The sequence below is a fragment of the Photobacterium sp. J15 genome (genome assembly GCF_963870815.1).
Classification (GTDB): Bacteria; Pseudomonadota; Gammaproteobacteria; order Enterobacterales; family Vibrionaceae; genus Photobacterium; species Photobacterium marinum.
This window is the reverse complement of record NZ_CAWMUI010000001.1, coordinates 1,785,935-1,843,605: the sequence shown is the minus strand read 5'-3', so window position 1 is coordinate 1,843,605 and position 57,671 is coordinate 1,785,935. Positions and strand designations below refer to the sequence as shown.

At 43.1% G+C, this 57,671-nt stretch carries 56 protein-coding genes and 1 pseudogene; 17 read left to right on the top strand and 40 right to left on the bottom strand.

Going from position 1 to position 57,671, the window contains the following annotated elements; genetic code table 11:
• Positions 1–222: 222 nt before the first annotated feature.
• Positions 223–957, top strand: coding sequence for a DNA/RNA non-specific endonuclease (locus tag AACQ93_RS08555; RefSeq protein ID WP_064603985.1), 735 nt, complete (start codon positions 223–225; stop codon positions 955–957).
• A gap of 82 nt (positions 958–1,039) precedes the next feature.
• On the opposite strand, the gene AACQ93_RS08550 is transcribed toward AACQ93_RS08555, so the two are convergent.
• A complete protein-coding gene (locus tag AACQ93_RS08550; RefSeq protein WP_064603982.1) occupies positions 1,040–1,498 on the bottom strand; it encodes a GNAT family N-acetyltransferase in 459 nt (152 codons plus the stop codon).
• Between the two features lie 149 nt (positions 1,499–1,647).
• Complete coding sequence (locus AACQ93_RS08545) at positions 1,648–4,566, bottom strand: ligand-binding sensor domain-containing diguanylate cyclase (RefSeq protein ID WP_064603980.1); 2,919 nt, start codon at positions 4,564–4,566, stop codon at positions 1,648–1,650.
• 248 nt (positions 4,567–4,814) lie between these two features.
• Between AACQ93_RS08545 and AACQ93_RS08540 the strand changes: the two genes are divergently transcribed.
• Positions 4,815–5,318 (top strand): asparaginase domain-containing protein, encoded by a 504-nt coding sequence (locus AACQ93_RS08540; RefSeq protein ID WP_064603978.1) that lies wholly within the window; start codon positions 4,815–4,817, stop codon positions 5,316–5,318.
• A 165-nt stretch (positions 5,319–5,483) separates the two neighbouring features.
• Positions 5,484–6,491 carry a DUF2860 domain-containing protein gene (locus tag AACQ93_RS08535; RefSeq protein WP_064603976.1) on the top strand — a complete coding sequence of 336 codons (1,008 nt, stop codon included), beginning with the start codon at positions 5,484–5,486 and terminating at the stop codon, positions 6,489–6,491.
• A gap of 169 nt (positions 6,492–6,660) precedes the next feature.
• Here the strand turns inward: AACQ93_RS08535 and AACQ93_RS08530 are convergent, their stop codons facing one another.
• The 13 genes from AACQ93_RS08530 to AACQ93_RS08470 all read right to left on the bottom strand — a co-directional run bounded on the left by AACQ93_RS08530 (position 6,661) and on the right by AACQ93_RS08470 (position 18,147).
• Complete coding sequence (locus AACQ93_RS08530) at positions 6,661–8,277, bottom strand: pyridoxal-dependent decarboxylase (RefSeq protein ID WP_064603973.1); 1,617 nt, start codon at positions 8,275–8,277, stop codon at positions 6,661–6,663.
• A gap of 646 nt (positions 8,278–8,923) precedes the next feature.
• On the bottom strand, positions 8,924–9,619 hold the full coding sequence (locus tag AACQ93_RS08525; protein ID WP_064606595.1) for a spondin domain-containing protein: 696 nt from the start codon (positions 9,617–9,619) through the stop codon (positions 8,924–8,926).
• 776 nt (positions 9,620–10,395) lie between these two features.
• Entirely contained in the window at positions 10,396–10,839 is a 444-nt protein-coding gene (locus AACQ93_RS08520; protein ID WP_064603967.1) for a hypothetical protein, read from the bottom strand.
• Positions 10,840–10,966: 127 nt separating this feature from the next.
• Entirely contained in the window at positions 10,967–11,362 is a 396-nt protein-coding gene (locus tag AACQ93_RS08515) for a DUF3465 domain-containing protein (protein WP_064603965.1), read from the bottom strand.
• 144 nt (positions 11,363–11,506) lie between these two features.
• On the bottom strand, positions 11,507–11,884 hold the full coding sequence (locus AACQ93_RS08510) for a hypothetical protein (RefSeq protein ID WP_064603963.1): 378 nt from the start codon (positions 11,882–11,884) through the stop codon (positions 11,507–11,509).
• A 181-nt stretch (positions 11,885–12,065) separates the two neighbouring features.
• On the bottom strand, positions 12,066–12,551 hold the full coding sequence (locus AACQ93_RS08505; RefSeq protein ID WP_157097533.1) for a hypothetical protein: 486 nt from the start codon (positions 12,549–12,551) through the stop codon (positions 12,066–12,068).
• Between the two features lie 360 nt (positions 12,552–12,911).
• Positions 12,912–13,199, bottom strand: coding sequence for a DUF4279 domain-containing protein (locus AACQ93_RS08500; RefSeq protein ID WP_198160111.1), 288 nt, complete (start codon positions 13,197–13,199; stop codon positions 12,912–12,914).
• A 111-nt stretch (positions 13,200–13,310) separates the two neighbouring features.
• Positions 13,311–13,637: a hypothetical protein gene (locus tag AACQ93_RS08495; protein ID WP_064603956.1), complete on the bottom strand. Its 327-nt coding sequence runs from the start codon at positions 13,635–13,637 to the stop codon at positions 13,311–13,313.
• Between the two features lie 141 nt (positions 13,638–13,778).
• Entirely contained in the window at positions 13,779–14,366 is a 588-nt protein-coding gene (locus AACQ93_RS08490) for a phospholipid scramblase-related protein (protein ID WP_064603952.1), read from the bottom strand.
• 490 nt (positions 14,367–14,856) lie between these two features.
• The gene (locus tag AACQ93_RS08485) at positions 14,857–16,689 is read right to left on the bottom strand and encodes a hypothetical protein (RefSeq protein ID WP_064603949.1); all 1,833 of its coding nucleotides are present in this window, start codon (positions 16,687–16,689) and stop codon (positions 14,857–14,859) included.
• A gap of 132 nt (positions 16,690–16,821) precedes the next feature.
• Entirely contained in the window at positions 16,822–17,859 is a 1,038-nt protein-coding gene (locus tag AACQ93_RS08480) for a contractile injection system protein, VgrG/Pvc8 family (protein WP_064603946.1), read from the bottom strand.
• Positions 17,850–18,059, bottom strand: coding sequence for a tail protein X (locus tag AACQ93_RS08475; protein ID WP_064603943.1), 210 nt, complete (start codon positions 18,057–18,059; stop codon positions 17,850–17,852). The genes AACQ93_RS08480 and AACQ93_RS08475 overlap by 10 nt, the downstream gene beginning before the upstream one ends.
• Positions 18,034–18,147: a hypothetical protein gene (locus tag AACQ93_RS08470; protein WP_084419221.1), complete on the bottom strand. Its 114-nt coding sequence runs from the start codon at positions 18,145–18,147 to the stop codon at positions 18,034–18,036. Before AACQ93_RS08470 ends, AACQ93_RS08475 begins: the two co-directional genes overlap by 26 nt.
• Between AACQ93_RS08470 and AACQ93_RS08465 the strand changes: the two genes are divergently transcribed.
• Positions 18,140–18,349 carry a hypothetical protein gene (locus tag AACQ93_RS08465; protein WP_198160110.1) on the top strand — a complete coding sequence of 70 codons (210 nt, stop codon included), beginning with the start codon at positions 18,140–18,142 and terminating at the stop codon, positions 18,347–18,349. The two genes, AACQ93_RS08470 and AACQ93_RS08465, sit on opposite strands and share 8 nt — an antisense overlap.
• Positions 18,333–18,662: a helix-turn-helix transcriptional regulator gene (locus AACQ93_RS08460; RefSeq protein ID WP_064603937.1), complete on the top strand. Its 330-nt coding sequence runs from the start codon at positions 18,333–18,335 to the stop codon at positions 18,660–18,662. The genes AACQ93_RS08465 and AACQ93_RS08460 overlap by 17 nt, the downstream gene beginning before the upstream one ends.
• Positions 18,663–18,741: 79 nt before the next feature.
• On the opposite strand, the gene AACQ93_RS08455 is transcribed toward AACQ93_RS08460, so the two are convergent.
• The 7 genes and pseudogenes from AACQ93_RS08455 to AACQ93_RS08425 all read right to left on the bottom strand — a co-directional run bounded on the left by AACQ93_RS08455 (position 18,742) and on the right by AACQ93_RS08425 (position 25,037).
• A complete protein-coding gene (locus tag AACQ93_RS08455; protein ID WP_157097532.1) occupies positions 18,742–19,524 on the bottom strand; it encodes a hypothetical protein in 783 nt (260 codons plus the stop codon).
• Positions 19,525–20,692: 1,168 nt separating this feature from the next.
• Positions 20,693–20,959, bottom strand: a pseudogene (locus tag AACQ93_RS08450) (HU family DNA-binding protein); the annotation flags it as partial.
• A gap of 141 nt (positions 20,960–21,100) precedes the next feature.
• A complete protein-coding gene (locus AACQ93_RS08445; protein ID WP_064603930.1) occupies positions 21,101–21,409 on the bottom strand; it encodes a hypothetical protein in 309 nt (102 codons plus the stop codon).
• 146 nt (positions 21,410–21,555) lie between these two features.
• Complete coding sequence (locus AACQ93_RS08440; protein ID WP_064603927.1) at positions 21,556–22,380, bottom strand: hypothetical protein; 825 nt, start codon at positions 22,378–22,380, stop codon at positions 21,556–21,558.
• Between the two features lie 114 nt (positions 22,381–22,494).
• Entirely contained in the window at positions 22,495–23,637 is a 1,143-nt protein-coding gene (locus AACQ93_RS08435; protein WP_064603924.1) for a hypothetical protein, read from the bottom strand.
• A gap of 207 nt (positions 23,638–23,844) precedes the next feature.
• Positions 23,845–24,267, bottom strand: a complete 423-nt coding sequence (locus AACQ93_RS08430) for a tyrosine-type recombinase/integrase (protein ID WP_232323300.1) — start codon at positions 24,265–24,267, stop codon at positions 23,845–23,847.
• Positions 24,268–24,335: 68 nt separating this feature from the next.
• Positions 24,336–25,037 (bottom strand): Arm DNA-binding domain-containing protein, encoded by a 702-nt coding sequence (locus AACQ93_RS08425; protein WP_232323299.1) that lies wholly within the window; start codon positions 25,035–25,037, stop codon positions 24,336–24,338.
• Between the two features lie 181 nt (positions 25,038–25,218).
• Here AACQ93_RS08425 and sbcB point away from each other — a divergent pair, with 181 nt between their 5' ends.
• The 6 genes from sbcB (at position 25,219) to AACQ93_RS08395 (ending at position 30,671) form a co-directional block, all read left to right on the top strand.
• Positions 25,219–26,640 carry an exodeoxyribonuclease I gene (sbcB, locus tag AACQ93_RS08420; protein WP_064603922.1) on the top strand — a complete coding sequence of 474 codons (1,422 nt, stop codon included), beginning with the start codon at positions 25,219–25,221 and terminating at the stop codon, positions 26,638–26,640.
• 307 nt (positions 26,641–26,947) lie between these two features.
• Positions 26,948–27,463, top strand: coding sequence for a hypothetical protein (locus AACQ93_RS08415; RefSeq protein WP_084419219.1), 516 nt, complete (start codon positions 26,948–26,950; stop codon positions 27,461–27,463).
• A 91-nt stretch (positions 27,464–27,554) separates the two neighbouring features.
• Entirely contained in the window at positions 27,555–27,896 is a 342-nt protein-coding gene (locus tag AACQ93_RS08410; protein ID WP_007461549.1) for a CidA/LrgA family protein, read from the top strand.
• On the top strand, positions 27,896–28,573 hold the full coding sequence (locus AACQ93_RS08405; RefSeq protein ID WP_198160155.1) for a CidB/LrgB family autolysis modulator: 678 nt from the start codon (positions 27,896–27,898) through the stop codon (positions 28,571–28,573). Before AACQ93_RS08410 ends, AACQ93_RS08405 begins: the two co-directional genes overlap by 1 nt.
• A gap of 204 nt (positions 28,574–28,777) precedes the next feature.
• Positions 28,778–29,665: a cytidine deaminase gene (gene cdd / locus AACQ93_RS08400; protein WP_007461544.1), complete on the top strand. Its 888-nt coding sequence runs from the start codon at positions 28,778–28,780 to the stop codon at positions 29,663–29,665.
• A 130-nt stretch (positions 29,666–29,795) separates the two neighbouring features.
• On the top strand, positions 29,796–30,671 hold the full coding sequence (locus AACQ93_RS08395; protein ID WP_064603920.1) for a DMT family transporter: 876 nt from the start codon (positions 29,796–29,798) through the stop codon (positions 30,669–30,671).
• 122 nt (positions 30,672–30,793) lie between these two features.
• Here AACQ93_RS08395 and AACQ93_RS08390 read toward each other — a convergent pair whose 3' ends face one another.
• The gene (locus tag AACQ93_RS08390; protein WP_064603916.1) at positions 30,794–31,201 is read right to left on the bottom strand and encodes a hypothetical protein; all 408 of its coding nucleotides are present in this window, start codon (positions 31,199–31,201) and stop codon (positions 30,794–30,796) included.
• A 300-nt stretch (positions 31,202–31,501) separates the two neighbouring features.
• Between AACQ93_RS08390 and purT the strand changes: the two genes are divergently transcribed.
• Complete coding sequence (purT, locus tag AACQ93_RS08385) at positions 31,502–32,677, top strand: formate-dependent phosphoribosylglycinamide formyltransferase (RefSeq protein ID WP_064603912.1); 1,176 nt, start codon at positions 31,502–31,504, stop codon at positions 32,675–32,677.
• Positions 32,678–32,819: 142 nt separating this feature from the next.
• Here purT and AACQ93_RS08380 read toward each other — a convergent pair whose 3' ends face one another.
• Positions 32,820–33,461 carry a thiopurine S-methyltransferase gene (locus tag AACQ93_RS08380; protein ID WP_064603909.1) on the bottom strand — a complete coding sequence of 214 codons (642 nt, stop codon included), beginning with the start codon at positions 33,459–33,461 and terminating at the stop codon, positions 32,820–32,822.
• A 219-nt stretch (positions 33,462–33,680) separates the two neighbouring features.
• Positions 33,681–33,974: a hypothetical protein gene (locus AACQ93_RS08375; protein WP_007461536.1), complete on the bottom strand. Its 294-nt coding sequence runs from the start codon at positions 33,972–33,974 to the stop codon at positions 33,681–33,683.
• A 231-nt stretch (positions 33,975–34,205) separates the two neighbouring features.
• Here AACQ93_RS08375 and AACQ93_RS08370 point away from each other — a divergent pair, with 231 nt between their 5' ends.
• On the top strand, positions 34,206–34,613 hold the full coding sequence (locus AACQ93_RS08370; RefSeq protein WP_064603906.1) for a nitrous oxide-stimulated promoter family protein: 408 nt from the start codon (positions 34,206–34,208) through the stop codon (positions 34,611–34,613).
• A 28-nt stretch (positions 34,614–34,641) separates the two neighbouring features.
• Here the strand turns inward: AACQ93_RS08370 and AACQ93_RS08365 are convergent, their stop codons facing one another.
• Complete coding sequence (locus AACQ93_RS08365; RefSeq protein ID WP_064603903.1) at positions 34,642–35,019, bottom strand: hypothetical protein; 378 nt, start codon at positions 35,017–35,019, stop codon at positions 34,642–34,644.
• Between the two features lie 375 nt (positions 35,020–35,394).
• Between AACQ93_RS08365 and AACQ93_RS08360 the strand changes: the two genes are divergently transcribed.
• On the top strand, positions 35,395–36,876 hold the full coding sequence (locus tag AACQ93_RS08360) for a multiheme c-type cytochrome (protein ID WP_232323298.1): 1,482 nt from the start codon (positions 35,395–35,397) through the stop codon (positions 36,874–36,876).
• Positions 36,877–36,970: 94 nt separating this feature from the next.
• Here the strand turns inward: AACQ93_RS08360 and AACQ93_RS08355 are convergent, their stop codons facing one another.
• The 5 genes from AACQ93_RS08355 to AACQ93_RS08335 all read right to left on the bottom strand — a co-directional run bounded on the left by AACQ93_RS08355 (position 36,971) and on the right by AACQ93_RS08335 (position 42,602).
• Positions 36,971–38,479 carry a peptide MFS transporter gene (locus AACQ93_RS08355; protein ID WP_064603887.1) on the bottom strand — a complete coding sequence of 503 codons (1,509 nt, stop codon included), beginning with the start codon at positions 38,477–38,479 and terminating at the stop codon, positions 36,971–36,973.
• 273 nt (positions 38,480–38,752) lie between these two features.
• Positions 38,753–40,261 (bottom strand): peptide MFS transporter, encoded by a 1,509-nt coding sequence (locus AACQ93_RS08350; protein ID WP_064603884.1) that lies wholly within the window; start codon positions 40,259–40,261, stop codon positions 38,753–38,755.
• 350 nt (positions 40,262–40,611) lie between these two features.
• Complete coding sequence (gene rnk, locus AACQ93_RS08345) at positions 40,612–41,022, bottom strand: nucleoside diphosphate kinase regulator (RefSeq protein ID WP_007461524.1); 411 nt, start codon at positions 41,020–41,022, stop codon at positions 40,612–40,614.
• A 301-nt stretch (positions 41,023–41,323) separates the two neighbouring features.
• Positions 41,324–41,548: an alternative ribosome-rescue factor A gene (locus AACQ93_RS08340; protein ID WP_064603882.1), complete on the bottom strand. Its 225-nt coding sequence runs from the start codon at positions 41,546–41,548 to the stop codon at positions 41,324–41,326.
• 163 nt (positions 41,549–41,711) lie between these two features.
• Positions 41,712–42,602, bottom strand: coding sequence for a LysR family transcriptional regulator (locus tag AACQ93_RS08335; protein ID WP_064603875.1), 891 nt, complete (start codon positions 42,600–42,602; stop codon positions 41,712–41,714).
• A 339-nt stretch (positions 42,603–42,941) separates the two neighbouring features.
• On the opposite strand from AACQ93_RS08335, the gene AACQ93_RS08330 reads away from it, so the two are divergent.
• Together AACQ93_RS08330 and AACQ93_RS08325 are read left to right on the top strand one after the other, a co-directional pair.
• Positions 42,942–43,559 (top strand): trimeric intracellular cation channel family protein, encoded by a 618-nt coding sequence (locus AACQ93_RS08330; protein ID WP_198160109.1) that lies wholly within the window; start codon positions 42,942–42,944, stop codon positions 43,557–43,559.
• A 242-nt stretch (positions 43,560–43,801) separates the two neighbouring features.
• Positions 43,802–45,289: an oligopeptide:H+ symporter gene (locus AACQ93_RS08325; protein ID WP_064603870.1), complete on the top strand. Its 1,488-nt coding sequence runs from the start codon at positions 43,802–43,804 to the stop codon at positions 45,287–45,289.
• A 97-nt stretch (positions 45,290–45,386) separates the two neighbouring features.
• On the opposite strand, the gene AACQ93_RS08320 is transcribed toward AACQ93_RS08325, so the two are convergent.
• The 8 genes from AACQ93_RS08320 to nadE all read right to left on the bottom strand — a co-directional run bounded on the left by AACQ93_RS08320 (position 45,387) and on the right by nadE (position 55,750).
• Positions 45,387–46,106, bottom strand: coding sequence for an ABC transporter ATP-binding protein (locus tag AACQ93_RS08320; RefSeq protein WP_064603867.1), 720 nt, complete (start codon positions 46,104–46,106; stop codon positions 45,387–45,389).
• A gap of 28 nt (positions 46,107–46,134) precedes the next feature.
• Complete coding sequence (locus AACQ93_RS08315) at positions 46,135–47,415, bottom strand: ABC transporter permease (protein ID WP_064603864.1); 1,281 nt, start codon at positions 47,413–47,415, stop codon at positions 46,135–46,137.
• Position 47,416: 1 nt separating this feature from the next.
• Positions 47,417–48,634 (bottom strand): ABC transporter permease, encoded by a 1,218-nt coding sequence (locus AACQ93_RS08310; RefSeq protein ID WP_064603862.1) that lies wholly within the window; start codon positions 48,632–48,634, stop codon positions 47,417–47,419.
• Positions 48,631–49,950 (bottom strand): TolC family protein, encoded by a 1,320-nt coding sequence (locus AACQ93_RS08305; protein WP_064603854.1) that lies wholly within the window; start codon positions 49,948–49,950, stop codon positions 48,631–48,633. The genes AACQ93_RS08310 and AACQ93_RS08305 overlap by 4 nt, the downstream gene beginning before the upstream one ends.
• Positions 49,943–51,073 carry an efflux RND transporter periplasmic adaptor subunit gene (locus AACQ93_RS08300; RefSeq protein ID WP_064603851.1) on the bottom strand — a complete coding sequence of 377 codons (1,131 nt, stop codon included), beginning with the start codon at positions 51,071–51,073 and terminating at the stop codon, positions 49,943–49,945. Before AACQ93_RS08300 ends, AACQ93_RS08305 begins: the two co-directional genes overlap by 8 nt.
• A 459-nt stretch (positions 51,074–51,532) precedes the next feature.
• Positions 51,533–53,776 (bottom strand): peptidase U32 family protein, encoded by a 2,244-nt coding sequence (locus AACQ93_RS08295; RefSeq protein ID WP_064603846.1) that lies wholly within the window; start codon positions 53,774–53,776, stop codon positions 51,533–51,535.
• Positions 53,777–53,948: 172 nt separating this feature from the next.
• Complete coding sequence (locus tag AACQ93_RS08290; protein ID WP_064603843.1) at positions 53,949–54,695, bottom strand: SIMPL domain-containing protein; 747 nt, start codon at positions 54,693–54,695, stop codon at positions 53,949–53,951.
• A 95-nt stretch (positions 54,696–54,790) separates the two neighbouring features.
• Positions 54,791–55,750, bottom strand: coding sequence for an NAD(+) synthase (gene nadE, locus AACQ93_RS08285; RefSeq protein WP_064603840.1), 960 nt, complete (start codon positions 55,748–55,750; stop codon positions 54,791–54,793).
• A gap of 320 nt (positions 55,751–56,070) precedes the next feature.
• On the opposite strand from nadE, the gene trpS reads away from it, so the two are divergent.
• Entirely contained in the window at positions 56,071–57,096 is a 1,026-nt protein-coding gene (gene trpS / locus AACQ93_RS08280; RefSeq protein WP_064603837.1) for a tryptophan--tRNA ligase, read from the top strand.
• Positions 57,097–57,219: 123 nt separating this feature from the next.
• On the opposite strand, the gene AACQ93_RS08275 is transcribed toward trpS, so the two are convergent.
• Positions 57,220–57,501 (bottom strand): hypothetical protein, encoded by a 282-nt coding sequence (locus tag AACQ93_RS08275; RefSeq protein WP_007461492.1) that lies wholly within the window; start codon positions 57,499–57,501, stop codon positions 57,220–57,222.
• Between the last annotated feature and the right edge of the window lie 170 nt (positions 57,502–57,671).

Below are 57,671 nucleotides of genomic sequence, written 5' to 3'. Positions count from 1 at the left end.
GCTTTATGAACAACAGTCTAGGCATAATGCTCCAAACTGTCGAATAAGCCACTTTCATCGAATATAAGTTACTAATTTTGTTGATAAAGCGCTTTCCATCCCACTCTTGGCATGCAAAAAATCACTCTCATCACAATTCACTTATTTATCAATACATTCCTATTGATAACAGGAATATCATCCACCCAGCTTCATATACAACAAAACACTGGAAAAAAGACCATGAAAAAAGTTTTAATTGCCATACTGGGTCTGAGCCTGTCGGCTACCGCATCAGCCGCTGTTTGCCACCAGCACCTTGAACAAGGAACACCGGGTGAAAGTGATCAAATTCTTTGTCGAGATGGATACGCTGTCGGATATAACTACCAGAACAAAGTCTCTGACTGGGTTGCCTATCACATCACTAAAGAGAGCGTAAATGCTTTTTATGAACGCTCAAATAGCTTTCGTTCCGATAAAGATGTACCTTCATCCTTCCGTGTAACCAGCAGCGACTATTCCAAAACAGGCTATGACAGAGGCCACCTGGCTCCTTCCGGCACCATGGACTTCACCCAACAGTCGATGCAACAAAGCTTTCTGATGACCAACATGGCACCGCAGTTACCTGGCTTTAACCGTGGCGGCTGGAAAGCACTTGAAGAGAAAGTCCGTGAATGGGCTAACACCTATAACGAGCTATACGTTGTATCAGGCCCGATCTGGGATGGTAATGAAACTTACATAGGAAATGGCATTTATATCCCGAGCCGCTTCTACAAAGTGATTCTTGACCCAGCCTACAATGAAGCTATTGCCTTCATTGTTCCTCACCGCAAAGTATCCGCTAGTGAACTACCTTCGTTCATTGTCACCGTTGATCAAGTTGAAGAGCTAACTAACCTGGATTTCTTCAGTGAGCTGCCTGATGACGTTGAAGAGGAAGCAGAAAATGCAGAATGGGATATGTGGTAATAATTTGTTAACCGCTCTCTGATTCTACAAATAACAAAAGCGGTCGCTATCAGTGATCGCTTTATCGACAAAAGCACACTAGCTATTGTTCCAAAGAAAGATAGTAAGACGTAAATATGCCACCGAACACCTCTCGAGTTTCAACTCTTTGGGCAATCTTATCCAAGAACTGATACTCACGACGGGTACTGAGCAGATTCAATACCACTTCTTTATGCCCACAACTTCTGGCAACATCAACTAAGTGGTGAAATATCCTGACTCCGTAGCCCCAGAACTGCTCCGAAAGTATTACCCCTATCTCGTTACAACCAATATCTTCCTGAATACCGCACCACCCGGCAAGCTGCCCATTAATATACACAGCCCTTACATAACATCCGGGCTGATTATCAATTTTGATTTTGTCTGCAATCCATTGCCTGATGAATACAGCATCAAACAGTTCATGTTCGATTAAATGCGATCTTAATTTCTTCTCATTCAATATTGGGATAAAGGCATCGGGATTAACATCCTCTAATTTTCTGTATTCGATCATCTTTCGTTCCTTGAAGCTAGTAATTCATTCTTTTCATGTTGTGAAGTATTGATGAAAAGTGCTGAAAGTACCCTTCCACCAGATATTTGCCGTCTATAAGATTTTGAAAAAGGCTATGTTATCGTAGCCTTTTAACCCCTGTTTCCTCGCTAATCAACCTGCTGAATTAACTCACCAGATGAATAAACCAAAAGCCCGTCACGCCCTGATTTCTTAACTTCATACAATGCATCATCGGCGCAACGAAGAAGGTATTCGAAATCACAGGATGTATCTGCATTCACGATACCGATACTCATCGTCACAGATAAATTTTCTGCAACCGGACTATAATCCTGGCCTTTTATTAATACGTTAATTTTCCGACATAGCGATTTCACGTCATCAGGCTGCCAACCAACAATACCGATAACGAACTCTTCCCCACCCCAGCGAGCAATAAAGCAATCATTGTGGCCGAGTTTAACTAGCGCCTTAGCAACAATCCGTAAAACCTGATCACCAACTAAATGAGTATATGTGTCATTAATAACCTTGAAGTGATCGATATCCAGCATCACAACCGAGAGTGCCTTATGAGTACCGGACGTTGAAATCACATGGTTAGCCCATTCATTAAAAGCACGACGGTTGTATAAACCGGTTAACTGATCTTCTCTTGCCTGTTTCTCAAAAGCCGATGCCTGCATTTGCAAAGCCCGAGTTTTTTGCTCAACTTCAAACTTCAGTTTCAGCTCAGACTTCCTAAGACGGCGCAACCGCCATTTGACTGACAGCGTCATAAACAGAAAGAGCAATAAAGCAAAGCCAATCTGGACTCCCTGTCTTTGCCACCAATGGGGAAGAATACGAAAAGAAAAACTAGCCTGATTTATCTCATTTGAGTGATAAGGGTAATATGCGTTCACAACAAAACGATAATCGCCGGGAGCAAGGTTTGTATACTCAGCAAAAGATTGTGTATTTCTTTCAATCCAGCCTGAATCAAGCCCCTCAAGTTTAGTGCGATACCGTATATGTTGAGAGGAAATATAACCAAGACCAACGAAATCAAATGTCATCCGTTGGCTTCCTGCTGGTAAAACTGTAAGCGCTTTATCAGCTAAGTTTAACCATGACTGACCACTCTGAACACCTTCGATAACGGTCGGAAACTTTGGCGACACAAGTTGTTTAAAACGTTGCGGATGGGTACACGCAACACCTTTCGCCGTCGCAAACCATAACTGACCAGAAGAATCGATAGCTGCTGTCGGGTTTGAGCCACCATTAAGCTGAGCCGTTGCCATCCCATCCAGCTCATTATAATGCTCGAAATTAATATTAGATTTCGAACCATCGGCAACAGCATTGACGTCATCTTCCGAAACCCGCCAGAGACCGCGATTAGAGGTGAGCCAAAAAGAGCCATTCAGATCAGAAATAACCTGGAAAATCTTATCAATTGGAAGGCCGTGTTTTTTTCCGATAATACTGAGTTTTTGATCAGAGAACCGATAACGGACAAGCCCACGATCCGTCGTCATCCACATATAATCTTTTTGAGCATAAAACCCGAAAACATACTCAGCTTTCTCAAACGGCTGCAAATCCAGGCTTCGTATCTGACCGTTGTTAATAATTCCGACACCCGCCCCTGTTCCGACCCAAAGCTGTCCCTGCTCATCGAATTTAAGCGCCATAACATAGTCACCAGGAAGGCCATCCTTTGTCGTAAACAATTGCTGTTTACCATCATCGGAATACTTCACCAAACCGGCAGTTGTACCAATCCACAGGTTTCCTTGGTTGTCTTCAAGAATGGTGCGAATAGCATTAGACGGCAGCCCCTGAAGATCCACGTGCTTTAACTCTTGGTTGTTGAAAATGAATAAGCCATGATTGAATGAACCAACCCAGGCACCACCTTTGCGTCGGGGAGCCAGACTTATAACCGAAAGAGTTTCACCATCCAATTGATTTGAAGCTGAAGGGGAATAATTACGAACTTGCTTATTTTTAATTACACTCATCCCTTTGCTGCTTCCGACGATAATTTCACCAGAATCCAAGGCAAGGACAGTCCGAATATAATCACCAGCCAGCCCTCTTGTTTTATCCCATGTGGTAAAAGGAGTATGGCGTAAACGGATCAGCCCGGTATGTGTACCAACCCAAATCGAACTTTCACGATCCTGATAAATAGATAAGATCTGGTTATAGGGCTCACCATTAAGCTCTGTAAACGACAATACCTTATTATCAGAAAAGCGAAATATGCCCTGGTTGAAAGTACCAAGCCAATAACTGCCGTGGTTATCAATTAGAATATTGGAAACGAAAATGTTGTTTAACTTTTCATGGATACGGGAAAGCCTGCCGTTTTCATAACGCCATACACCATTTTCTCCACCAAAAATAATGCGCCCATCCACATCTTCCACACTCGAATAAACCGGAATATTCTTCAAACCAAGTGACTGGCTGATATTTTCAATCCTATCTGATGCAATCAGATACAGCCCCTGGCTGGTTGATGCCAGCACATCACCATTGCGGCGTAACGAAAGGTTGTAAACAGTTATTGAAGGTAAAATCACTTGGTTTTCAGCTTGGCCATGAGCCCGAAAAATAAGACCTTCACCTCTCAACCCAATCCAAATGCCACCATCCGGTTGGCGTAAGACAGCATTAACAAGGCTATCGATAGAAGGAAGTGGCTGCCAGTCATGAGGTTTCCTGTAAGCCAGACCACCACGGGCATCACCGACGAGGAGCCCTCCATCGGAATCAGCAAAAAGTGTTTGGAAACCGGAATCACTCAGCGCGCTTTCCGGCCCCCTGGTAAACAACTTAAATTCCCGACCGTTAAAACGGGCGATCCCTTCCCATGTTGCAAACCACATATAGCCATCTTGTGTCTGGCTTATTGCATTAATACTATTATGAGGCAGCCCATCTCGGCTGTTCCACGTTTCAAAAAGGTATTCATCCAACAAGGAAGCCTGTGAAGAAAATATTCCCCCAAAGCACAATCCAACCACAAGAAATGGGTTGACGAACCTGGCTAACGAAGGTGTTAACAGCATACCAGTTTCCTACCGCAACGCTGAATATTGACAAAGAGATAAATAAGCCGGCCATTATATCATAATCAACTAATTGAATGCATTTGCATTATGCATTTTTGAATCAGACGCAAACCATTAGCTTTAATTTGCTTTGATTAAACACTCAATCGTTACAGGAAAGGACAATAATGAAGCTATAGTGAACAAAAAGACATCGGTAAACTTTAGTTCTTTTTCCGACACCTTTTATCCTTCAGGAGTCTGATATGAGCCCAAACTACAACGAGGAAAAAATACAAATTATCGTGACCGGCGGTACTATTGATTCATACTATGACATTGATGCCTGCACAACACTGTGCCATCCACAAACTGCCATCCCTGAGTTCATCACTAAATTCGGTCAAATACCTGAAAGTGAATTTGAACTAACCGAAATCTGCATGAAAGACAGCAGAAAGATCAATCATCAGGATCTTGAAAAAATAAGCACTGCGATTAGCCTCAGTAACTGCAACCGACACATCATCACTCATGGCACCTTTACCCTGTTCGACAACGCCCGTCGCCTGCAAACACTACTAGCGCATAATCATCAGCAAGTTGTTATTTTTACCGGCGCAATGTGGCCGTTAGTCGGCTTCTCCCCCAATGATGCCGGATTTAACTTGGGCTCTGCTTTTATCGCTGCCCGGCTTGCTCAACCCGGTATTTATGTGGCGTTTAACGGTAAGCTTTACCAGCCGGATGATCTTGAAGGCTTGCATTGACTATTAAATAACATCATCAAAAATCAGAATAAAGCGCTATCATCAAGGCTCTTCTGCTACTTTCATGAGCATTTCTGCGGCATTTTCTCACCTTCGATAATTTACAAGCGGGCCTAATTCTCCTAATTTTTTAACTTAATTTCTGCATTACCATGGGATATCACTATGCGGTCTCAACTGCTTCTCGTGTTACTTTTGTGCAGTATTCCTACCAGCTACGCAATCGAGCCAATTCCGAAAGAAAACGGCTTTAGCGGATTTGTTAACGTCGGAGTTGGCGGCACGACAGTCGAATCTAATAACCTCGCTAAATTCGGGTCAGTAGATTTGAGTAACGACACCATTAACTCAGTAAACGACAAGCCCGACAGCGAAAGCTCGGCAATACCTGTAATAGCAGCAGAACTTGCTTATACCTTTGCAGATACTCGCACCCAGATTTTCCTTGGTAACCAACTTGAAGACTACATTCGATTTGATTTCTCTACCCTGGCCGGGATCAGGCAGGAAATCGGCAGTGCTGGTATTCTCGGGGCCAGTTTATTGTACACCCCATTAGCAACCGAGGTATGGGAAGATCCTTTTCTGACCGGTAGCCCGAGAACAAAAACAGATCGCAGCGCAGACGGTTATCGCTTAATCTGGAGCAAGGTATACGGAACCGGACTGGAACTTCGATACTCTTACCGGGATGTCGATATCGACAATGAACGCAGTGGCGCATCTGTCGCTTTCTCAGATGCAGAAAGAGCCCTGCTGAATCGTAACGGTGATAACCACCGTGTTACCGCTGAATATACTTTCGACTGGGACGAGCCAAAACATCGATTAGTCCCTGCGATTTCTTATAACGATCACGACAGTGACGGCAGAGCAATGGCTTATGAAAGCCTGTCACTCGGATTTAATTACATCTATTTTGTTAACCGTTGGCGACTGGTCAGCAACCTGTATATTGCAGACCTGTCTTTTGATGAAGCCAACCCGGTATATGGGCAGAAAGCAGACAGTACCCAGTTGGGTGCCAGCTTTACAGGCTTCTATGCCAAACCATTTGGCTGGGAAGGTTGGTTAGCCAACGGAAGCATCTCATGGTTTGAAGATGACAGTGATATCAACTTTTACGATGCCAGCGCCGGACTGTTTAGTGTGGGATTGTTGTATCGGTTTTAACTTCTCAGATAACGCCTACACACCTGTTAGAAATCAGGCTGGTTGTAAATCGTGTGCTCGGCTTAAGGAGACCTAACTACCCTACTATCGATATCTCATATAGCATGACCTCAGACATTAATGTGACTCCGTCACTGTTAATGTCTGAGGAAGTACGGTTTTATATCTACTATTTAATTAGTAAATCCATTTGACTGCTTCGTTCATCAAGAAGCATGCTTACACCATCGTTTTCGAAGGCCCAATCCTGTTTAAGCTCATCAACCAACTTATCGATAATTTCCCTACTGGTAGATGGCATTATATAAATATGCACATAATGGCGCACATCACCATTAACCTTAAGCGATTCACACGAGAGCGAATATTTCTCAATAATTGGTTTGATCGGCTTGCGAAAGCGGATAGTCAACGCCAATGGTGTCCGCTCTATGAACAATTCAATATTAGGATGACAGTCTTTTACAGTGTTTAACTGGTCTTCTGCATACCTAGTAAGTTCTTCACAATACAGAGCTTGTTGCATCTGTGTTTCATAACTATTTTTTGCCAGATAGTTCCACATTATGATAGGAGAAAAACCATTACGGGAACCGGCAAACGTCGTATCTGGGGAAGCAATGTATTCAGGATCAGCAGGAGGAAACAGCTGATACTTAACTTTTGTCATGAAAATTCCACATGGACAAGGTGCTCCAGGCCATTTGTGTCCACTCATTACTATTGAGTTAACAATAGAAAGCCTGAAGTCGAAAATTGGGCCCCTTTGGTTTATTAATTTTTTATTATATGCCATTTCAATAAACGGCATATAAGATGCCCCTAGTGCACCATCCACATGTATCCAGTAACCATTACGCGTATCAACTTTAACTATTTCATTGCCTTCTTCATCAAGATCGATGTAGTTAACATCTCTGTTTACCAAGCCATACTTTTCAAATATCGGCATTAATTTATTTTGGATGTCTTCAACATCATCATATGCCCCTTTGAAAGTAGAACCATAGTTACAGCAGATAATAATTGGATAGTTTCTCTCTGCAAAAAATTCAACAAGGATTGCCAATTTATCGACATCAATTGAACCTGGCCCAGAACTTTCGTACACAGAAGGCACTTCCTTGTTTTTCAGCCAGTTACCATCGGGGGCAAGTGGATTCTGACCAGGATAGTCCGTGTGTCCGATTTCACTAAAAGTAGGTATATTCAATACGCGCAGAGCTTTAATAATAGAGTAATGCGTATCTTGAGAGAAAAAAGCAACCGGCTCATATGCATGCGGCTTATTTTCAATATACTTCGGATAAAGATAATTGGTATGTCTAAGCTTTTCTTGCACTTCATCAGCAACAAGCTTTCTTCCGGCCAGATAGTCTCTCGCATTCCATAAACCGTAAAAATTCCCTTCTGTGCTCCCCATTGACAACACATATCCCCAAAAACTTTCCATATCTTGTGGTTCATGGGGAACTTTTGCATTCCATAGCTTTGCATAATAATTAAGAACGGCTTTCTCCATCTGTTTACTACTAAGCGTATAGTTACCGTTGATAAATGGATCACCGACATTGTTTACGTGACAATTGAGAAAGAACTCCACATCTTCTTGGTAATCCATTCTTTGATTGACTTGATAACCGAGACAATGATTTTTCTGAACATCGATATAGTTCTTGAACACTTCCAAGCAGCGTGTTCTTTGTTCATCAGTCAGTCCTTCTGTAGGTACTTCGAAGCTGGTATCGTCATATTTTGATTTGTGATTTGTTAGATCTTTTCCCATATAACGTTCCCTTTTAATCATTCTCATCTCCCAAACGCGGTATCTGACCCAAGGTTAACTGCTCATAAATCTAGTAATACCAAAAGATATACAATCAATTTTCGCCATATCCTATTGCAAAGAGACTCACTACAATTCTTCAGCAACCAATCACTATCTTTGTACTTCCTCTTGTATTTCCGGCTATTACTAATATCTATAGTACAGTGTCAACCTGGTACATATGGTTCAATAGACAAAACAAAAAGCACGGTTGATTTGGATCAAATCTGAGAGGTCATGTGTAGCAAAGGTTTACTCGTCTAAGCTGGCTGACATGCGAACAATGCGAAAGTGTTCAGATCGAAGTTACTACCGAACGAGGTAATGACGAATGGCTTTATTCTGGCGACCAAGCCAAATGTTTAGACTACGACGCCACCGGAATTATTGAAGCAGATGGTGAAAACGCATGGTTTGAAGTGGATGAGGAGCAGAAAGATGTACAACTACACTAACAACCCTACTGTCGATATCTCATATAGCATGAAACCAGATATTTTCGTGACATTGTCACAATTAAAAATCTAAAGATAAGTGTCTCTGCCTCAGTCATTCACGCTTAAACACATAACCGTGAATGACATCAAAGACCAGCAAGTATGTCTCAATTAATCTTTTTAAATTTAAAAGTACCAATAGTTAATGATGTTGAAAAGTGTACTCCATTTTCAAAATCAGTATCCGACCTGTCTGTTGTCAGTTTAGTGATATTGCCTCGGGGGGTTGTCGCTGAATTTCCCGAAGAAAAAGTTAACCCACTATCACTACCAGCATCATAAGAGATAAGTTGAACCTCAATTTCTTCAACCCATTCGCCATCAACATATAGAGGCAAGCTATTTACACCTGTGAACCAGTCAGGGCTCGGGGCTAACATAGTAACAATTGAAACTAATGGGTGGTCTTGCGAAACTTCAAATGTGGCAGTTACCGAAGTTGAACCTTCGGGTATTCCAGACCCATCAATGGTTGCACCTGAGTCTCCTTGATTCTGTAAATCTCCAATTTCGTTTCTCAAAAGGTTTTTAGAGCCAGTCTCAGCCACACTTACTATTCCATCCGAAGCTAAAACCCCCTCTTCAAAAATCTTGACCTTACTGTTGTGTGTCAGCCCTATTAAGCCAGAAAAATGCCTATTAGTCGGAAAGTTTGTACTAAAGTTACCGGCAGACCAATTTGTTGTAAATTCCAATTCATACGAAGCTGTTGATCCCCCTGTATCCGACGAACCACCACTTCCCCCGCAAGCACTCAATCCTATAACGAACAAGTTAACAGCAATAAATTTCACGACTTTCATTAGATTACCTTCCCATTGGCTTAACATGCCATTAACAAGACCTTGGGAGTACATTTAAATTTCACTTTTATACCTATTTTTTAGTGGCGTGTGACTTTATTACGGTGACCAAGCCAAATGTTTAGACTGCGGTGCCACCGGAATTATTGAAGCAGATGGTGAAAACGTATGGTGTGAAGTAGATGAGGAGCTGCAAGATGTACAACTACACTAACAACCCTACTGTCGATACCTCATATAGCATGAAATCAGACGTGACATGACACCGTCACGGCTAAAATCTAAAGATAAACATGAGCATTCCCGCATTCACCCGAAGGATCACAACCAGTACAAGCTTTAGGTGAGCAGTCATCACCTCAACGGATCAGCCATCAGGAAGTACTGGATATGTTCCACATCACCAGTAAAGCCATCATCTACAAATGGCGCCAAACCCGCGGCTTCCCCAACCCAGCCACACAAATATCGTTAAGGTGGACCATCGTAAATTTCATGCTTTTTGGGGGAATACTACGAATCACGAAAATGAACCAAGCCTGTTTGGGCTGGATTATGCCCATTCATCAATAAACCATTGTATTTAAATAGATTTATTACCAATATCAAATTATTAGGACACACGTTTATACCATTCCGACTTCATCCTTACCAAAGCGCACCGCCACATTAAGGTGTGAGTAACGCAATACCGATGCCTCTGCAAGCCGCCTTAAACACTAAACGCAACGCATAGAAAAAATGCCACGCGTTGCGAATCACTCTTGAACAGTTTGTTAAATTGATTTTTCACGGAACTTATGACGGAATATAACTCGAGCCCCCCTAAGTCCCAATAAAACTGATAATCCAGCGGTGACTCCCATTAAAGATGACCAATATGAGTACCCTTGAAAAACACTAACGATTAAATTAACTAATGCCTGTACCGTCACGACCCATGCTTGAAAGTGAAAAATCACTAAGGGCTGACTTAGGGTAAAAGGGTTTATATCCCACGAAGGTTCAATCCAAACTTTATTCGAAAACGGGTTAACAGCTTGAAATCCAATAACTAGTAACAAAATTAGCAAGGAAACAAGAGTAATAAAAAATAACGATTTCAATTGTTCACTCAGCGCAATACTTGTAACTTCTAAGGTAACTGCCGGGTTATAACTCGTAGCCGAAAATATACCTACCCCAAAAACAATAACTATACGAAGAAGTCGCCAATTCATAATTACTCCAAGATCAATTTAACGCTTGGCATAAGGTGCATCAACACCGAACCAACCAAGCGCACTAAACTCAATACCAAAACCGCCGAGTGTAACGCATCACCTTGATGGCCTTGCTATGTAAAACTTATTTGTACACCTTTCCTTTATGCTTTAACCAACCATGATTATGTTTGTTGTGAGGGTCTCTATGAGTCCAATGGATAACCCCACCCTTTCGACTCCATTCATATTCACCATAAAACTTCACATAATCACCAACTTTCAAATTTGAAATTTTAGGTGCCAGGTCAATATTATGTGAAATCAATAGAGTTTGGTGATTCTTTAGCTTTAATATAAATTTTTGATGTTTGGAACCTCTATTATCGTCAGGTAATAAACGAACAACCTTTCCTCCCCCCTTTATTTGAACATCACTTTGGTGGCTTTCAAAAGCCTGCTTTAGCTGTGCATCATTTGCTAACACATCAAACGAAATGATGCTAAATACAGCTATCAACAAGACCAAAAATCGTTTCATTCTTCCTAATTCCTCTTTTTACATAACGCCTGCGATAAGGTGTGCCCCACCGAAACAGCAATGCACACTGTGAACTTCATACCAAAACTACCGAGTGCAACAAGTCACCTTGATGCCTTTGTTAGGTGAATAATTGCTTTAAGCTCAATTAGAGAGACTAAGAACTTGCCAGTTTAGGAAAATACTTGTAAATGTTATGATGCCAATGCCTAATGAAGCGGTCATTACAACCCACCCCAATATATATGCTTGCTTACCTTGATATACTTTCCACGTTTCTATTACCCAAACGCCTTTAGGTGGGAACTGCTTTGTATCAATGGCTTTATAGGAAAAACGACAGAAATAAAATGTGAGGAGTAACCAGAAAATCCCCCTAGCAACTAACCTCACTTTCACTAGTGAAGGGAAAAATTCCTCAATCAAATAATTAAAAGCAGTAAAAGCGACAATGGATATAGCAACCAAAGCTATAAAACATTTCACTGTGATTACTTTATAATCTGAATCTATAATTTTCATACTCACCTAACGCGCGTTAAATAGTGAGCAACGCCACCACCTAACTTAATCCATTACACCGTAAACACAAAACTCAACTTTGAACTGAGAACGCCGAGCGTTAGGAATCTGCCTTAAACGCTTTATTATGCCTGTTTTTTTAGAGAGAACCGAGCATAGCCAACACCAACGCTACAAGAAATTAAAGTGATAATCTCACTCCAGAAATTTTATCTATAGCAATAACTTTCAGATACTTAATAGTCCTTTGCCCCTCCATGAATGATTGATTTCGGCTGATATCTTTCGATGTCGGTTCAAATACAAGCCAAATTCCATTCTCATTGAAGTACTTACCAATTTCGCCTTTTTCGATATAGTTTATTCTGGCTAAAAAAAGACTCATTGCGCTTCTATTCTTTAGTGGTAATTTTTCGTTTAAAGTACCTAATTCTAATCGCTGAATTGACGTTGCATCTGTATGCAAAACATTCTCAAGTGACTTTGATACATACCAACTGAAACACCCAGTGCCTAACATAACTAGTAACAGGAAGGCGCCTAACACAAAGTACTTAATTGAATCTCGTCGATTTCTAGCGACAAAGAAATAAGTGCCAATGAAAAACGATATAGCAAGTACACCGAAAAAACTGAGGTTACGCAACATAAGAATAATATCCGTCAAATCATTCTCTTGAAGTAAGATCTCTAATGAAGGGATATAAAATATCAACGATGTCACCCCCCAATACCTACGAAGTAGGCTAAAATTTGTTTTTTTATATTCTTCATATCCGAACATTTCACTCTATAGGCATAACGCCTGCGATAAGGTGTGCCCCACCGAAACAGCAATGCACACTGTGAACTCCTTACCAAAACCACCGAGTGTAATAAGTCACCTTAATGCCTTTGTATGGCTCTAATTTCTATAGGTGTCGATATCAATAAATGCACCTACTTCACCTAAAAACTGTACGATTTCGGCTTCAAACCCTATGGCAGGCATCGAGTGTTCATCATTCGATGAAATAGAAAGAACTACTTAAAATCTAGGGGAAACGTTAAAACGCTGTTTTGCCTCAATAAGCTGTTTTTTAACTGGCTTGAGTTTGTTTATGATTTCTGTCGACATATCGAATACATCAATATACTCATTAACAATATTATCTGTCGAAAGTTGCCAAGAGTTCATCTTAGGTATTTTACCCGCGACTATTGACCCCTTTATCTTCACTGTGGTTGGTTTTATCCCAAGAAACTCTGTAATTTCACTTGGTTCAAAATCATGACCATCCAATGAAAAATAAACTCGACCTTCATTGGTTTCCAAAATGTCCCCCTTAAAGAACTAGCGCCGAGCATAAGGTGCGACATAACCAACTCACCAAGCCCACTAAACTCCAAACCCAAACTAGGGAGTGTAACGGGTCACCTTGCTTTGTTATGTGCGACCTTGAAGGCTACGAATTTTCATCCATACGTAATATACAGGTATAGCCAGAAATATTATCAATATACTGGTTTCGTGTTTTGAGCATGCATCTGCCCACTCTGTTGCTCTTTTGGACGACGAGAAAAATCCAATGCCAATACAACACAGCCCAAGGAAGAAAGTGAACAATACAATAGTTAATCCACCCCATTCGATTGAATCTATCAATGTAAGAGCCAAACAACCTGATAGAGAAACGAACAACCCGCCAAATGTAACAAGATAACTTCGGCTAATAATTGTCTCATCAAATCTAGAAAACCATGCTTTAGCCATCCCCTTTAATCCTTACAAAGAACACCGAGCTCCTTACCAAAACCACCGAGTGTAATGCGTCACCTTGATTGCTTTGTTATGTACGCCGTAATGTGACTACTTTTGCAAGCAAAACATCGAAACTACTATCACAGTGGTGATCTATTCTTTTAAAACCATATCAATACACATAACTGCCGCCAATATTAGTTTCCTAACATCATCATTTTCCGGTACGTCAGTAGATATTTTTAGAATATAATTATCAGCACTAGTAAACATTTCTTTACCTAACCCAGCCCATTTTTTTGAGACGTGAGCGAACTCTTTTTCATCATTTTTAAACTTAAAATCCCAACCAGTCCATTCACCTTCTAATTGACAAATCATCTGCTCATTTTTATTAAGGACATCAAACTTACCGCCAATTGAAAAAAGCTTCTGGGCAAACCCACCAATAGTATTATTATCTTGGTCCCTAACAATTATTTTAGACAAAAATAATGAAACACCTCGTTGAATACGGACTATGCGCTGCCCATCTGGCGTTCTTATTTGAATATCGAACGGTGTCATTCGTTTATAGTCAGTAAACCGTAGCAGCTTAGTGAAAAAACCTAAAGAAGGCTCTCTACACTCCATAATTACGTCCCCTGTTGACGGATCATAAATATCGAAATTATTGGCGGCCTTAAACATCCCTACATGTTCTTTGACTAAAAACAGATTATTATTAATTACATCGGACATATTCAATTTCTCCCCATTGGGATAGCGCCTCACATAAAACGCATCAGCACTTAGTATAAACTGCCCACGTTACCACATAAGCAAATGAAAAGTATCAATATTTTATTTATAACGCTATAACAAGAATTAATAAAGGCTGTTCAAAATAACAGCTTACATACTTTCTATCGGAGTTTTAAAAAGTACATAACGCCTGCGATAAGGTGTGCACTACCGAAACAGAAATGCACACTGTGAAATTCACACCAAAACTGTCGAGTGCAACACATCACCATGATGGCCTTAATTGAAAAATTAACTAGCACACAATGGATTCTTGGCTGAATTATGCACGCATAACTTTAACGTACTGATTTAAATAAAATTGACATAGTCATTTAAAAAAATGAACATTATTTGGAAACGCAAAACCAAGCTCTTTCACAAAAAAACAGTACTAGTTCTAAATGAGCGTAAAACTGGCTTGAAATTTAATTCAAGCCAGCATTTTTTATTCGGCAGGAAAAGAAACCTTACTAACATTAAAGTATTCTGGCTTAGGATCACCCTTATATTTACCAACTGAACTTATAATCCAAACATTCCCTTTTTTATCTTTAAACAATGATTCAGGATATTGTTTCTTACCATCATCAAGAGGCAATTGATATCTTCCCTTTAAACCTAAATCACTCAATGAAATTACCGAAACTCTACTTTCATAGTCACCTAAGTTGTTTGATCTTCGATTAATTATTGCGATTACTTCCTCACTTTTAACTGACTCAATGATATCAGATACATTATCGAAAGAACCGTCTTCAAATGATATTTGACCATACTTATTGAAATCTAAATCTACATCAAAAACTTCACCACAACTAGTATAAAGCTTACTACTATCTGAAAGCTCCAATGGCTTGCAGTCAATGTCTGAAGATACCAAAGTTGTTTTTAAAAATGTTGGTACCTTATTACTGACATCATAACTATGAATCTCACCTTTATTAGTATAGAAAGAGTATAATTCTTTCCTTTCTACATTAGAAAAAAACAAATTTTTATCAATACTCAAATCGTGCTCTAATGCATAAACCTCATGGCTATTAACATCAATGCTAAGCAGTGTTTTAGGGTATGATTCCACATTCGTGTAAACATAATCATTCAATATTATTGGCTTTCCGTAATATTGATGAGGTAAGTCAATATCTGTAATTTTCGACAAACTTAAATCATCAATATTCAACTCTATAATACCAAGACTAGAATAATGAGGAACAGCAATTAAAAGACCGTCACTTGATGTTGCAATCTTATTTACATCCACATCATAGGATGGCTTTTTGTTATCAAAGTCAAATTCATAGGACTGACCATCTTCTAGACCATATAAATATACGGAATCTTGCTCATGATAAAATCCATATTCATTACATTCCGATTTATAACTTGAAGCAATGGCTATAGCGTTAATGGATGGGAGATAAGCAAAATCTTTAATATCATGCTTTAGCTTTCTAACCTTTTCTAATTTCAAATACGGTGTTTCTTTAACCGTATATTCCATATCGACAACAAAAGGATTTGTTATTACAGGCATAGACTCATTGCCATTGTAATAAGCTTTATATGATATTGTGTCTTGGTGAATCCCCGGACCAACCTCAACCCCTGACTTCAGTTCAATTTCAACATGATACTTATCATCATATTCGATACCATAACTTAAAAATGAAATTATATCTCTCGAATATTCAGGCTTAAAATCAATAAACACATCTTTATACCCTTCTGGAGCTTCGATAGTCACATAATTAAAGTAATTATGGTTTCTAGAATCAACGTCATTAGTTGATGTTTTTATGGGTTTAGCATCAGACTTTATTTTTATATCAGGAATAACATATTTAAAGTTAATTCTCATTTTGTTAGATATATATTCATTGCAGCCTTGTTTATCACATAATGCAAAATCAACAAAAGTATCGTACTCCCCAGCTGGCATACCAACATATTCTTTAGGATTAATTGTAATTTTCCCATCATTCCAGTCAGAAGAATAAGAAACATCTAAACTGTTAATGAACTTTAAACCATCACCTTGATATTGGTAATATATTCTATCTGCTTGTATATTGTGATTAAAATAGATTACTTCATCACCACTAAGGAGCATTTTAATTACATGATCTTCATTTGGATTATCTAATGTTAGCTTTACAACACTATCGCCGCCTTTACTGCTACTACTGCTACTACTACTGCTACTATCGCCGCCGCACCCACTTAAAAAAAACACACTCAAAAAAATAAAGTAATAACTAGTAAGATAAGTTTTCATACAGCTCTCTACCAACCAACATAACCAGAATGAACTTAGTTGGCAGATTATACATTCATAAGCCATTGATTTTATATCGCTTGATTGCAATTTTTAATAAAACATTCACCTTTTCAATTAATTAGTATCCCATCATTGCCACCTAGTACCAATCAGGCCATGATCTCCAGCCAGCCGCAACTGCAAGCCCGACTCGCTGAGTGACCATTCCACCGTTTTCAGGCGCCATTCGCCGTCTTCAACATCACCGAAGCCTTCCAAGTTCAAATGGCCCTCGGCAACCAATGCCATTAATGATGATCGAGCCGGCATCGTAATATCCAACGTGTCACTCCCCGCCTTCACCGCTTTGGCCCTCGCAACCACGGCAGCTTTTGCTTCATCGTAATTGGGATACTTGAAGACGATCTTAAATTCCGGCTCACCGGTTCCGGTTGACACTTCTTTAGTATCGCCAGATTCAACATCGTGATAAGTAGCAGTCACACGACGAACATCGTTACGGGAACTAAACCGGCACTGCCAGTTCGTTACCTGCTCCGGCCTGATGGCGATACTTGTAAGCTTTTTGCCTGAGGCAGACTTACCCTCGCCTTCTTTTAAAAACAGCCAATAGCCGTTGGCAGGCTTGCTGACAGCACCGTAACGCTTGGCTAGCCGGGTTAACAGGTTCATGTCAGACTCTGATACCTGATCAACATGATCAATCCGAACAGATGCCAACTCGCTATTTACCCGAGGAACCAGCCCGTGCTCTCCGGCGATGGCTTTTACCATATCGCCTAGCGTTACACCGTCCCAACTTCGGGTTTTCTGGGTTTGCAGGCTACCAGGTTGTTTCCGGTTATCCATCGGGGCTGCATTGGCCACTATCTGGATCACCCGTGGCGGGCCGCTGGACGTTACCTCATCAACCACAAACTGCCCTTTGTCGATCAGGTTGCCATTAAATCCCAAACCTAAGCGCAATACCGCGCCTTTTTTCGGGGTTGGTATTGATGCCGGAAATGCAACTGACAAGGCCAGCCGGTCGGACTCGTTCCCGGCGTTATCGGTTAAGGTCAGGCTGATAAGGTTGCGCTGGAATATGGGGGTGATGTCGTTCCCGTCGGCTGATAACGAAAAATCAGGCCTGTAGCTCAAACCTACAGGCGGGTTGTTTAATCCCATAGGCTGTTCGCCTCTGATTTAACGACTGGCGCTGTCAATGGCGGCAGCTTGATTTCCAAACCGCTCGGTAATATCGGGCCATATTCAGCCAGCCCCGGGTTAACCTTCAACACCTCCGTTACCGTACTCTCGCGCCCATAATGGCGATAGCAGATATCATCCAGCATATCCCCCTCACGGGTTCTGTAGGTCTTCTCCATAGTACGCTAACTCCACTGTAAAACTCTGGCTACGGGGCAACCCGTGTTTGATGAATTTGCTGTTTGATTCGGTCAGGTCGGTGATCACCCAAAGACCAACATGGCTGACATGCGAACGGTGCGGAAGTGTTCAGATCGAAGTTACCACCGAACGAGGTAATGACGAATGGCTTTATTCTGGCGACCAAGCCAAATGTTTAGACTGCGGTGCCACCGGAATGATTGAAGCAGATGGTGAAAACGCATGGTTTGAAGTGGATGAGGAGCAGAAAGATGTACAACTACACTAACTACCCTACTGTCGATATCTCATATAACGTGAAATCAGACATTAACGTGACACCGTCACAGTTAAAATCTAATAATAAACATGAGCAATCACCCGAAGAATCACAACCAGTACAGGCCTTAGATGAGCAATCATCACCTCAACTGATCAGCCATCAGGAAGTATTGGATATGTTCCACATCACCAGTAAAGCCACCATCTACAAATGGCGCCAAACCCGCGGCTTCCCCAACCCGGTTACACTGATGCCACTAAGGTGGTTACGTTCCGCAGTTGAAGATTGGAAAGATAGTGTTGGTGGGTGTGGGAAGTGAATTTTGGGAAGCGGCCGTTGGGCCGCTTTTGTAACGCCTGCAATAAGTGTGCACCACGGAACAAGTAAAGTACACATAATTACCTCACGTTATTGCGACCACTCGAGCGACTTGTAGGCAATTGAAAAAATTTAGGTAAGTGCCTCTTTTTATCATTAGCAAAACATGTAGAGCCAAACTCAATTGGTAAACCACAATAGTTAGCCATTTCCTCATACCATGCCTGTTTCTGCTTTCTAAGAGGAAATTTAGAAGGAAGTGGTTCAGAGACAATAGCGTTTTCTCTCACGAAACAACCAGACGGAATTGTTAAGTAATTTTGAGTTCTCAATATATGAAACAATACCAATCTAATATCATTAAACTTATCGAAAATTCTAACAATTTCACTGATTGGGATTAACTGCTGAACTACCCCACGATCACCGAAAAGCACAAAAGCAATCCTATCAGGTAGCGTAATAGCTAACGCTCGATAGGGAGCAGGCACGTGAACCATAAAGAATCCATCAACTTTATCTACTGTTTTATTCAATATAAAAACAGAGCCAAAAGGGTTTGGACTTGCCATAAAATTCTCTGCAGACAACGACGAAAAGAGCTTGTATACAACGTCAGCATCTTGATCGATAAAGCTTTTGGGAATTAAAGTTCCTTTACTTCTATCGCTTCGGTCAATAGGCAAAGTCGTATCTTTATAAGACAAAGCATAACTAATCTTCAAAGCCCATAGGTAGTAATCCATCAGTTCTGCTGTATTTTCTCTTATTCTCTTTTCAAGACTACTAAAAACTTCTGAGTTACAGCGGTGACAAGCAGGTACTACAGCCTGATTGTATTTAATTGATGTATTATTCGACAATCTCAACCTTTGGTCGTTTAAATTAAAATACTTTTGCAACCACCGAGGAACTACGTGTTCCTTCGAGAGTTTTTTGTTATTTTCACCGCAGAGTACACATTTAACCATAGAATTTATTTATATCTCTGTATTACCTAACGTCGGGCATAAGGTGGTCCACAACTAACTCACCAAACCAACTGAATTCCAAACCAAAAACGCCGAGTGAAGCGCATCACCTTGATTTCCTTAATGCTAAGCCCCTTATGCTTCAGTAAGCTTATAGTCTCAACTCACATTGGCTGTAATTAGGTTTTTTATGAGATAGTCAATGTTTGTAAATACACAACACTATGCATTGAATTCTTTATTATCCTTCCAAATGGATAAAGTTAAGATTTTCAAATATATCTAAAAACATTTCCGGAGAAGATTTAAATTTACCTTTAAGAATATTAAGAAAACAAATTTGATTATCATCTCGGTCGAACGTAGTAAACCAAAATTTCACAGATTTAGGCCAATCATCATTATCTAGTTCTGAAAGTAAACCGTAGCGATGTAGAATATTAGCATGTGTAAAAATAACGTCATCAGATGTGTTTAATCTAATTCTTAATTCGTTTGGGTCAAAACTCAAAAATATATCTTTTTCTTCTGAGCGCATTAATGCATGTGCGTAGAAACGTCTAGTTAGACGTGGAATACTTGCTATTTTACTTATCAACTCCATTGAGTATTGATAAAACTCTTTAGTGCTTTCAAATTCGGTTAGAGGTAACCCCTCTAAATTTTTAGGGAAATTTATCTCTTGACCAAGTTCTTCATCCGTAAAAGTTAATGAGAGAGCCTTTACTCGCTCATCTTCGTATGATTTGCTCTCATGCTCACGCTTAATCTGCCTCATCTTCTCAACAGAATAAACTTCTACATTATTTGTTACTTTGTGATGCGTTGGGCACATCAAAACTAAATTTGAGATATGCCTTCTGTCTTCATTAGTTTGGTTAGGATTAAATCTTTCACCGTCAGAGTTGGCAGCCTCTATGTGACAAATCTCACCAATATACTGACCAGTATCATCAATAATATTTTGAGTGCAGCCGGGGAAAGCACATTGATTCATAGAAAGAAGAAATAGCTGCCTTCTGGTTTTCCAGGTGGGGTTTAGTCGTTTTATATTTTTATTTATAACTTCCTTTAACGACTTCGCTGCTACAAAAGTGGGCACATTAGCTGCTAATATATGTATTTCCTCACCTGTTTTGGGATTCCTACCAGTTCTCGAAGCTCTATGGTTAACCTTAAATGTACCAAAGCCAATTAACTGAACTTGGTCTCCATTATTTAGAGCTTCAGCAATCCCATTAAGGATTGCATCCAATGCCGAATTAGATTGTGTTCGTGATAAGTCGGCTTTTTCTGCAATCTTATACACTAAATCTGTTTTGTTCATTCACTACTCCTGAGCCCCCCTGGTATATAACGCACTGTAAAGATGAGGGCAACGCAATACGAAATTCGCGGGCCGCAAAATACACTAAACGCAACGCATAGTAATAAAGCCACACGTTACGAATCACTCTTAAACAGTTTATTATCTTTTAGGTCCCCAACCATTGCGCTCTGCAAGGATCTGCCATTCAGGCTTTTTGGTGCCCACAATTTTTTTACAGGTACTGATCAACGAATTAATTTCTCTAATATCTGTTTTATCTAACGAAACTGGTGTTGACTTAGATGTGCTTGCTAAATACGCTCTTTGCAAGCTAGGGATTATAGCATCAATTGCAGCTATAAACTTTTCATCTTCCGAAGCCGATTTAATTTTGCCTAAAGCTGTCATATGTGATGATAGTGTCTTTACTTCCGATACTGCTTTTAAAAACTTCTCATAATTATTCATTATATTGACTCTCTAGAATTAAAACATAACGCCTTTTTAAGCAGCTGCTAACCTATACTCCACTCAAGCAAAGCCACCTTAATCACTGAACCTAATCAAACCGAAAGTGCCAAGCGTTAGCAGTCTGTCTGAACAATTTGTTATGTTTATTTACCACTTTGTAGTGCGTTACATATAGGCTTTATATCGTTGAGAAAGGTTTTATGGAAATCTTTATCGAAGATTTCATTTAGATGACATTCACCTTTCCCAAACCCCCAAAGGAATAACTCTATACCAGCAATTGTAGGTTCACATACAACCCCTGAAAACTTATCATCTAACTTTAACCGCTTATTAACCAAGTACTGTCTCAAATGGTTGGGATCTCCAACCCCCCAAGAGTCAGTGATAAGCCCATCTGCACTTAAACCTTGAAAAATATGACTTAGTAATTGAGGGTTATCCCACTCCTGCTGAGTAAACTCCATTGCCTCAGCATATTCTTGAACTGGAATCAAAATCTGGCATTTTCTTCTACAGGCGTTATTACTAAGAGACTCCTCGTTTATCGTGCAAGTTCGGGCAATAGTAGAATAAATAACATAGTGACTTCTCAGTTGGTATGAAGACAAGTTATCTAACTGTCTTGCGATTCTTGCACCTCGGTCATCTCGATAAATTTCGCTCCTTGACGAAGCTAACACGCCACCAAAATATTCTATAGCTAAATCATCTGATGAATAAGAACCCTCATTTATTACTGTTTTTAAAACCTTTGGTGGAACCGAACCATCTTCATTGAGGTTTGAGCCTAGCTTTTCCTCCGCACTTTTAAATATTCTGCCCACATTTTCGATACGCTTTTGAGTAAAGACTTTTAGCTCACCACCAAGATAATCGGCAGTGGGTCCCAAAAGCTTAGAGAGCCCGTCTTTACCTAAATAAGCCGCAATTGCCCCAATTCCTATCGTAGTCACTGGTTCTGGCATACTTTCTCCTTATTAACATAACGCCTGCAATGAGGTACAGGTCACCAAACTACCAAAGTGCACCCAACCCCATACTAAAAATCGCTGAGTGTAACGGTTCACCTTGATTGATTGTTAGCTTTTAACTGCATTCTCTAGCCATAAATTCATTCGACTGATAAAATTCTCAAGCTTCTTATTTTGTGAGGTAAACGTGTCAAGAGTAGACTCCCAGTATTCCAAATCAGATTGATAGTATGCTTGAGGGTGTATGTTTTTATAGTCAAAACACATAAACTCTAGTTCGCGCATAAAGTAGACATCACTAAATACTATAATCTCAACAATATTGGTGTAAAAATCATTTAAGTCAAAGAAGTCATTGAAAATGACATTCAGCATATGTGGTACTTTTTGCCTCTCAATATCTATATTTTTAATACCGAGGTGGCTACTCATTGCTTCTATCTGATATTTATCCCCAACTTCTACTTGACTATAAAGCGTATCAAAATATAGAGATTTTTTAGCCAAAGGTGTCACTAACTCTTCAAACCACCCAACTATTTCCATTCGCTTCTTAGTATCATATGGAAGCCTCTTATAAGTGATAACTTCATCTCCTTCCAAAGAGTATTCGTCTTCACTAAAAGCTTTCTCTCGTAAGCTCGTAAAGTTTCTAACAAATGAAGGCAAAAATAAGTTTGGGGCTACTTCTTCAACTACTAGATTACAGGTGAGTTCAAGCTCTTTTTTCTTTGCTTTAGTTAACTCCAAGGATTTATTAATTTCTTCTTTTATAAAAGAAATACGCTCTGCTTCATCCTTCGTTAGACTCGAATTTGAAAGCTGCTCATCTAAATCAACCTTTAATAACTGCTTAAAAAGTACCTTTATAACTGAAATATATTCTTCTAAATGTACTCTTTGCACGGTTAAGCCGTTTCCTTGATGATAGAGTTTGTTTCTGATTCCATGAAAAAACTCAACTCTAGCAAGATCTTTGACACTAATTCCCTGTCTACTACTCTTTACTCCTTCAACGACGTCATGGAACCCTTTACGAATGATACTGTATCGCTCATCTTCTGAAGTTATTGAGCCTGTTATCTTTTTGGGTAGTCCTAAATAGGTCTTAAGCAGCATTTCTACCCCTACATCTAGTAGAAGAAAAGCAATCAAGTTATCTTCTTCGTTCTTTTTGCTCGCATGCTGAACCGCTTCAATTACAATTTTTACTGGAGCTTTTTGCCAAGCTTCTAAATTATTTTTGTTCATTAATCACTACCAACTCTACGCTAAGAAAGGCTAACATCTTATTTTACGAACAACGTTCGTATGTCTTTCTTGCATCGCCTAATATACGAAAAAGATTAACGAACCAAGTTTGCTTATCGTACAACAGGTACCCACCATCCTTTACCCCCCCAAACCTTTTGGGCTACGTGATATATGAAACCACACGATATTCACCATGTAAATAAATCAACCGTCATTATTGTCTAGATATCTTGTCAACTTTCCCGCATACAGCTCATATCCTTCCCTTTGCTCCTCGATCCAGTCGTGCTTGTTGTACACAGCCAGCACTCCGCCCAGCTCGTGGCCGAGCATCTTTTCCACTACATGCGGCATCACGCCCAACTCTGATGCTCCGGTAGAAAGGGAACGGCGAAAATCGTGGGTTCGCCAGTGTTCCAATGGCAGGCTGGCGCGGATTCGCCTTATATAACGGTTAGCTGCTGAAATAGAAATTGGGATGTTCAGGTCGGCGCCGGGAAACAAGACATCATCATAGGTTTCCATCACGCGTTCTAAAATGGCTCGGGCTTTGGTGGGAATTGGCCTGCGGATCGGTTTGTTGGTTTTGCTGAGTTCTTTCGGCACGGTCCAGATGCCGGCTTTCATATCGAAGTGGGAACGGCGGGCAAGGCGTAGCTCTGATAGCCGGTTGCCCCCCTATTACATAATGAAGCTTAGATGGTGAGTTGGTGAAATTTTTTGTTAGATGTACTGGCACGGCTTCTTTCTATGGCCAGCCAGATTTGAGCAAGTTCAGACCAGGTCGGCACCCTGCTCCCTGTTTCTGGCCGGGCGCCGACATTTTGTTTCTTGATACGGTCTATATCTGTTCTTTCAATAATGAATTTGTTTTTGCAGAAGTTAAGGCAGGAACGCAGGTTAGTAAAAAGTGAGTTGGCGGTTTTGGGCTTTTTTTCGCTAATGGCATCAAGCCACTGCATCCATTCTCGGGCGGGGATGGTTTCGACGTTTCTGTCGGGGAAGGCCCCAAGGAAGTAGTTATTGGCGAAGGAATGATAAAGCGCTTGTGTGCCCTTCTTTAACGTGGGGACATAATGTTTGAGCCAGTAGTTCACGCAGTCGTCTAAAGTGACGAATTCCAGCTCTCCGGTATTGGCTATTTCGGGATTTCTTCCTGATTCCCTCAATTCCATCATGATTTTATGTTTCCGCCTTGCCTCCTTCAGGCTAGTTGCGGGATACTTACCAACATGAACTCTGAGACTTTTTCCTTTGAATCGACAACGGTAGTGGAAGTAAATCTTAGCTTTTGGTGTTATGCGTACCACTAAGCCATCACCATCACTTAGCTCTTCTTTACCGTCATATTCATCTAGTTTTGATATGGTTTTAAGTTGCCGATCTGTAAGGCTCATAACATTATTCCCTTAAATTAGGACACACTCTCAGATTTCTAGGACACAAATTAGGACACAAATGCAAATCCCAAGCTTAATTGTCCCGGAAATAACTACTGTATAGATGAACAGTATAGCATTGAAAAGCCATTGTTAGAACAAGCACTTAATACCAAGCCGATGGCTTCTGGAAATTACTATGAATCACGAAAATGAACCAAGCCTGTTTTGGCTGGACTATGAAACCTTCGGTGCCAACCCCGCAACTGACCGTCCGTGTCAGTTTGCAGGTGTTCGTACCGATATGGATTTGAACATCGTTGGTGAGCCGCTGGTTATCTACTGTAAGCCGCCGGTTGATTACCTTCCTTCCCCTGAAGCCTGTCTGATCACAGGTATCACACCACAGGAAGCGTTTGAAAAAGGCTTGCCTGAGCCGGAGTTTATTGCCCAAATTCACGCGGAGCTTTCTAAGCCGAATACCTGCGTGATCGGCTATAACAATGTCCGTTTTGATGATGAAGTTACCCGCTATACCCTTTACCGTAACTTCTACGATCCGTATGCATGGAGCTGGCAGAACGGTAATTCACGCTGGGATATGCTGGATATCATGCGTACCTGTTACGCACTGCGTCCGGATGGCATTAACTGGCCGAATAATGATGAAGGATTGCCGAGCTTTAAACTGGAACACCTGTCGGTTGCCAATGGCATTGAACACGCCAATGCCCACGATGCAATGGCGGATGTGTACGCCACTATCGAGCTGGCGAAAATCATTAAGAAGAACCAGCCTAAGTTGTTCAACTACCTGTTTAACCTGCGCAATAAACGTAAGCTGCAAGAGCTGATTGATATTGTCGAGCTGACACCACTGGTGCATGTATCCGGTATGTTCGGCGTTGAGTGCGGCAATACCAGTTGGATTGTCCCTGTTGGCTGGCACCCGACCAACAAGAATGCGGTGATTACGGTTAACCTGGCAATGGATCCGACACCTCTTATTGAGCTTGATGCGGATACTCTGCGTGAAAGACTTTACACCAAGCGTGTTGACCTTGCGCCGGATGAGCTTCCGGTTCCGGTGAAGCTGGTTCACCTGAATAAGTGTCCGGTTCTGGCTCCGGCGAAAACACTGAAGGCTGAAGATGCTGAACGAATCGGTATTGACCGCGAACAGTGCCTGAAGCACCTACAAATTCTGAAATCTCATCCCGAGATCCGCGAGAAGCTGGTTGCCCTGTACAGTGCTGAACGCGAGTATGAGCCGAATACCAATGTTGATGCCATGCTATATGACGGTTTCTTCTCGAACTCCGACCGTTCGACAATTGATATTATCCGCGAAACACAGTCGGAAGACTTGGGCAAACTTGATCTGAAAGTTGACGACAAGCGCATCAAGCCATTGTTGTTCCGTTATCGTGCCCGCAACTTCCCGAACACGCTGGATTTCAAAGATCAGCAGCAATGGAAATACCATTGCCAGGATTACTTCGAATCTAACCTGCCTGCTTATATGGAAAACCTCGAAGCCACGGCTATAGAACATCAGTCTGATGAGAAAAAGATGAAAATCTTGAAAGCCGTGTACGACTACGTTAACAACCTTGTTTGAAAATTCGGCGAGCTCGAATAAAAATTGCGGCTCTTGTTAGGTAGTTAATTCACTGTAATCACACTGTTTTTTTCAAAGCCCATCGGTGTCTTACGTCGGTGGGCTTTCTTTTAAGACATAATTCTGCCCTACCAGATTGAAGATAGTGTTTCTCGCGTCAAAACTTATACCTGTGGTTGAAAATATTCGACCAGACTATCTGAAATCCGACGTTGTGTGATCCTCTGATGCTATTCCCTGCCTGCGAATTCCAACAGGGTTGCAAAAGAAATCATGAAGCCTTCTTTGTTGGAGTTAAGTGATTGATATGACAACTAAAGCCTTAACACGATGCTATCGCTTTGAAAAAGTAGATTTTGAGCCTGATTTGCAGCTATTGGTTTGGCGTGATAACACGGAAACGACTCTTACCGTTTATGAATCTCGCTTACTAGAGACCCTCTGCTATTTCGCCGGAGAGGTGATCAGCTATCAATCGCTTTACGATAAAACCTTTACTGTCGCCGAATCTAATGCCGACAGCAGTCATTTCGATCTTAACATCCTGCTGCGATCACTCACCCGTAAGTTGGTCAATGACGGGGATATGGCGATTCCTATTGAGGCTATCGGACATTATGGATTTCGTGTTCCGCTGCCGGAAAAAACCTGTCGTTTGGTTCACAATGACGAAAAACAGCCCAAACTACCCGATCCTCACAATAACGACACCAGTTTCGAACCCCAAAAAGCACAAAGGACCAAAAACAATCTGATTCATAAGGTTTTTGTGGTTCTGCTTGCTGCAGCCGGTATTGCAACGCTGATAATTTCCAACCTTTAACTGTGCAAATTTGAAAACACATTTTGTGGACTAGATCACACTCAATCTATTTTGTATGATGAATGAGTCACTTCATTAGTAATACAGGCTCATGGCATATCTACGTTCTTTTTTGATCATCTTTCTTTGCCTGTTCGCAGGTAAGGCTATTCAGCATTTTTCCGGGCTTGCGATCCCCGGCAGTATTATCGGTATGCTGATTCTTTTCTTCACACTCGCTATCGGGGCTATTCCAGCCAAGTGGGCGAAAGAAGGCTGCCATCTTCTGATCCGTCATATGGCATTGCTGTTCGTGCCTGTTGGCGTCGGCCTGATTAACTATCTTGATTTAATTTCATCCAATACCTTACCTATTCTTCTAAGCACTATCGGCAGCAGCCTGGTTGTATTTATCGTTATCGGCTTAGCTACACACTATAAGGAAAAACAATGATCTGGCTGGTCACCACTCTAGTCGTGTTTTATGTTTCTCGACTGGTTGCTCAACGCTTGCAACACCCTATCATCAACCCTCTTTTAATCTGCCTTGTGGTTATTATTCCTCTGTTGATGTGGCTGCATGTACCTTATGACACTTATTTTGAACAAAACAAATGGTTGAACAGCCTGCTTGAACCGGCCGTTGTCGCCCTGGCCTTCCCGCTTTATGAGCAGCTAACTCAAATCCGTGAGAAGTGGAAGATTATCTTCACTACTTGTCTGGCCGGTAGTGTACTGTCGATGATCACAGGTTCTGCAATCGCACTTTCTCTGGGTGCCGATCCGCAGCTGACTGCGAGTATTTTGCCAAAATCCGTCACTACACCAATTGCGATGGCGGTTTCAGAGCAAATCGGCGGTGTTCCTGCCATTGCTGCAATTATGGTGATTATTGCCGGCCTGTTCGGTGCCGTGCTGGGTTATCCTCTGTTCCGCGCGTTAGGTATTGAGGCTTCAATTGCGAAAGGTCTGACTATCGGTACCGTGTCTCATGCGCTTGGTACGGCAAAGGCCGCAGAAGAAGATCTACAAGAAGGTGCCTTCAGTTCACTGGCATTAGTGATCTGTGGTGTGATTACTTCTATCCTCGCGCCGGTGCTATTTCCTGTAATTTTGCAGGTTTTCAGCTAAATATTTCGAGTTAGCTATGTGTTCGTAATCGAATACAATGTTAACTTATTGATAAATAAGGAGGTGAATTCTAAAATCTGTGTGACGCCACTCTCATTTATGTAATGCATGCAACAACCATTGGCATTATGTGACCTTGATCACACATAGAATTCATCTCTGCGCCTACAATGTTTCTCCATACACAATACGGAGTGACAACTCATGCATACTAAAGTAATGGATGCTTTAGGCGCTTTACCATCTGATCTGGCGACGGCACTTAAGCCTGTAATTGAAGATGCTAACTTTGATGCAACATTGAGCCCTGAGGTTTTCGAGAAACTACTTGCTGAAACACACATGACAGACAGCGAGTTACGTGTTGCTCTTCTTCCTGTTGCTGCAGCTTATTCCGTTGCTCCGATTTCAAATTTCTATGTTGGTGCAATTGTCCGTGGTGAATCGGGTCGTCTGTATTTCGGTGCTAACATGGAATTTGTCGGCGCTTCCCTGTCTCAAACTGTCCACGCAGAACAATCCGCCATCAGCCACGCCTGGGTGAAAGGCGAAACCGGCATTCAAGACATTACCATCAACTACAGCCCTTGCGGTCACTGCCGTCAGTTTATGAACGAGCTGACTACCGCTAAAGAGCTTGTTGTTCAGCTACCTGAGCGCGCAGCTAAACGTCTTCAGGAATACCTGCCTGAATCATTCGGCCCTGCTGACCTGAACATCACTGATGCCCTGCTGACTAAAGTTGACCACGGTCTGAAAACAGAAGCGACCGAAGAGCTGGTTCAGCTTGCATGTAAAGCAGCGAACTCTGCTCACGCTCCTTACACCAAAAACTTCAGTGGTGTAGCCCTGAAAGCAAAAGACGGTAAAACGTTTGTTGGCATGTACGCTGAAAACGCAGCATTCAACCCTAGCCTGCCTCCGCTGCAGGTTGCACTAATCAACATGAACATGGCCGGTTACCCGCATGCTGACATTGTTGAAGCGGCGCTGGTTGAATGTTCAGACAGCACAATCAGCCACCTTGCTGATACTCAGAACACTCTTGAAGCACTGAATCCGGATATCCCGCTGACTTACGTGGCGGCATAACGACCGATGTATCAAGATTGAAGTTAAAAACCGCCTGATGGCGGTTTTTCTTTTTAAATCAGTTTCATCCTTTTCTCGGCAAGAGTATGATGCCGTAAGTTTTTGTCAGTAATTATTTTGTCACTTGAGCATGTCCCATCAACATAACCCGATTCAGGGTGCCAGCTGGATGCTGACCGCAGGCCTTGCCTTTGCGATTGTAAACAGCATGGCGCAATACCTGAGCGTGATGCTGAATCTGCCGTCGACGACGGTTGCATTTTTTCAGTATTTCATCGCACTCGTTGCCATTTTCCCTTGGCTGAAGACCCTTGGTCTTCGTCAGGCACTACAAACCAAACACTTTGGTATGCACTGTCTTCGTGTATTCCTGTCTGTTATCGGTATTCAGCTCTGGCTGTGGGCACTGGCCTATCCGGTGCCAATCTGGCAGGGTATCGCCCTGCTGATGACATCACCGCTGTTTGCAACTATCGGCTCAGGCCTGTTCCTGAAAGAGAAAGTCGGTGCAGCCCGCTGGCTGGCGACTCTTGCCGGTTTTGCGGGAGCCATGATTATTCTGGAACCATGGGCTGACGGTTTTACCTGGGCAACTCTACTGCCTGTTGGTGCCGCTTTCTTCTGGGCCTGTTATTCTCTGATGGTGAAAAAGATGTCGGTGCACGATTCACCGACAACCATGGTTGTGTACCTGCTGCTACTTATTACACCGTTTAACGTGTTCCTGGCGGCACCTGAATTCACTATGCCTGATCAAGGCCTGACCTGGTTGCTGCTGCTTGGAGCAGGTCTTCTGACTGCACTGGCTCAATGGGCAATTGCTAAAGCCTACGCCGTTGCTGATGCGTCTTTCGTTCAGCCTTTCGACCACGCTAAATTGCCGCTTAACGTGCTGGCAGGCTGGGTGGTATTCGGTTGGGTTCCACCGGGACGCCTATGGCTTGGCGCTGCAATTATCATTGCTTCTGTGGCTTTCATTACCCAATGGGAAAACAGAAAGAAGTAACCAAAGTGAAGTAATTCGCTGAATTCATTTTTTGGATTTCAGATCAAAAGAGGCGAGAAACTAATTGTTTCTCGCCTCTTTTTTGTTCTTAACTCTAATCTAAGCCCAAACTTAGAACCGGTTTAGAAACGGTAACGAACTCCAATCGCCCCTTCCAGTTCCAGGTCTACATCTTCTACAACATACAGTGTCGGGCCAACCTCACCATAAAGCTCAACACGGTCCAGAGGTACCTGGAAACCGACGCCGGAACGAACACCTAGTTTGTCGTCTTTATCATCGACGTACTGTGCGCCGACAAAAGTGTACATGCTATCAAGCTCAGGTTTGCTGACTAACTTGCCAAGGTTAAAGGTCTTATCAACAGCAACGCCAAACTCATCAATGCCAAGAGAAAAACGAAGGTCATTCTGTTTGTACTGAATGCCGCTCATAGGGCTGCCAAAAAAGACGCCGATGCTCTGTGAAGCCTGTGCCGTCAAGGAAACACAAAGAGTCAGCGCTAATCCCAATAGTGTTTTTTTCATCATAGTGTTCATGCTCAAAAAAGTGTTATTGCCAAAAGCTACAGCAAAAAAAGTAACCGATAACAGTCAATGACAGTAATTTAACCGCAAAACGCATTCAGCTCGACGGGTCAAAACCAATCATGACATAACTTTGACAAATCCCCCTTTCTAACATAGCGAAACACAAGCGGAAAGCATTTATCTGCTTACAATACTCAGTTGTTTAACTTTAGTCGAAAAACCAAAAAGCAAACGTTTGCGCAAATCTGACAATCCTGTATGATCCGCCGGGTAATCAACACACAAACGTAAGGAAACCCAATGTTAGGTTCAGCTACTCGTCCGGATGCAACCCGTGTTTTGTTACTAGGCTCTGGTGAACTTGGAAAAGAAGTCGCGATAGAGTGCCAACGCTTAGGTCTCGAAGTTATTGCTGTTGATCGCTACGCTAACGCCCCTGCCATGCAGGTCGCCCACCGTAGCCATGTTATTAATATGCTGGATCCTCAGGCTCTGAAAGAAATCATCAGCCTGGAGCAGCCTCACTATGTGGTACCGGAAATCGAAGCCATTGCCACAGATACCCTAGTCGAACTAGAAAAAGATGGCTTGAATGTTGTACCGACTGCCAACGCTACCAAGCTAACAATGAACCGCGAAGGTATCCGTCGCCTGGCTGCAGAAACTTTAGGCATCCCGACCTCTCCGTATGAATTCTCTGACCAATATGATGACTTCGCCGCTTCGGTTGAAAAAATAGGTACACCTTGTGTGGTGAAGCCAATCATGAGCTCATCCGGTAAGGGCCAGAGCGTGATCAAATCTCCTGCTGATATCGAATCTGCTTGGCAGTACGCACAGGAAGGCGGCCGCGCTGGTGCAGGACGTGTGATCGTGGAAGGTTTTGTTGAATTTGATTATGAAATCACTCTGCTGACTGTACGTGCTGTGGATGGCGTACACTTCTGTGATCCTATCGGTCACCGCCAGCAGGATGGTGATTACCGTGAATCATGGCAGCCTCAGGCAATGTCTGCGGCAGCTCTGAAAGCAGCACAAGAAGTGGCGGAGAAAGTTGTCAATGCTCTTGGTGGATATGGCTTGTTCGGTGTTGAGTTGTTCGTTAAAGGTGACACAGTCCTGTTCAGTGAAGTTTCGCCTCGTCCGCACGATACCGGCATGGTGACCCTGATTTCTCAGGACCTGTCAGAATTTGCTCTGCATGTCCGAGCTTTCCTCGGTTTGCCGATTCAGTCAATTACACAATACGGTCCATCGGCTTCAGCGGTAATTTTGCCCGAAGGCACATCAGAAAATGTGCGCTTTGATAACCTGGCTGTCGCTATGGCTCGTCCGCAAACTCAATTGCGCTTGTTCGCCAAGCCGGAAATCAACGGACGCCGTCGTTTAGGTGTCGCCCTCACCCGCCGCGATAATATCGTCGACGCTATCAGTGATGCCGTAAATACAGCAGCTGACGTAAAAGTGGTGTTTTAATTCCTGAAACACCCAGCTCAGTGACACCGTCACTGGCGTATACAACAAGCAAAAAAGGAGCCGATCATGGCTCCTTTTTCACTATGTAAGCAGAATAGTGCCTGTTATTACACAACGTGCCTCTTCTGCCTTGTCTTTCACTTTAAACCTCAATCAACCAGGCTTCTTCCGCAAAGCGGCTAAGACCACGCTGACGACGAGGATGCGATTCATCAGCTTCATCACGCTCAAGTGCGGTAATTTTGCATCCCTTGAACAGCATTTCGATTTCATTCTGGGTTACGCTAAACGGAGGACCATCCATCTCAGCCTGTGGGTAATCCAGCGTGATCAATAAGATTCGACCACCAGCTTTCACCATAGACAGCAAGCACTCGGCATACATCAGACGCATCGGCTCAGGCATCGCAATCAGTGCGGCACGATCATAAACCACATCAACAGGATCAATTTGTGTAGAGAAAAAGTCGCCACAGTAAATCGTGATTTCATCGAGTTCATACATGGTCTGGCCGTTACCCAGCGATGTCACTGTCGGGATATAAAACAGCTCAGAGAAAAAAGCTCTCACTGCAATATCGCTCAATTCAATACCGATAACTTTATTGTGCTTCTCAGCCAGCCAGGTCATATCCAGTGACTTGCCGCACATTGGCACAAGCACTGAATCATCCCGCGATGTACTTACCGCCGGCCAGTGTTTAATCAGCTTTGGATTAACGTCGTTTAAGTGGAAACCAATACGGTTTTCAGCCCAGCGGCTATGCCAGAATTCTGCATCCATTTTTTTATCTCTTTTATCTGACTTTACTTTTTGTAATAAGGATCTGAACACAGTTTATCGCTCTGATCCAGCCCTGATTTTTTGAATCCACCAAACGCAAAAAAGGATGCCGAAGCATCCTTTATCGCCAATCTCGCTAAGCCTAAGCAAAGCTAGATTATAAATACGTTCTCAATTTTTTCTTTATGAGAGTAATTGAATAAACGATTCAAACAGCCCTTACGAGATGCGGAACAGTTTAATCGAATCACGGCGTACTGTTACGCCACGGAAAGTTACAGGTTCTAGCAACGTCATCAGCTGCTTAGAAACAAAAAACTTACCGCCGTAGCTGCGATCACCGCCACGATTTACCCAATCTGCAAATTCATCTGCCAGGCTGAACATAGAGTTACCAACAAGCAGAACCAGGACTTTTGCGACTTCACTGTCATTCTGTTTATTAAACTCCGCGTCACGAACCTTCTTACGGTATTCGTCGACGATTCTTTCTAGGCACTCAAATCTGCTCATATACACCACCATAAAAAAAGAGGTGCGGATACTACTGCTCATACCCAAGTAAATCAACCCATAGACGGGAATTCTTGTGATAAAACGGATATTTTTTCATGTTCATAACATGTTTCCTCCATTTAATCATACAAATCTAGATAAAGATCATATTTTGACGCCAATATATAGTTATATTTAAAATATAACTTTAAGTAAGATTTGTGCGCAATGTGCTGCAGGGAAACCAGTATGAGTGAGTCAAACAAGGCCATTATTCTATATGGCAGCCTGGATACAGAGTTTCGAACTATCGAGGCAATGGTGAAAATCTATTGCAAAAACCACCACAAAACGCCTGCACTCTGTGAGCAGTGCAAAGACTTTCTTGAGTACGCATTTACCCGCCTTGATCGCTGCCCATATGGTGAAGCCAAACCGACTTGTCGACTCTGCCCTATTCACTGTTACAAAACGGATTACCGGGAGATATCACGTAAGATAATGCGCTATTCAGGTCCGAAGATGCTTTTCAAACATCCGATTCTTGCTGTCCGTCATCTAATCGCGGAAAAACGCCCTGTTCCAGAGAAACCTGAATCCGGCGCGTCTAACCGACACAAACGCAAATTACTGGAGAAACAAAAGCCAGGAAATTAAAGCCTGACATTCAGCTTCAATAGACATCTTAGTTACGGTAATAATCGACGACCTGAACTTTAGATGGCTTCCCATTGCCCGATACATCCATTGAAAAAGTATTCGGCCCTGTCATCTTCACTGAAGATGACAGCTTACCAGCCACGCTAACGCCTTCTATTTTGTCGAACTGCCGTGAAATATCGTAGTGCATGTTTATGTTTACAGTCGCTTCCTGATCCGCGACCAGCTGAAACTGGCAGATCCCGGTGGGACAATAGACATCCAGTTCGCCCTTCTCTCTGATTGTTATTTTTTCTACATTCTTAATCGGTGTTGCAGAGAGCTGCAAATCTTCATTACAGCCCTGAACTAAAAGCAGAACGGCGCCAACGATAATCACACTTTTTAAACTGGCTAACGACATTTTCCTCAACCTCATCCGTTTATGTTCGTTTCTCGCTGTTTCATTTTCTAGTCCACTCTTCTCTAACAAGGCATCTCATTGGTAAGGTTTCCCATATTCCGACCACTCATCTCCCAGTTCGATCATAGAGTCTGTTATATCTCAATCACAAAAAGAATAACGCTACTTAAACAACGCACTTCCAATTCAGACATTCTTTTTTCTGAATCGTTTTCAAACGTTTTGCTTGATCACCCTACAGCCTGGCGGCGTCCACCTCATTTAAAGCCTTTTTGATGTCGCAAACCCGATACAGCTGCTCACCATATCACTGACAATACTTGTGGCTTGAAAGTTAGACATTGACGTAAATTAACCAGTTCAATGGATAAAACTATGCACAATAACAACTCATCGGCCAGGTTTGCTTTTTCATCCATGTATTGCCAATACGCAATATTTATCAACCAAGCATCAAAAACAGTATTAGTCCTGATGCTAATGTCTGTCTCTTTATTTGCTTTTGCTAACGGAAACAACGAGAAATGGTTAAAGCCACATAAGACACTCACAGGGGAACAAATCAAACAGCAGCTTCCTTTCTACCCGTCACGAGCCTCAACCAACGGACATAAACTCACTCCCGAAATGTTCGAGGATCCCAAAATTTGTCAGGGCTGCCATAACGAAATCTACCAACAGTGGGAACGTTCGGTAATGGCGAATTCCTGGGAAGACCCGATTTACAGAGAGTTATTCAAAAGAGCCAGTGCTGCAACAGATGGTAAAGTCGATAACTTTTGCGTCGCCTGCCATAGCCCGATTGGCTTGACCAGTATGAATGCGAATGCCACTTCATTTGATACCGACGAACACATTCCCGGCGTTAACTGTGAGGTTTGCCATAACATTGTCGGACTCACCGGTAGTGATAACGGCGCTTATATTCTGGTCCCAAACAAAGACAAGCACGTAAAACTCGGCCCGCGAACCGATGCTGAGTCCCCCTATCACAAAACTCAATATCTGGGTTTGCAGACAAAGTCTGAATTCTGCTCTGCTTGTCATAATGTCTCTCACCCGTTCAACAGCACCCCGATTGAACGCACCTATGATGAATGGCTAGAAAGTACCTATAACGAACAAGGTATCCATTGTCAGGACTGCCATATGACACCGGGACCAGGAAAAAAAGCGAACCCCGGCAAGTCTGCCGTTATGGGCAAAACTCGGGAGCACATCTACTCTCATGAATTTACCGGTGGTAATTCTACCCTGCACCAGTATTTCGATGACCCGGACAGTGCAGAACTCGCCCGCGAAATGCTTCGCTCCGCCGCTACCATGGAGTTTATAGAGCTGCCAGCTAATTTGGTTGCCGGAGAGATGGCCACGATCAAAATCAAGGTCTCGAATGTCGGTGCTGGTCATAAACTGCCGACCGGTTTTCCGGAAGGTCGTGAAGTATGGATTGATTTCAAAGTTAACACTGCGGATAAGGAACAAATCTACCGCTCCGGTGCCGTAGTTGACGGCCATACAGAAGAAGGCACACGAAACTTTAAAGTCACCCTAGGTGATGCCAACGGAAACGTAGTGGAGCTGAATGTCTGGGAAGTGGACAGAATCCTGTCTGATACCCGAATACTCCCGAACGGTTATTCTGTTGTTGATTACACCTTCGTAGTTCCTGAAGACATAAGCGGTAATATTACTCTTGATGCCACTCTGAACTACTGGCCTTTCTCGCAAAAGCTGGTTGATGAACTGCTTGGAGAAGGCAAACTGAAAGTCGATATCGTTAATATGACCTCAGCTCAAATCAAGCTCCCTGTTACAAAGGAAAAATCAGCCAAGGCAATTGCAATGAAGCAGTAATGGCCCTGGTTAAAGCCCCCTTCTAAAGACGATAAAGCGCCGACATAAGGCCGGCGCTTTTCTTACGCTTATTGTCTAGCAACAGAATACCGAATTAGTGGTTTGCTGCCATATCCTGAGAAGCGGCTTCTTTTTCAAGTGCTTCACCTTTGTTAACCAAATTAGAAATCACTTTTGACAGAATCAGTGTTACGACAGCCATTACAACCGCCAGCATTGCCAGGTTGTAGAAGTAGCTTGCGTATACGCCTTCAATAATTTCCGGCGTCAGCACCTGATCTTTCGGCAACGCAATTTTTGTTGAAATCACAGCTGCCAGAATACCACTCAGTGACAGAGCAACAGAGCGAAGACCAATCGCAAATGCAGACAGGTAACGTGGCACCATCTCGAAGATAAAGCCGGCACCCAATGCACCTACAATCAACTCAGCTAGAGACTGGAAGAAGTGAACCCACAGGATCCAGTCTGCTGCAATTTTGCCGTCTTCACCGACAAAACTGGTAGAAAGGCCAAGCAATGCAAAAGCAATAGCACTGAATACAAACGCTGCAGAGAACTTGGTAGGAATAGATGGTGAAAATCCTTTCTTCTCAAGCCAGCCATAGACAAAGATCACCGGACCACCCAGGGTGAAACACCACAGCGGGTTAAATGCGGCATTGGATTCAGGCTTGATTGGAATGAAGCCCAGAATCTGCTCTCCCATCAGGTTAATGGCATAGATGTTCATCGAGGTCAGCATCTGACCATAGTAGAAGTAGAACGAGATCATAATGAAAATCATGATCAGCACGCCGCACATCTTGTACTTGTATGCAGGCGTTGCTTTAGTGATTTCATAAATGAAATACAGAATCGCGCACGCACCCAGTGCGTACAGCAGGTATTTACCAGCATCAAGGTTGGCGAATACCCAGTAAACCAGCCCCAGCATAACTACAGAACCAGCAACAAAGGCAGCCCAGGTTTTCATGCTAACGGCACGACGATCAATGTCATTACCGACAGCAGTAAAGCGTTTACGGAAGACAACAAACAGAATCAGAGTCAGAGACATCAAAGCTGATGCAATAAAGAAGTTACCCTGGTACGCCATATAGGCCAGCATAAACGGGAACAGGTATTTAGAAGAGAAAGATCCCAGGTTGTTAATGGAATAATTCACTGTCAAACCCTGCTGAAATGCATCCCGGTTTGTTTCGGAATAGGAGTTACCCAGCAATACCGTCGGGCTTGTCGCTGACAGGCCGCGAGCATAACCGATCAGGGCGATCGCAAAAATACTCATTGGCACATTCAGGCTGCCAGCCCCTATGCCCAGCAGGAAGAAACCAATGGTATAAATGGTATAGCCTATGTATACCGCCCGGAACGAACCGATATAACGGTCGGCAACAAATCCACCGATAGCGGAAAATACCGGACCTACGGCCCCGAAGGCACCCATCATCATGATAGTGTCGGCTTCGCTGTAATTTAACTCAAACAGGAAGAATTTGGTAAGCAGGACATAAGTTCCATAAAAAGCAGCTCCCCACAGGAATTGCCTTAGGATTAATATCCTGGCTGTTATCGGAAATCTAGCGTTTGCGTCTTGCATGTTATGCTCCTTCAATATAATGCACGGCAAAAACTAGCATGTAGGAAATTATCATTTCATGATCAAAGATAAGTTATTGAACAAATGGCATATTGAGTGAAACCTTTTTTACAAAGATGAGATCTCAACAAGGAATCCATGTCTCACCAGCCATACCAGTCACAAATATTTGTGATATTCCCATTTAGAATCATATGGTTAAAAGCATAAAAAAGGTTCAGCTCAAAACCGAGCTGAACCGTTTAAAAGTAACAATTTAAATTATGATATGAATTAATGCTGAGTTGCAGTTTCCTCATCTGCATCCTGCTGTTCCAACTCTTCACCCTTGCGGATAAGTTTGGCAATCACTTTCGAAAGCATAAGGGTTACAACCGCCATCACTACCGCCAAAGCTGCCAGACCATAGAAGTAATTCGCATACACACCTTCAATGATCTCTGGCGTTAACACCTGATCTTTAGGCAATGCGATTCGGGTTGAGATAACTGCCGCCAAAATACCACTCAAAGACAAGGCTACAGAACGTAGACCGATTGCAAATGCTGACAGGTAACGCGGTACCATTTCAAAGATAAAGCCAGCCCCCAGCGCCCCTACAATCAGCTCAGCCAGGGACTGGAAAAAGTTGACCCACAGAATCCAGTCACCGGCGATCTTTCCGTTTTCACCGACAAAACCGGTAGAAAGGCCAAGCATACCGAACGCAATAGCACTGAAGACGAATGCCGCAGCAAATTTAGTCGGAATTGATGGTGAATAGCCTTTGCGTTCCAGCCATCCGTAAACAAAGATCACGGGTGCACCCAGCACAAAACACCATAATGGGTTAAATGCTGCGTTGGATTCAGGTCGAATTGGGATAAAGCCGAAGATGTGATCTCCCATCAGGTTAATCGCATAGATGTTCATGGAGGTCATCATCTGGCCGTAGTAGAAGTAGAACGAGATCATAATGAAAATCATGATCAGCACACTGCACATTTTATATTTATAGGCAGAGGTTGCGCGGAATATTTCAAATACAAAGTACAAAATCGCTGCACCGCCAAGGGAATACAGCAGGTATTTACCGGCTTCCAGGTTAGCAAATACCCAGTAAACCAGACCCAGCATCGCAGCAGAACCGACGATAAAGCACAGCCAGGTTTTAAGGTCTACTTCTCTGCGGTCAATGTCGTTACCAACTTCAACAAGGCGTTTACGGAAAAGGACGAACAGAACAAGTGTCAGCGACATTAAACCGGAAGCAATATAGAAGTTGCCCTGATAGGCAAGAAACGCAACCAGGAACGGGAACAGATACTGTGATGAGAATGAACCCAGGTTGTTAATTGAATAGTTAACAGTCAGACCTTGCTGGAATGAATCGCGGTTGGTAGAAGAATAAGAATTACCCAGCAATACAGTCGGGCTGGTCGCAGATAAGCCCCTAGCATAGCCGATCAAAGCTATTGCAAAAATACTGAGTTCAACATTCAGGTTACTTGCGCCAAAACCCAGCAGGAAGAAGCCGACTGTATAGGTGGTATAACCAATATATACCGCACGGAATGAACCGATAAACCTGTCTGCAACAAAGCCCCCAACGGCAGAGAATACCGGCCCTACAGCACCGAAAGCACCCATCATCATGATGGTATCAGCTTCACTGTAGTTCAGTTCGTTCAGAAAATACTTGGTAAGTAGTACGTAGGTTCCGTAGAATGCGGCACCCCATAAAAACTGCCGGAGGATTAACACTCTGGCTATGAACGGAAATCTAGCGTTTGCGTCTTGCATATCATACTCCTTCAAAATTATGCACCACAAAAGCTATCACGATGTCGAATATTATTTTATGACGAATGTTGAATTATTAAATCAATAGCATACGGAAAGTTAAATATTTAGTTACTGTGAGACGCAGATGTTAACCCCACAAACGTGTTGCAACACAATGCAGCTTAAAGTGTCTGCTTTATCACCAAACAGAACGCTATGTTGATAATAATGATGATTAAGCCAAGTTAGACAAATAAAATCATCAGCTAACTCAACCAGCATATTTATTGAAAAACAAAAAAGCAGTAACTGAGACAGCTACTGCTTGAATATTAAGATAACCAGTTGAAGTTACAGTACAATCCCGGTTACAGGTGGAAATCCCCTTCTCGCTCCGGCTGATAAATCACTTCAAGGATCTTCACTTTGATCACACCGCCATTAGGTCCCGGCCACTCAATTTCATCGCCGACAGAAAGGCCAAGCAAAGCACTGCCTACAGGTGCCAATACTGAAATCTTTTCACCGGATTCATCCATATCTTTCGGATAAACCAGTGTCAGATTCATCTCTTCATCAGAAGTTGAAATCGCAAAGCGTACCGTCGCATTCATTGTCACAACATTCGGCGGCACCTCTTTGCTGTCGACAATATCGGCACGGTCTAATTCATCTTCCAACCTTTGCTTCGTTAACACCGAATCAGGAATGGTATCCAGCAAGGCTTCTAATCGCATCTCATCCATTTCTGAAATGATGATTTTTGGTTTAATGTTCACAATTCACCTAACCATTCTCAAAATAACAGACAGCTTCTGCAAAAAAGCCAGTTTAAATTCAATAGTTTATTAAATCGGTGATTACCATCACAGGGTTTGATTTTGATAACCAACTGAAAGTAAACAATTTTTATTGATAATAGAGGTTATAGCAGACAAGACAACAATATACACAATAGACATTAAGTATCGGGAAACATGTCGCAATATTGTTGAACTATAAAATTATAGAGACGGATTAAGAGTATAGACTGGTCTGATTAACAAGAAAAAAGAAAGTCCTATTCAATAACAACGCTAATTAAGCTGCTATTGAATAGGACTCTCGTCCTGCGTGTTTCCCTTTACGTTTGAAGCTGCCTTTTCCTTTTTTCGCCTTAACAACACGAGTTGCAAATACTTTACTGGTCACAACCGCTTTTAATGCATTATCGCGAATGGTTCCGCGACCGTGCTCTGTTTCAATTTGCGGGTTAGTTTCATTCACAACTAACTCAAGCTTTTTCTGCTTGTGCTTATTAGCCATAACAGGCTCTCCATATTAATGATATAAACGCACCTGCGAGCCAGGCGCTGATTGGTTAGATATGACCGATTTAGGTCACAGACTATGATATACACTTTTTCCTTATCAGCAAAGCATACAGAGCCTGCTTTCAATGAAGTACTAAAACAGGCAGATCATCAGCCTACTCAAGGCACTGCTGCTTTAACCAACGACCGAGCTTAATAAGCTCTTTTTGTCTGGCTCGTGACGCCTTGTACACAAAGTAAAAGTCATCACCGGTTGGCAACTCGTGCAACGGTATTCGCACAAAATTATGCTGTTCTTGTTCCGTAATCAGATAATCGTTAACAAGGCTGATACCCTGATCGTATCTGGCCGCCTCAGCTGCAAGTAACACATGGCTAAAATAGCTGATATTGACGTGCTCAGGTAACTCAAAACCACCACGTTCACACCATTCAGCCCAATCTTCCGGCTGATTAGTGGCTGATAATGAATATTGCACCGATAGCAAAGGGGGCTGCCATAACGCTTCAGGAAGTGGTTTATCTTTAATTTCATGCCACAGTTTTTTTCCGCATACCGGGTATAGTCGTTCAGAGTACAAAAACTCACTGACATAATTTTTCTCTGGCGGATTCACTGTAATAAAACAATCAGCAACCGCATCAGAACACTCAGGCTCATCCGCAACCATTGTCAGCACCACATCAATTTCAGGATATGTCTGACGTAAATCATCCAATCTTGGTATAAGCCATTTCACTGCCAGTGAACTATAAAGAGCCAAACGAATTTGCCCGGACTTACCTTCTCGGATCTCTTCACTGACTCTGGATAAACTCACTAACGACTGGCTGACTTCCGAAAAATAACGCTCACCCACATCAGTTAAAGATAAAAATCTTCCCTGACGATTAAACAAGGTGTCTCCGAGGTATTCTTCCAGCAACTTCACCTGGTGGCTGACTGCACTTTGAGTAACATGTAAGTCATCAGCAGCTTTAGAAAAACTTCCCAATCGCGCCACAGCTTCAAAACATTGCACCGCTCGTAAAGGTGGCAATTTCATTATTAGTTTAGCTCATACTAAAAACATTTTAATCATTATACATCATGCATGAGCTTATCGTACCTTAACGGCCATGAATCGAAGTAAATTTAACAGCCGGAAAATCAATGAGTAATAAAATTGTTCAGTTAACAACAACGTATTTCAAATTAATACAGTCAACAGCACTTTGCTCACGAGAGATAACTGAAGTAAGGCTTCTCAACGAAGTAAAACGAGCAGAAAAAATGATGACAAACGAAACTGAATACTCGTTTTGCGAGGATTCAGAACGAAGTAAATCAGTATTCATGTAATGATAAGTTCATCATAAATAACAGCTACTAAAACGGGATAAGGATGGACCTGTTCGTATATCTTCTGGAAATGTTATGCATTGTGGCCTTTGCCCTGAGTGGTGTACTTGCCGAGTCAAATAAAGGAAAAGACATTGTCAGCGTAATACTGCTCGGATGGGTAACAGCTCTGGGGGGCGGCACACTTCGGGATATCATTATTGATGAACAGGTATTCTGGATCCGGGATCAAACCTATTTCTGGGTTGCCTTATTCAGTGCCTGCGCAGGCTTCTTCCTGATTAAGGAAATTCGTAAATCTCTGGTAGAACGAATGGTGATACTGTTTGACACCATTGGTGTGTCTCTGTTTGCGATATTAGTGACGGCAAACCTGTATTCTCTCGGTTTCGCTGCTTATGTTGCCATTTTTATGGGTATGATCACCGCAGTATTTGGCGGTGTGATCCGGGATATTATTGCCAATCGCCCAACCATGTTTAACAACACAGAGCTTTATGCCACACCGGTGATCCTGGGCAGCTGCCTTTATATTTTGCTGATAAACATCGGCGTATTTTCAGGTATTGCCTCACCATTTTGTATGCTGCTAATTGTTGTGATGCGTTTATTCGTAGTTATTAAGAATATTCGATTTCCTGCTTTCCTGATCCTGAAATAACAGTTTCAATCGAACTTTACCCCGCAACATGAAGTAAAACACTATGGGAACAATTGCTATACGCCCCAGCATATTAAAAGCAAAGTTTTGACTGTTTTTTCATCTTTTTACCGACATCCATCCGGTTATGCGACAGCAGTCACATGAAACATCTTTAAACGATCGACAATATCACTTTATTCAACTCGCATAAGAGTTGTAATCACCACCCAAATCCAATAACAGCAGAGAATTACTCTATTATGTCCAATAAAGTAAGCATTTTCGACCAACCAAAACCATTTAAAATGATATTTTTCATCGAATTATGGGAGCGTTTTGGTTACTACGGTCTGCAAGGTATTCTTGCGGTCTTCTTCGTACAACAGCTGGGATTCAGCCAACAGGACTCATTTGTTACCTTCGGTGCATTTGCTGCACTGGTTTACGGCCTGGTTTCTGTTGGTGGTTATGTCGGTGACCACGTACTGGGTACCAAGCGCACCATGATCTTCGGTGCCATTGTACTGGCGGCTGGCTACTTCATGATGGGCTTTTCAATCCTTCATCCGAATTTCATCTTCTTCGCACTGGGTGCTATTGCTGTAGGTAACGGCCTGTTCAAGGCTAACCCTTCAAGCCTGCTTTCTAAGTGTTATGAAGAAGGTGACAGCCGTCTGGATGGTGCATTCACCCTGTACTACATGTCCATCAACATCGGCTCACTGGTATCTCTGTCTCTTAGCCCGGTCATTGCAGACAAATTCGGTTACGCAACCGCGTTTGTTATCTGTGGCCTAGGTCTGATTGCCAGCCTGTTGAGCTACGTAATGTTCCGCAATACTGTTCAGGGTATCGGTTCTGAACCGGATGCACAGCCAATCGAAATGAAAAAGCTGGGTATTGTTATCGCGGGTACGATTGTTTCTACCCTGATTTGTGCCTGGTTGCTTCAGAACATCTTCATGGCAAATATGGTATTGGGTCTGATCGGCGTTGGCGTAGTGTCTATCTTCCTGAAAGAGACGTTTAAAACCACAGGTGCAACCCGCAAGAAGATGATTGTCGCTTTCGTACTGATGCTTCAAGCTATCGTGTTCTACGTTCTGTATGCTCAGATGCCGACTTCATTGAACTTCTTCGCTATCTATAACGTCCGTACTGAACTGTTCGGCTTTGATATCAACCCTGTCAGCCTGCAGGCACTGAACCCATTCTGGGTTGTTCTTTGCAGCCCAATCCTGGCTTACATGTACACTTATTACGGCAGCCGCGGCCGCGACTTGTCTATGCCGGGTAAATTTACTCTGGGTATGTTCATGTGCGCATTCGGCTTCTTGTCTATTGCTGCAGCCGGCATGATGTTCGCTGACAGCACAGGCATGGTTTCTATCTGGTGGATGGTACTGGTTTACATGTTCCAGAGCTTGGGTGAACTGCTGATCAGTGGTCTTGGCCTTGCGATGGTTGCCAGCCTGGTACCTCAGCGTCTGATGGGCTTTACAATGGGTGCATGGTTCCTGACACAGGCAGCTTCCTTCATCATTGGTGGTTATGTTGCTTCCTTCAGTGCAGTTCCTGAAAACGTGACAGATCCTCTGAAAACTCTGCCGCTGTATACTGAAGTATTCCAGAACATCGGTCTGGTTACCCTTGCTGTAGCCTTTGTTATGGCAATCACTACTCCGGTTCTGAACCGTATGATGAAAGCTGAAGACAGCATTGCCGAAGGCCATGTAGCTCAGCACTAATCATCATTAAATTCGCTGTAAGAAAAAGCCCCGGTGACCGCATGCTCCACCGGGGCTTTTTTCTGCCTGAGCTCAGGCTAAAACGACTCAGCTCAGATCATAAAACTAATTCAGTTTCTCGCGGAACCAATTGCTCGTCCCCGACTACCTGACCATCTTTGATATTGATGATTCTGTGCGTTCGCTTTGCCAGTGCAACATCATGGGTCACCACAATCAGGGTTCGCCCTTCCTGGTGCAATTCATTAAACAATGCTTCGATCTCGCTGCCCGAACGGGAATCCAGCGCACCAGTCGGTTCATCGGCAAGAATGATCTGAGGATCATTCACCAGAGCTCTGGCAATGGCTACCCGCTGCTTCTGACCGCCTGACAGCTGATTGGGTTTGTGATCCATACGCTCACCCAACCCAACACGCTCAAGAAGGTAAGCGGCTTTCTCTCTGCGCTCTTTAGCCTTAATACCGCTGTAAACCAACGGCAAAGCCACATTATCCAGTGCACTGCCATAATCGAGCAGGTTGAACCCCTGGAACACAAAACCGATATTGCGATTACGGATTGCTGCCAGCTGTTTACTGCTCATCACCGAAACATCTTCGTTATCAAGGCGGTAATCCCCTGACGTCGGTTTATCAAGGCAGCCCAACACATTCATTAAAGTTGACTTGCCCGAACCTGAAGGGCCTAAAATTGACAGATATTCCCCACGGTGAATGTTCAGCGATACCTGATCCAATGCGCGAACTGTTTCCTCACCACTCTGGTAATACTTACAAATATTGCTTAGCTGTACTAATGGGGTCGATGTCGACATACTTGTCCTATTTTTCTTATACCTGTAATCATTCACTTTGAAGCGCCTCTAAAGGCGTGATACCGGCTGCGCGATTTGCAGGGAACCAGGCGGCAGCGATACCAACGAGGCCCAAAGCCAGAATGACAATGATTACTATGGAGACTGAAAGCTCTGGTTTCGGCTTCCCTAATTCTTCATAAATTGCATTGCCGTCAAACGGCAAGCTTTGCAGCAGCTCAACCAGGCTGAATGTCAGCGCAAGTCCTAGCATGCCGCCTATTGCCATAGTCAGCAGAGACTGCAATAAATAATGACGTTTTATATCCCCCGGTGTTGCACCGATTGCCATCCGGATACCGATGTCCCGTGTAGCACGTTTCACCGTCGCATACATTACATTGGCGATTCCGATACCAGCCACACCCAAGGTGACCAGACCAATAACACCGAGGAAACTTTGCAGACCAACCAAAAAACGTCGCATTGTTTTCTGACGCAACAGCAGGTCCTGACTCTGAATAAGCTGCTCATCCGACATACTGGCTTCATATTTGCGAGCGATTACCTGTTTCGCTGTCTTAGCCAGTTGCAGTCGATCAACACTTTTTACCGGTTCAATATTAATAGCATTGATGGCCTCATTCGGATTGAACCTGCGCCAAGTGGTAAAAGGTACAAATACGGTGTAATCCAGCGGCACACCGTTTTCAACGTTAGCGCTGCTACTTTCAATTAAACCTATCAGGGTAAAATCTTCATTCCCCACTTTGACGGTTTTACCAACAGGATTTGACGTCAGTTTCGGTGAATCAAGCCAATCAAACTCGTCACTGTCATTAAAAAGCAGGTAAGCTGCACTTTGCCCAAGAACAATCACTTTTCGCTGCTCTTTCATATCCAGCGGATTAAACCAGCGACTACCCGGTGCCATCTTAAATCCCATCAGGTCACGGTAACCGGGATAAACGGCCAGTGGCGAATCCCAGAGCCCCTTATCTCCATTTGTTACCTTTGCGTTCCAAGAACCACTTGGTTCCGCATTTTTTACCGAAGGCAGAGCACGAATCACATCAATATCTTCAGGTTTAAGCTTTAAACGCTCCCCCTGATGAAAACGCCCGTAATCTTTAGTAGCGTAACCACCATTTAAATAAATCAGTTTACCGTTGCCACTTTCTGAACTTCTGATTAAGCCCTGACGTAGCCCTTCACCGACAGACAACATCACGGTAATACACACTGTTGCCCATACCACAGCAAGAATTGTCAGGCTCAGGCGCAATTTTTCTGCCGCCATTTCCTGTAATATCTGACGAAGTAAAAACATCTTATCCCCTCGCCCCCAACGCAATTACAGGCGTCAGCTTAGAAGCCCTTTTCGCCGGAAAATATGCCGCCATCATTGCCAGCACAGCAGTTACCCCCAACGCCATCAAAATAGCATCAAGCGTGATTTGCGGAATCCCCAGCCAGTCCGGCATTCCGATAACTGTCATCGCGGTAACAAAACCATAAGACAATAAAAGCCCCACACCAGTTCCAGCCAGCACTAAAATTCCACCTTCAGTCATGAACTGAACCAAAATGCTCCCCGGTGTTGCTCCTATCGCAAGGCGGATACCAATCTCACGAGTTCGTTCCGTTACGGACAGAAACATAATATTGGCTACACCCAAAGCACCAACAGCAAGGGTCATCGCCCCGCTTGCACCAAGAAATAGCTGAATACCACGAAGTAAAGTAGTAAAGAACTTCGCATCTTTGCTGAAATCAGGCATATACATAGCGCGATTGTCAGTCGGATCAAAGTGCTGCTGTTTGGCAAAGAACGACATCAGACTTTTGCGCAATACCACACCGGATATACCTTCCGCCGGTTGCACAATCAACATCCCTGGATTTTTGTGCCAGATATCCGTGAACACAGAAGACGGGATTATCACCTGCTGCTCATCATTATCCATCCGAAAGCCGCCTTCACTTTCCTCAGTAACACCGATAATAGTGAACGGAATACTATTTATCTTTAACTCACCGCCAAGGCTCAAACCACCAATTTGGGCCAACTGCCAACCCACGACAGCAACACGATTATGGTTACGAATATCATTCGGACTAATTGACCGTGAGCCGCTAATTAGCTTTTGCTTCCGCCATGTTGAGAAATACCCATCGACTCCCCGAACATACCCCGGCAACCCCAGCCCTTGCATATCTGACACACTGGCTTCCCAGTTTTGATAAATAACTGAGATGCCTTCCACAGCAGGCTGACGTTCAAGCTGCCTCATCTCGGTTTCTGTTACTAAAACCTCTCTTCTTGCAGGCAAACCTTGCCATGGCTTGCTCGTCATTTCAGGCCATACCGGCTGAGTATCACTAAGTAACATTGAAAATGCTTTGGTATTAACCTGATAAAAACCTTCACCTAAGGCCACCAACACCAATACCGAGACGATCCCCCAAACGATAGCGATCATCGCCAGCATGCTTCTCAGCCTGTGCGCCAACAAAGTCTGAATAGTTTGCAGAATCAGCGCATTCATGACTGCAGTGCCCGTGATATATGCTTAATCGTATTGTCGTTCAACTGACCGACTGACTTTAACAGCGCAACCCGATGCAACCAGTATTGATACAGCAAAGACTGAAGGCTGTTCTTACTGTCATAAAACCTGTTGTGAGCATCAATAACGTCATCAGCTGTCGCAAGGCCAGCATTGTAGACAGCCTGTTTGCTTTTTAGTGCCCTTTCCCGTGAATTTACTTGTTGCTGAGCCATTTCAACTCGCTGCCAATCAAAATCAATCTGGTTAAAACGAGTCTGAATTTGTTCGCGTATACGAATTTCAACACTGCGAACATCCTGTTTGGCCTGCATCACTTCCAACTTAGACCGATCAACATTTGCTTTAGTCGAACCGTTAAGATCAATCGGCAATGACAACGTAATCCCGGCATTCAAATCATGCTGGCTTGAGCGATCATTATCGCTATAGCTCACCTGCCCGGTAACTGTCGGATAATACCCAGACTCAGCCTGCTCCTGACTAAATTCGACAGATTTAAGCTTTTGTTTCGCAGCCAGTAGTTCGGGGCTGTTATTTTTTGCCAGAGTCAGCCACTCGTCCTGGCTCTGCACTGCCATTTGCGGCCTGCTTAAATCACTCGTACTGATTTCATCAACTTGCTCCGGCAGGCTGCTAATTAAAGCAGCCAGCCCGGCTTTACGCTCTTCAACGACAGATCGCTTAGCGAGAAGTTCAGCTTCGATATCGACCTGGTTGGCTTTAGCATCTTCAAGCTCCGTCGACATTGACTTACCGGCACAAAAGTTCTGCTCAATAATGTTGAGTTGCTTTTCACCCTCAACCAGCTTTTGCTGAGCAAGACGAAAATCACCCTGAGCCTGCGCCAGATTCAGATAAGCAGTTATCAGTTTCTCTGCTAATTCATTGTGAGCCTGCTGAACTTTTAACTGCGCTTCCAATGCCAAAGCTTCACTGACATCCAGTTTTGACCACTTACTGCTGTCCCACAGCACCTGATTCAAGGTGACACTGTAACCAGTCGTGGTGTCGTTATGCTCATACCAATTGCTATTTGCATTAAGAGTTAAATCAGGCAGCAATTCACCTCGGCTGCTGCGAACATTTGTTTCTCCGATCTTTTCACCAATCTGCGCTTTCTGATAATCAGGATCATACGCTTTTGCAGCTTTCCAAGCCTGTTCAATCGTCATCGCATAACTTTGAAAACTTGCGGTCATTAATGCCAGAGATAGGCCAGATAAGAAGACCTTAGCTAATGAGGAGCGCCCCACGGCTTTCTGCTGCTTAATCAATTGCTGAGGACTAAACATTCGGTGCCCCCATCATGCTGGAGTCAACGATTTCATCCCCTTCTTTCAAACCGGATACCACTTCAACATTTATTCCGTCAGAAAGACCTAACTTAACAGGCTCAGTGTGAAATCCTTGTTCAGAGTCATCAGCCACCAGCACTTCCGGATTTTCACCACTAAACTGAAGAACACGCTCCGGAATCGTGGTCACTAATTCAGCCTTTTTCAGAGTGATCTTCGCTGTTGCCGAAAAACCGGAACGAATGGTTAGCCCTTCAGGGAAGTGAATATCGCTGACTTCAACTTCAAACCCGTTGTCAAAGCTATTACTGCCATTACTGGATGAAGCATTCAGCTTTTCTGACTGAACAGCAACCTTACTCAGAGTGCCTGTCAGCTCAGCTTCCGGATACGGTGCCAACGTGATAGATACAGGCATACCGGCATGTAGCTGCGCAGCATCATGCTCACTGACACTGCCCTTAAAAATCATGTCGTCCATGTTTGCCAGCGTCATCATCTCAGATGCTGACTGGCTGGATTCAGTAGAGATAATCGGCTCACCAACCTCTACTTTTACGTTAAGAATCGTCCCGCTGACTGGCGCATAAATGGTTGACGTCAGTTTCGACTCGCCAACTGAAGACTCACCGCTTCGAATTAGATCCAGGTTCTGCTGTTTCTGCTGTAAATCAGCTTTGGCCCGCTTAACGTTAGCTTTGGCTTCGATGAACTGGCCATAGTTTTCAGGTACGACTTTTTGTTCTACCAAGCGCTGTAAGTTCTCCAACTTTCGTTGAGAAGATTCCAACTCCGCTTCACTGGACATTAGCTGAGTCACCGCTTCGGTAAGACGCACCGGCGTCGGATTCGGACGGATCTTGAAAAGCGGCGTACCGGCTTCTACGTTTTCACCAACTTTGTGGTAAACCTCACCGACAATGCCTTCAAGTTGAGATTTCACCTGTACCGAATGGGCAGGGACAATCTGCCCGACAGCCACGGCCTGCTTTTCAATCGTGCCTGTTGTTGCCGTAATCAAAGGCAACATGTCATTAGTCTCTGCGTCCGGATAAGCGTAATACCCTGCTCCGGCTAATAAAACAGCTGTCAGTGACGCTGCGATCCAGCGCTTTTTCATAATCTATTCCGTCGTTAATAAGAAAATTAATACCGAACGCCTTCAGACCATCGATCGGCCCGAATCTCATAGTTCCCGAAGCAAAATTATGCCGGAGCCATACACGATTTTATGTACCACTTTGTCATTTTTTGTATAAAATAATACAGCGTTCGAATTGAATTAAACATTAACTTATTATCGAAAGTCAATAAGTTTTAATCGCTGTAGAGTAACACCGATACGTTCACCCTCTATTAACGATTAATATCAGTCAAAAATGACCCATCGACCAAACAGTGAGCACTGCTGCACATGCGCCAGATGGAATAATATGTCACACAAATAAAAATACAAAGACAATATTGCCTTTTTAATCAGTACGCTCAATTTCATCACCGCAAAAAAAAGCGCCGGATATCTCTATCCGGCGCCTGAGGTATGAACTTGTTGGATGCCTGGGTATGCACCTCAACTATGTTATAGCCCCTTGATATATTGCGACTTAATGGTCGGTGCTATCACTGACTCAATTTCACTTCTTACAGTCGGCTCCCCATCAATAAGATGCTGGAACCTTTCAATGACAGACGTTTTATCTACCGTCACCTGTGTCGCAGTCTGAATGTTTCTCAAATCAATGAAGTAGCTGGAAAACATTCCCGGCAGATCTGTCAGAATATCCATGTTGAGGTAATTGTGCTCACTGTACATGGTGTTATGGCTGCCTCGCTGCTTATCCACAACAAAAGCTGAATCTTTCAGGCTTAAAATCGATGCCGACTTATCACACTTTTTCAGACAGCGATGATCAAAGCGCTTCTTCTTACAGCCAACGGTTTGATGGAACAAACACTGGCGACTGGTTAACAGCATAATCGGATGATAGATGCTGTAGAACAGCTTAAAGTTATGCGGCCTGACAATATGTTTGATTTGCTGCTTCTTAATCTCATTGGAAATGAAAGAGCCTGTGCAGTTGAACTCTTCTTTCATACATTGCAGGCTGAAGGAGTTAGTGACGTTCAGTTGCGGGCCTGCTACCCAATCGATACCCTGCTCATATGCTGCATAAGCCACACCAGTATTGTTCGTAACAATAAGCTCAGGTTTAACTTGCTCTAAGAACGCGACTGCCGCTTCATAGTTTTCCCCAATCAGAATTGCAGGGAACCATGGGATCAATTTCGGGTTCTGCTTGAACAGCTCAACCAGCTTAGGTAATTCAGCATGCAAACCATCAGGCAGCTGATAATAAATATCAGCTGATGTGCTGTCACACAGCGCCACATCATTCTCTGCTGAAATCAAAACAGACAAACTCGGCTTGGTTGCAAGCGGTGCCGTTTTTTCCAGCTTAGGAGTATCAATCGCCTTAATCCGCGTCTTCGAACCATTTATGATAAAGGCGATATGATCTTTCATCTCAGCCAATTCATAAAACGGTACATATAAGCTACCTGCGAGTTCTTCGTTGTTGAACGATTCAATAATATAGTCTTCATTATTCAGGCACTTAAGCCACTTTTCGTTACAAGTACGATCGATGGTGTACTTGTCAGAGTTAATCAGCTCAGACTCAGAGTAAACCTCAAACGTGTTTTCCGGCGAAGTCACTGTGACTTTCAGTTTTGTACCAGCCTGCCCGGATACGGTCACAACCAGCGGCAACTTATCAATACTCAGATCTTTGATTTTGGCTTCAACTGTCTTGATGATCTCTGTCTTATCATCGTAGAGTTTTTTCTTAATCTGCTTAAAGCCGTCTTCCGTATTGCAGTTGCTCAGGCTGGCAAAATGCTTCGCCGAGTTATCACGCGGGTTATCAATGAACATCCCTTTGTGGATATCCCCCATCAGATAACCGTTCGAGAAGTCACGGTTAAATACGGTGTAAAGCTCGCTGTTATCTGTCAACACCTCACCGCTGTTGCAGTAGCTATTCAACTGACGATTCCAGTTATCGACAGCCGTATAAACGTAATGAGATTTCTTAATTCGCCCTTCCACTTTCAGGGAATAGACACCGGCATCAACCAACTCCTTCAGATCTGAAAATGCGGAGTTATCTTTCATGTTAAGCGGGTAATCTTTACCGACGGTCGTGGTCTGGTACTGATCACGACATGGCTGACTACAACGACCACGGTTACCTGAGCTGCCATTACGAACCGAGCTGATATAGCACAAGCCGGAGAAACCGATACAGTATGAGCCGTGAACAAAGACTTCTGTCAGAACGTTATGCTCGAGGCCAAAATAGGACAAGTGTTTGATTTCACCGATATTCAGCTCTCGGGACAAATTCACCCGGCTGGCTGTCAGCTTACTCAGAAAGCGGATTTGCCCTGTGTTATGGGTGTTTACCTGGGTGGAAGCATGTACATCCAGATCTTTAAAATGCTCTTTCAGGATATAGAACAGACCCAGATCCTGAACAATTACCCCGTCAATTTTGGTATTCACCAGCTTATTCAGCAGGCGGATAATCGCAGGGATTTCACTTTCAAGAATAATAATGTTAAGCGTCAGAAATACTTTGCAGTTATGTTTATGAGCAAGCCTTACCACACCGTTTAAGTTATCAAATGTTAAATTTGTCGCTCGATTTCTGGCATTAAAATTATCAAGCCCGCAATATATTGCATCTGCACCTGCAACAATCGCCGCTTTTATAGACTCAATATCGCCACCCGGTGCCAATAACTCAAACTTGTTTCTCATAGCGACATAACCCACTTGTCTATTTTGCTTTATTTGAAGGGGGCGTATTTTACTTGTAAGGGTTAATTCATGTCTATAAGCAGGGATATCAATAGGCGAATTGACGAGAGAGTTGAAACATATAACGAGTTAAAAACAAAAAAATGAGAAGAGTCCAAAACAGAATCCCTTCTCATTTGCTAAAGCAAAAGCATCTATTGTCAGTCAGATAGAAAGTGATTGTGGTGACAACACGCACATCTTTTTCAATCTTCTCGGTGTCACCGTAGCTGTTACCGGCATCCTTGATATAGAAGCTTCCCTGACGGGCACTGCGGATTCCCCCAACCGTCACTCCAGCATTCTGCGCGAACTCGTTAGCAGCAAGGCGAGCATTCTTGGTTGCTTCTCTTAACATATCAGGCTTGATGTCATTCAGTTTGGTAAACAGGTAAACTGGCGCACGGTTTTCAATATCAATCCCGCGGGCAATCAAGGTATTCACATCTGCTCGCACTTTTGAAACCAAATCTACTTTATGAGTATTCACAGTGATAGAGCCGACTAAGTTATGTTTCTGGTCAACCAGGTTCTGATTTTCATCGCGATATTCTTCCGGATAATAATCAATCACTCCGATTTCAATTTCATTTTCTTCGAAGCCTTTTTCTTTCAGCATCTCGATTATTATTTTCTGACGTTTTTCTGCTTCGGCATAAAGATCAGGTAATTCTGCTTTGGTTTTGCCGGATACTGAGAAAACCAAATCCCAGTTTGCAGTATCTGCCCGAACTCGCCTTTCTGCCAAACCTTTCGCTTCCGCAGTATTTAATGCCACTTTCGAGTTATAAATTGTCTGACTGATAAAGTAACCGGCAATACTCAAACCAATTGCCAGAAATATACCGAGAAAAAAGAGTCCTTTTTGATTATTGTCCATTACGACATCCTTAATGTAATTCACCATTCAATGGTCAAATATTACACGAGCAGAAAAGCAAACTGTGTCATAACAATGACAAGAATAGAGAGATATCACGTGTCTGTTCTGTAAGGACTTCCTGCCAAGCCGTTCATCGGTGGTATCTCATGTGGTGAGTCGCGCATCCAAGCAGAATAAAACTGAATGTCACGGGTATTAGTCAACTCTTGTTTTGTAATTCCTCGGGCTAAAATCGCCTCTTCTGTAAAACCGCGATCAATGTAATCCAGTATCTCATCCAACCGCCGATAGGTTATTCCTATACTCATCTCGGAAGTAACACCTTTGACCATATCCGGAGAAGGAAGCTGTTCACGTATTGTTTGCGGTAGCCCGAGAAATTCACTAAGCTGCCAGACCTGAGTTTTATATAAGCCAGCCATAGGTTGCAGGGGCATATCGTCGATTCCTTTCTTAACAAACCAGCCGGCTTGCTCTTCAGTTCTGTTCGCGGCACCAATAATAATTCCGTCGTACCTCTCTGCTTCCTTTTCAATTAATTTGCGCCGGAATATATGGCGGATATTAAAACTTTTCACCAGCGGTGTAATACAAAAACGATAAATCAGGCGCTTTAAAGGATTTCGTCCCAAGTGACCACTGCCGCCCTTAATAGTCGTCAAATGTGCAGTTTCGCGAAAAACAACCTGATACAGCCACAATAAAAATCGTTTGGTTGGTGCACCCAGCCGACTTATACGCATTATCAAAGGGGCATAGACCCCCTTTTGCCCCATCACTTGTGAGATGTCCCGGACCTGAAGTTCAATGCCTAACCAATCAGCCATAGTGCGGGCTTTAACTTCGGAGTCTGATTCGCTGTCCCTGTCTTTCAGAAAATACGCTTTTACCCTGTCAGCACCAACCGCCCGTACAGCAAGGGTGATGAGTACAGCAGAATCAATTCCACCGCTTAACCCCATCACCACGCAATGCTTATTTCTCTCATCACACAGATCTGAGATATATTGTTCAATCGCTGTAGCTGCGCGCGCGGCATCAATCTCAAGCATTTCCTCTCCCGACACCTATTCATAGATTCCATACCTCGGTGCCTATTTCCATCATAGACGAGCCAATGATGGTTTCGGGTATCACAAGTAATCACCAGAACATTTTCGTAAATAAGAACTTGCGTATCCCCTTTCGGGCTGATAGCTTGATGTTCATGAAAATTAATAAACCTGTATTTTTCATCCCATCTTGGTGGCGTGCTTTAAATTAAAGCGCGGCACATAACTGTATTTTTTCTATTGCCGCCAGATGGCAGCAATAGGATCACAACAGATCACCAATGTCTTGCCTCTGGACGGCCAACTTCGAGGTAAGATAAATGTCTGCAACACTCTCTAATCAAGTATCACAAGAAAAAATTCTGACCGGCGATCGTGCAACCGGACAACTTCATTTGGGCCATTACGTCGGCTCCCTTCAGCAACGCGTCCAACTCCAGCATCAATATCATCAGACTATTCTGGTAGCAGATATGCAGGGTTTAACCGATAACGGTCATAACCCGAACAAAGTCTCATCCAATATTTTGAATGTAGTGGCTGACTACCTGGCTGTCGGCATTGATCCGGCGCTGACAACCATTTGCCTGCAATCGGCTATTCCGGCACTGGCTGAGCTTTCTATGTTCTATTCAAACTTGGTTTCTATCTCCCGGCTTGAACGCAACCCCACAGTAAAAAACGAGATCAAATCAAAAGACTTCGGTCGTTCTATTCCGGCCGGGTTTCTGACCTATCCGATCAGTCAGGCAGCTGATATCACGGCTTTTAACGCCACCTTGATCCCAGTCGGTGATGACCAACTACCGATGATTGAGCAAACCAACGAAATTGTGCGCAAGCTCAATCACATTGCCAACAAGCCGATTCTCAAAGAATGTAAGCCACTACTAAGCCCTGTTTCGCGCCTGCCAAGCACTGACGGCAAAAACAAAATGTCCAAATCGATGGGAAATGCCATTTTACTCAGCGCAACCGAACGAGAAATAAAACAAGCCGTTAAAGCCATGTATACCGATCCGGGCCACCTGCGAATTGAAGATCCGGGCAAAGTGGAAGGCAATGTGGTGTTTACCTACCTTGATGCTTTCTATCCGGATAATGCTTACGTTGAAGAACTGAAAGCTCAATACCGTGCCGGTGGATTAGGTGACGGGAAAACTAAAGCCATTCTTGAATCCTGCCTGCAAGAGTTGATTCAGCCTATACGCCAGCGCAGAGAAGAATTAATGAGCGACAAAGGACAATTGGTGGAAATTTTGAAGACCGGAACCGAGAGAGCCAGGGATGAAACAGGTGATGTGCTAAACAGGGTGAAACATGCGTTTGGGTTGAAGCTGTTCTGAACTGTACCAGAACTGAGCCAAAACCGGGTTGACCGGGAAATTGCCGACAGGGCAAACCTTGTTTTGCCCTGCTCTTACTTTTCTGTTTAAGAGACCATTTCAAATCATCGTTGAAATTTACTTTTAAACAATTTCATACCAAGGGCAACTGTGCCAACCTTTAGGATGGTTAATGGTGCAACTGATGTATTTACGATCTACTTCAAACCAAGGCAATGCAGACGGGCCTTCCGGATGATTTGCTGTCGCATAGATTTTGTTGTCTTCTCTGACTTCAAACCACGGAAATCCACTCCAGCCTTTTGGGTGTGCAACTGTTGGATAAAGCAGGTTTTCCCTCATTTCATACCAAGGTAAGCCGCTAAAACCATTAGGGTGATTAGATGTTGGTCGAATATTTGCCATGTGTGTATCCTTTTAAAACGGAAAGAAAATGCAACTGTAAAAAATGCTTTTATTATCAGAAGGCTAGCGTGCATTCCCTTCGAGGCAGGCAAGATAACAGCTAAGATCAGCCCAGATCGTGAAGCGCATCAATAATAGGAAATTATCATTATTATCAATAGTTTGTTTTT

Excerpts from the sequence above, each read along its gene's own strand:
- AACQ93_RS08555 (WP_064603985.1), top strand. The coding sequence starts at position 223 with ATGAAAAAAGTTTTAATTGCCATACTGGGTCTGAGCCTGTCGGCTACC.
- AACQ93_RS08550 (WP_064603982.1), bottom strand. The coding sequence starts at position 1,498 with ATGATCGAATACAGAAAATTAGAGGATGTTAATCCCGATGCCTTTATC.
- AACQ93_RS08545 (WP_064603980.1), bottom strand. The coding sequence starts at position 4,566 with ATGCTGTTAACACCTTCGTTAGCCAGGTTCGTCAACCCATTTCTTGTG.
- AACQ93_RS08540 (WP_064603978.1), top strand. The coding sequence starts at position 4,815 with ATGAGCCCAAACTACAACGAGGAAAAAATACAAATTATCGTGACCGGC.
- AACQ93_RS08535 (WP_064603976.1), top strand. The coding sequence starts at position 5,484 with ATGCGGTCTCAACTGCTTCTCGTGTTACTTTTGTGCAGTATTCCTACC.
- AACQ93_RS08530 (WP_064603973.1), bottom strand. The coding sequence starts at position 8,277 with ATGGGAAAAGATCTAACAAATCACAAATCAAAATATGACGATACCAGC.
- AACQ93_RS08525 (WP_064606595.1), bottom strand. The coding sequence starts at position 9,619 with ATGAAAGTCGTGAAATTTATTGCTGTTAACTTGTTCGTTATAGGATTG.
- AACQ93_RS08520 (WP_064603967.1), bottom strand. The coding sequence starts at position 10,839 with ATGAATTGGCGACTTCTTCGTATAGTTATTGTTTTTGGGGTAGGTATA.
- AACQ93_RS08515 (WP_064603965.1), bottom strand. The coding sequence starts at position 11,362 with ATGAAACGATTTTTGGTCTTGTTGATAGCTGTATTTAGCATCATTTCG.
- AACQ93_RS08510 (WP_064603963.1), bottom strand. The coding sequence starts at position 11,884 with ATGAAAATTATAGATTCAGATTATAAAGTAATCACAGTGAAATGTTTT.
- AACQ93_RS08495 (WP_064603956.1), bottom strand. The coding sequence starts at position 13,637 with ATGGCTAAAGCATGGTTTTCTAGATTTGATGAGACAATTATTAGCCGA.
- AACQ93_RS08490 (WP_064603952.1), bottom strand. The coding sequence starts at position 14,366 with ATGTCCGATGTAATTAATAATAATCTGTTTTTAGTCAAAGAACATGTA.
- AACQ93_RS08485 (WP_064603949.1), bottom strand. The coding sequence starts at position 16,689 with ATGAAAACTTATCTTACTAGTTATTACTTTATTTTTTTGAGTGTGTTT.
- AACQ93_RS08480 (WP_064603946.1), bottom strand. The coding sequence starts at position 17,859 with ATGGGATTAAACAACCCGCCTGTAGGTTTGAGCTACAGGCCTGATTTT.
- AACQ93_RS08475 (WP_064603943.1), bottom strand. The coding sequence starts at position 18,059 with ATGGAGAAGACCTACAGAACCCGTGAGGGGGATATGCTGGATGATATC.
- AACQ93_RS08460 (WP_064603937.1), top strand. The coding sequence starts at position 18,333 with ATGTACAACTACACTAACTACCCTACTGTCGATATCTCATATAACGTG.
- AACQ93_RS08445 (WP_064603930.1), bottom strand. The coding sequence starts at position 21,409 with ATGAATAATTATGAGAAGTTTTTAAAAGCAGTATCGGAAGTAAAGACA.
- AACQ93_RS08440 (WP_064603927.1), bottom strand. The coding sequence starts at position 22,380 with ATGCCAGAACCAGTGACTACGATAGGAATTGGGGCAATTGCGGCTTAT.
- AACQ93_RS08435 (WP_064603924.1), bottom strand. The coding sequence starts at position 23,637 with ATGAACAAAAATAATTTAGAAGCTTGGCAAAAAGCTCCAGTAAAAATT.
- AACQ93_RS08430 (WP_232323300.1), bottom strand. The coding sequence starts at position 24,267 with ATGAAAGCCGGCATCTGGACCGTGCCGAAAGAACTCAGCAAAACCAAC.
- AACQ93_RS08425 (WP_232323299.1), bottom strand. The coding sequence starts at position 25,037 with ATGAGCCTTACAGATCGGCAACTTAAAACCATATCAAAACTAGATGAA.
- sbcB (WP_064603922.1), top strand. The coding sequence starts at position 25,219 with ATGAATCACGAAAATGAACCAAGCCTGTTTTGGCTGGACTATGAAACC.
- AACQ93_RS08415 (WP_084419219.1), top strand. The coding sequence starts at position 26,948 with ATGACAACTAAAGCCTTAACACGATGCTATCGCTTTGAAAAAGTAGAT.
- AACQ93_RS08410 (WP_007461549.1), top strand. The coding sequence starts at position 27,555 with ATGGCATATCTACGTTCTTTTTTGATCATCTTTCTTTGCCTGTTCGCA.
- cdd (WP_007461544.1), top strand. The coding sequence starts at position 28,778 with ATGCATACTAAAGTAATGGATGCTTTAGGCGCTTTACCATCTGATCTG.
- AACQ93_RS08395 (WP_064603920.1), top strand. The coding sequence starts at position 29,796 with ATGTCCCATCAACATAACCCGATTCAGGGTGCCAGCTGGATGCTGACC.
- AACQ93_RS08390 (WP_064603916.1), bottom strand. The coding sequence starts at position 31,201 with ATGATGAAAAAAACACTATTGGGATTAGCGCTGACTCTTTGTGTTTCC.
- purT (WP_064603912.1), top strand. The coding sequence starts at position 31,502 with ATGTTAGGTTCAGCTACTCGTCCGGATGCAACCCGTGTTTTGTTACTA.
- AACQ93_RS08380 (WP_064603909.1), bottom strand. The coding sequence starts at position 33,461 with ATGGATGCAGAATTCTGGCATAGCCGCTGGGCTGAAAACCGTATTGGT.
- AACQ93_RS08375 (WP_007461536.1), bottom strand. The coding sequence starts at position 33,974 with ATGAGCAGATTTGAGTGCCTAGAAAGAATCGTCGACGAATACCGTAAG.
- AACQ93_RS08370 (WP_064603906.1), top strand. The coding sequence starts at position 34,206 with ATGAGTGAGTCAAACAAGGCCATTATTCTATATGGCAGCCTGGATACA.
- AACQ93_RS08365 (WP_064603903.1), bottom strand. The coding sequence starts at position 35,019 with ATGTCGTTAGCCAGTTTAAAAAGTGTGATTATCGTTGGCGCCGTTCTG.
- AACQ93_RS08360 (WP_232323298.1), top strand. The coding sequence starts at position 35,395 with ATGCACAATAACAACTCATCGGCCAGGTTTGCTTTTTCATCCATGTAT.
- AACQ93_RS08355 (WP_064603887.1), bottom strand. The coding sequence starts at position 38,479 with ATGCAAGACGCAAACGCTAGATTTCCGATAACAGCCAGGATATTAATC.
- AACQ93_RS08350 (WP_064603884.1), bottom strand. The coding sequence starts at position 40,261 with ATGCAAGACGCAAACGCTAGATTTCCGTTCATAGCCAGAGTGTTAATC.
- AACQ93_RS08340 (WP_064603882.1), bottom strand. The coding sequence starts at position 41,548 with ATGGCTAATAAGCACAAGCAGAAAAAGCTTGAGTTAGTTGTGAATGAA.
- AACQ93_RS08335 (WP_064603875.1), bottom strand. The coding sequence starts at position 42,602 with ATGAAATTGCCACCTTTACGAGCGGTGCAATGTTTTGAAGCTGTGGCG.
- AACQ93_RS08330 (WP_198160109.1), top strand. The coding sequence starts at position 42,942 with ATGGACCTGTTCGTATATCTTCTGGAAATGTTATGCATTGTGGCCTTT.
- AACQ93_RS08325 (WP_064603870.1), top strand. The coding sequence starts at position 43,802 with ATGTCCAATAAAGTAAGCATTTTCGACCAACCAAAACCATTTAAAATG.
- AACQ93_RS08320 (WP_064603867.1), bottom strand. The coding sequence starts at position 46,106 with ATGTCGACATCGACCCCATTAGTACAGCTAAGCAATATTTGTAAGTAT.
- AACQ93_RS08315 (WP_064603864.1), bottom strand. The coding sequence starts at position 47,415 with ATGTTTTTACTTCGTCAGATATTACAGGAAATGGCGGCAGAAAAATTG.
- AACQ93_RS08310 (WP_064603862.1), bottom strand. The coding sequence starts at position 48,634 with ATGAATGCGCTGATTCTGCAAACTATTCAGACTTTGTTGGCGCACAGG.
- AACQ93_RS08305 (WP_064603854.1), bottom strand. The coding sequence starts at position 49,950 with ATGTTTAGTCCTCAGCAATTGATTAAGCAGCAGAAAGCCGTGGGGCGC.
- AACQ93_RS08300 (WP_064603851.1), bottom strand. The coding sequence starts at position 51,073 with ATGAAAAAGCGCTGGATCGCAGCGTCACTGACAGCTGTTTTATTAGCC.
- AACQ93_RS08295 (WP_064603846.1), bottom strand. The coding sequence starts at position 53,776 with ATGAGAAACAAGTTTGAGTTATTGGCACCGGGTGGCGATATTGAGTCT.
- AACQ93_RS08290 (WP_064603843.1), bottom strand. The coding sequence starts at position 54,695 with ATGGACAATAATCAAAAAGGACTCTTTTTTCTCGGTATATTTCTGGCA.
- nadE (WP_064603840.1), bottom strand. The coding sequence starts at position 55,750 with ATGCTTGAGATTGATGCCGCGCGCGCAGCTACAGCGATTGAACAATAT.
- trpS (WP_064603837.1), top strand. The coding sequence starts at position 56,071 with ATGTCTGCAACACTCTCTAATCAAGTATCACAAGAAAAAATTCTGACC.
- AACQ93_RS08275 (WP_007461492.1), bottom strand. The coding sequence starts at position 57,501 with ATGGCAAATATTCGACCAACATCTAATCACCCTAATGGTTTTAGCGGC.